Origin of the sequence: Paenibacillus sp. OV219, assembly GCF_900110075.1 — a bacterium.
GTDB lineage: Bacteria > Bacillota > Bacilli > Paenibacillales > Paenibacillaceae > Paenibacillus_Z.
Map to the genome: position 1 here is coordinate 115,343 of NZ_FOCJ01000006.1, position 57,671 is coordinate 173,013.

Below are 57,671 nucleotides of genomic sequence, written 5' to 3' on the forward strand. Positions count from 1 at the left end.
GCGGGCAAAGTGGTAAGCCTGCGGAGCAGCTGGATACAAGGAGGCAAGTCGCGTTCGCGTTATCGGTATCGCTGCTTAATCCGCACGCCATCCTTGACACAGTCGGTGTCATTGGGACGAGCTCGCTGAGCTATTCGGGAGCAGAAAGGATAGCATTTGCGCTTGTATGTATCGCCGTATCTTGGCTTTGGTTCACTGGGCTTGCACTCGCGGGACGAATGATTGGCAGTATGGATCAATCAGGACGAATATTATCGCTGCTGAACAAAGTGTCTGCGCTCGTTATTTGGGGGACTGCTATTTATCTCGCGGTGTCGCTGCTGTAAGCGGGGCAATATTTTGTAGCAGGATGACATGTTATGTGATATATATAGTACATAAGTACGATAAGGGATAGTCTGGAAGTACTTCCAAATGCTTATTAGGGGATTATCGAGATGCCGGAGGATTCGAAGAAAGATGGTCGAATGCTGGTGCTGGATGATGTTGCAACGACGATACTCAACAATGCACTGATTGATTATTATTTGGAGAAACGTAATTTTCATGCGATTCAATGTTTGCAGGAGCAGGTACAGCATCAGGCGGGTAATTGCAGGGAAGTACTAGTATGGGCGATGGATGATCAACTCGGCGACTATTACATTCCTGAACAGGCGATGCTGGATATCAAAGCGCAGATTAATGCGTTAGCTGCGACACCGGGGGCAGCCTATATCGCGGATCCGCTCTACTTCATGGACATGATGCGCGAGAGGTTCGTGAAGAAGTATTTGGAAACCGAAGGAAACCGGTATCATTTAGTCCCGTATCATTAGTAGCGATAGAAGAAGTGAATCCTCTCTATATGCAGAGAGGATTTTTTGTACTTAATTTGGGCAAACAACATCCATACGTCCTCATCCAGAAAGGAATTATTGACTTGCGATGCTTAGAACGATAATAAGGAAGCTCTCTCCGGGCAAAATCATTATTTTGGCTTATTTGATCGGAATCATCGTCTTTACACTGCTGCTAAAGCTGCCTGTTAGTTTGAAGCCTGGGGTTAAGCTGCCCCTAATTGATGCGCTGTTCACCGCTGCAAGTGCCGTAAGTGTAACGGGCCTCACAACAGTTTCGACAACAGATACATACAGTACATTTGGCGCCATCGTGCTGATGGCGGCCTTTCAATTCGGCGGCGTCGGCATCATGACGCTTGGCAGCTTCTATTGGTTTCTGATGGGGCAGCATATCGGCCTGCTTGAGCGTAAGCTCATTATGATTGACCAGAACCGGAACCAGCTGGCGGGACTTGTGCAGCTCATGAGGGTGGTTCTTGTGCTGACTTTAGCCATTGAGCTGACGGGCACGCTGCTGTTCGGCACCTATTTCTATGTGACCGGGTATACGGATTCGCTCTCGAATGCGTTGTATAACGGGATGTTCCACTCCGTGTCTGCGTTTACGAATGCGGGCTTCGACCTGTTCGGTGATTCGCTTTTGCGCTATTCAAAAGATTATTTTGTTCAGAGCTTCACGATGCTGCTAATTATTCTGGGGGCGATCGGATTCCCAGTGATGGCGGAGTTGTGGGAATTTGTGAGCAGCCGACGGAGAAGTAATACGAATAAGCGCTTCCGCTTCTCGCTCTTCACGAAGGTGACGCTGTCTACCCATGCGATTCTGCTGCTCATTGGCGGCATCATCATCTGGTTAACGGAAGCGGGCCACTCGTTCGACCATATGCCCCTACATCAGCAGTGGATGAATTCGCTCTTTACATCGGTGAGTTCCCGTAGCGCAGGATTGACCACAGTGGATGTGTCGTCGCTTCATCATGCCTCGCTGCTTCTCATCTCGGGGTTGATGTTCATTGGGGCGAGTCCTTCCAGTATGGGCGGGGGGATTCGGACGACGACGATCGCCATTATTGTGCTCGCAATTCTAAGCTTTGCAAGAGGAGAGCGGGTACCGAGGGCGTTCAATCGTTCCATCAGCCTGGAGGATACGGTTAAGAGCTTCGTGTTCTTCGCGCTGGCTGTGCTGCTTGTGTTGACTGGTATATTCGCCGTGTTCATGTCGGAGTCGCATCAATTTGATCTGTCCGCTGTCCTCTTCGAGGTGACGTCGGCATTCGGTACTTGCGGTTTGTCGACGGGCATTACAGGTTCACTTCATCTCGGAAGCAAAATCACGCTAATTGTTCTCATGTTCATCGGTCGAATCGGGATGTTCCTGTTCATCTCGCTGTTCAGCTCGGGTAAGAAGAAGCCGGATATCCGCTATCCGGAGGAGAAGCTTATTATTGGTTAATGTTGTAGCTTCATTCGCAGTTTGAACGAGCGAAGGAACTCGCTTATAATACGCTAGAGCATCTGTTGTCATCATGAATGAAGGGGGACTTCAAACCGTGAAATCATTGTATCATGTACTTGGCGCGAAGCAGTTTGACCGGGAGGAGCTTGAACAGCTGTTCAACTCGGCGAAGGCGATGGAGGTCGTAGCAGGCGAGGGTGGAACGCAGCGCTTCCCAAACAAAATTATGAGTACGCTTTTCTTCGAAGCGAGCACTCGTACCCGATTCTCGTTCGAATCGGCGATGCACCGCCTCGGCGGACGAGTAATCGGCACGGAGAACGCGAGCCAGTTCTCTTCTGCGATCAAAGGCGAGACGCTTGAAGATATGATCCGGATTATTGCCGGCTACAGCGATCTCATCGTCATGCGGCATACGGATATTGGTGCGGCGAAGCGTGCGGCTGCCGTATCTACGGTGCCTGTCATCAATGCAGGAGATGGTTCGGGGGAGCATCCGACGCAGGCATTACTTGATCTATACACGATTGAGAAGGAGTTCGGCGGCATCGATGGCGTCCATATCGCAATGATCGGCGATTTGACCTATGGTCGGACGGTCCATTCGTTAAGTTACCTGCTGGCGAATTACCGCAACGTACATATTTCATTCATCTCCCCAGACAATGTTCGTATCCCTTCGTATGTGTTGCAGTACTTGGATGAGAAGGGCATTTCCTATGAGGAAACGGCGGATCTGGAGGGCCTTGCAAAGACGGCGGATGTGTTCTACCAGACGAGAATTCAGAAGGAGCGCTTCCCGTCGCCAGAAGAGTATACCAAGGCAGAGGGCAAATATATTATCGACCGGAATCTGCTGGATACGATGAAAGACAAGGCGATGATTCTTCATCCGCTTCCGCGTGCTGGCGAAATCCACCCAGATGTGGACCAGGACCCGCGGGCGGCTTACTTCAGACAAGCTGTGAACGGTTTGTATATTCGGATGGCGCTTATTGAGAAATGTTTTAGTTAAGCTAAGGCGGAAAGTGCATTCGTTTGTCGCTAAGGCGCAAAAAAGCCTCAAGTTTCTAACCGGCAGCAGCTGGTTGGGAGACTTGAGGCTTCTTTCTTATTGCTTCGTCAGGATAATCGGACCGTCTTCCGTAATTGCAATGGTATGCTCATACTGCGCGGAGAGTCCGCCATCGATTGTGCGTGCGGTCCAGCCGTCGCTGTCGATCTTGCTCTGCCAAGCTCCGGTGTTGAGCATCGGCTCGATCGTCATGACCATGCCAGCTTTCAGCCGAATGCCGCGACCGGGAGGTCCGTAATGCGGCACTTGCGGTTCTTCGTGCATGTCGCGGCCAATGCCGTGACCGATGAATTCGCGAACGACCGAGAAGCCACTCTCTTCCGCATACTTCTGAATCGCATTCGACACATCGCCCATCCGGTTGCCGACAACCGCTTGTTCGATACCCTTATACATGGACTCCTCTGTCACCGTAAGCAAGCGCTGTGCCTGTTCGGAGACGTTGCCGACCGCATAGGACCATGCGGAATCAGCCAGCCAACCGTTTAAATTGACAACCATATCAATCGTAACGATGTCGCCGTCCTTCAGCGGAGCTGCCGAAGGGAAGCCGTGGCAGATCACGTCATTGATGGAAGCGCATGTCGCGTAAGCATATCCTTTGTACCCTTTCTGCTCAGGCGTTGCGCCTTGCTTCTCAAGAAATTTTTCGACGAATTGATCGATCTCATTCGTTGTAATGCCAGGCTTAATCATACCCGCTATCTCGCGGTGGCAAGCAGCAAGAATTTCTCCTGCTTTGCGCATATTTTCGATTTCTTCTTTAGTTTTAATTATAATCATACTACACCTCTTTAATGGTCAATTATAAAGAAAAAAATGTCCGGCGTAAAGAAACTAGGGCCGGCTTGGGTATAGAAGTCTTGCTCCTCTAATGACATAATAAAGCTATGCCATAGAAGCTAACGGAAGGGGAGCTTGCATGAAAGGTTTTGGCATTTATAAGTCAAAGAAGTACCTGCAGCGCGTATTAATCTCCATTATGTTATCGATGGTAATCGTCCTCATCGCGCTTACACTCGTCAACACCTACGTGCTGGAGCAATCAGTCCGGCGCAATCAGGAGCAGTCCAACCTGAAGGTGCTGTCACAGATTCAATATAATCTCTCCTACATGAACGAAATCATAAGCCACTTATCGAACTACGTGAATAAGGACAATCAGATTGCCGCAATGCTGTTTGACCAGAAGCTTCCGAAAATGGACTGGATCCGCGGATACAGCCGGCTATCGAGCTACTTGGACAGTTCATCCTTCCTGCATTCCATCGCTGTATACAATCACACGCAAAATGAAATCTATGCGACATCGACTGCTTTTCTGCTCGATGGCGGCATAACGAAAGCGAAAATACGCTCCTGGCTGTTTGATCCGAACAAGCCTCACTCCACTTCACGATTAATACCGGTCAGCCTCGAAAGAGAAGATGGGCAAATCGACGTCTTTGCGTATCTCGTCACGAATTCTTTGAAACCGTTCTCACGATCAGAATCCGCCATCATTCTCTATATTAAGTCGGACTGGGTGTTTAACAGCTTGAAGAAGATGGATGCGGTGAGCAGCCAGGAAGGCGGAGAGATCTATATCGCTGACCAAGACGGGCAGCTCTATTCCTCGGATCTGAAGCAAGCCTCTGCTGGCGTGACGGAGAAGGAACAAATCAAGCAGCTCATCGCCAAGGATAAAGCAGCGAGCAACAAGGCATCCGGGTTCGTCGTCGGCCAAATTAACGGGCAGAGGAATCTCATCTCGTATATGGACGATGGCGTTCGCAATTGGACAATCATCTATGTTCAATCCTATGACAAGCTAATGAAGGATGTTAGAGAAACGCGGATAAAGTCGATCGTCATCGCGGTCGTATTTCTCCTTATCGCAATCGGCATCTCGATTTGGCTGTCGTACAAGCTTTACACGCCGATTGAGCGGATGCTGCGGCGTATTCGGCTCCAACAGCCTGACAAGCAAGGCGGCGGTCAGGCTCAGACGACGTATGAAGGCGATGAATTCCATCTCATGAGCGACAACTATATGCGCCTGAGCCATAAGCTGCAGGAGATTAGCTCAGAGCAGATTGTGAACAAATATTATTTGCGCAAGTTTCTGACCGACAGCAGCCTGTTTACGCATCATGATATGTTGGAGCTCATCCAGAAGCATGGGCTGCAAATATCGGTATCCGACGAAATTGTCGTGTGCGTGCTGCGGATCGATAATTACGCTTCGTTCGACCAAAGTACGACTGGCACTGCGAAGAAAATGTATAGCTTCGCAATCGTCAATATCGCTCACGAAATGATGTCGCGCAGCTATCCTTGCGAGGCGGTGGAGGTGAGGGGCGATCATGTCGTTCTAATCGTCTCTAGAGGGGTAGAGGACGAGAAGGTTCATTTCGGGCAGGTCGTGCCGCTTATCAGTGAAATCCAGCAAACGATCGAGCATTATTATAATCTGTCCCTCTCATGCGGAGTCAGCGATCCGTTCCAGCAATTCCCTTATATCTCAACTGCATATAATCAGGCGCAACAGCTCTGTATGTACAAAATTATCGTGGGTAACAAAGCGATCATTACGTCGGATCAAGTGCAACCTAATTTGACTAACAAGCAGACCGTCATTCCCGACATCATCGAACGGAGGCTGACCGAAGCGCTGAAGAAGGGGCAAATGTCCGAGGCAGGCAGCGAGCTGGAGAAGGCGTTCACGTTGCTGGCGAGGTTCCAGTACGACGACATGCTCCGTGCGTTGTCCAACCTGGCTTGGGCAATGAAGAATGCGGCGGTTGAAATTGCGAACAATCGGCTCATTAAACTAGATGTCGATCTCGAATATGCAACACATTTAACCGAGGAAAAAGAATCGCTGGAAGAGATGTACATTACGCTGCTCTCGCTCTGCGCGAAGATTTGCGAAGGACAGCGGCCTGCCAGCATGGAACGCAATGATATGATATTGGAGACGATCAAAGAGCTGATTGAGCAGAAATATGCGGATATTAATTTGAGCCAGCAGTCTATCGCTTCGACCGTCAAGCTCACCTCAGCATATATCGGTAAGCTGTTTAAGGACAGCACAGGCGTCTCCATTACCGAGTATATGAACGATGTCCGGCTCCGGCACGCTCAGCAGCTGCTCGAGAATGACGATTATACCGTCATCGAGATTATGGAAAAATGCGGTTATGCGAATCCGAGCTATTTCTTCCGTTTGTTCAAAGGGAAGTTCGGAAGCACGCCGAAGGAATATCGGATGAAGAAGTCGATCTCATAACGGGGCAGGTCCGCAAGACGAGGCCGCCGATTCTCACGAAACTAAAGTGAGAACGGCGGTCTTTTTGCGTTTATCTGCATAAATTCGAACATTTTACATGCCGTCGTTACAGCTTTTCGAAGATCGTATTCTATCCGTTATAGAGGATGCCATGGCATGATCAGTGTCAGAAGGAGGCGGTCATCCGTTATGAAATTTTGGTCCCTTACCGGGAGATGGCTCAAGAGAGAATGGATTTATTTGCGCAAAAATCGAGAACTGCTCATGCTAGCGATCCCGGGGATTGTGTACAAACTGCTTATCAGCTATATCCCGATGGTCGGCTTAATTCTTGCCTTCAAGTTTTTCAGGTACGACCAAGGCATCTTCGGAAGCAGATGGGTTGGTCTCGACAACTTCAAGTTCCTATTCAAGTCGCAGGATGCGCTGCGCATTATACGGAACACGCTGCTCTACAACTTTGCTTATATCATACTGGGCACGCTTGCAGCGCTACTCTTCGCACTACTTCTTAATGAAGTATCGGGCCGGATGGTGAAAATTTACCAGACGACGATGTTTCTGCCGTACTTTATCTCACTCGTGCTCGTTGGGTATATCGCTTATGCCTTCCTGGAGCATAAGAGCGGGTATATGAACAATCTTCTCCAAACCTTTGGCCTATCGCCGCATAAATGGTATTTCGAGACGAAGCCATGGATATTCATCCTTCCTCTGGTAGCCGTATGGAAAGGCGTCGGATTCTCTACACTTGTCTACTACGCCGGGATACTTGGGATAAACAGCGAGTACTATGAGGCTGCCAGATTGGACGGGGCTTCTCGGCCGCAGATGATGCTCCGGATCACGCTGCCGCTGCTTAAGCCGCTCGTTATCATATTGTTCATTCTGGGACTTGGCAATATTTTCAGAGGCGATTTCGGCCTGCATTATTTTGTACCGAACAATGTAGGGATGAACTTTCCGACGACAGACATTATCGACACGTATGTGTTCCGCGCGCTGACGAAGCTCGGCGACATCAACTCGGGCGCAGCTGTTGGATTCCTGCAATCCGTCGTTGGTCTCGTGACGATTGTCTCGGCGAACTATCTGGTACGCAGAGTTGATAAGGAGAGCTCTTTATTCTAGGAGGAATACATGCTATGCCGCTAACTAAACAGGGCCGACGTGCCAACTGGTTCATTAACGCCTTCTTCATCATCGTATGTGCGCTCATCACGGTGCCTTTCCTGCTCGTCATTGCCGTATCCATCTCATCTGAGAACAGTCTTGTTCAATACGGGTATCGGTTCATTCCGCATGAAGTGAGCTTCGAGGCGTTCCGAATCGTCTTCAAGGAGCCGAACATCATGCTTCGCGGTTACGGCGTCACCATCCTAATTACGGTGATCGGTACGGTCGTTGCCTTGTTCCTTACTGCGTTAACCGCCTATCCGATCTCTCGGCGGGACTTCCGCTATCAACGTCCGCTTACGTTCTATGTGTTTTTCACCCTACTGTTCAACGGCGGCTTGATCCCTTTCTATATCCTGATGACGCAGTATTTTCACCTCAAGAACACGCTCGGCGCACTCATCATTCCGCTGCTGCTCAGCCCGTACAACATTCTCATTATGAAAGGCTTCCTGGACAAAATCTCGATGGAGATCATTGAGTCCGCCAAGGTGGATGGGTCGAGCGAAACACGGATATTCTTGCAGATGATTTTGCCACTGTCGACGCCTGCTTTGGCAACGCTCGGATTGTTCATCTCTTTCGCCTATTGGAATGATTGGTTTACAGCGCTTCTGTTCATCGACAATGACAAATATGTACCGCTGCAGCTGCTGCTCGTACGCATCCTGTCGCAAATCGAGTTTCTGGCGAATTCTCCGCTCGCGGAAGCGGCAGATAAGCTGCAATTCGCGAACTTTCCGACGCTGTCTGTACGGATGGCGATGGCGATTCTGGCCGGTGGGCCGATGCTGGTTATCTTCCCGTTCTTCCAGAAGTATTTTGTCCGGGGCATCACGGTTGGTTCACTGAAAGGATAATGACGGCGTGATCGGCTATGAAGGGAGGTGAGGGATAACGATTGCGGTTTGTACTTGATTAATTAAAAGGTATGGGGTTAACTAAAATTGAGAGGTGTGTCGTTCATGAAATTGAAATTATCCGGGGCTATCTACAAACTATGTCTTGTCCTATTATGTTTCGGCATTATCGCAGCCTGCTCCAGCAACAATAATTCAAGCACAAACAATGATGGCAAGACGAATACGGCGGCGGATACATCGAACACGTCGACCAATACCGCTGCGGATACGACGAATAACGCGGCAGATACGACAACAGAGCCGGTGAAGGAAGAGCTCCCTGAAGTGAAGCTGACGTTCTACTATCCGAGCAATCCGTCTGGTCCTGATCTGTCACTGGTGAATGATGAAGTGAATAAGTACTTGAAGGAGAAGATCAACGCTACGGTTGATTTGAAACCGCTCTCTTTCGATGAATATGATCCGAAGATGAATACGACTATGGCTTCCGGCGAAGAGTTCGACGTCGCATGGGGCTCGAAGTATTGGCTGCTTAGCTATCAAGCGAATATCGATAAAGGTGCGCTGCTTGAGCTGACAGACGACATGATTAATAAATATGCTCCAGAAGCGCGTGCGAACATTCCAGATAAGTTCTGGCCGGACATGAAAGCCAATGACGGTAAAGTGTACGGCTTCCCTGTGTATCAAGTTGCAGCGAAGACGAAGAGCTTGGTCATTCAGAAACGTTTTGCCGACAAATATAACCTCGATATTAGCACAATCCATACGTACAAAGACATCGAGCCATTCCTGAAACAAATTAAGGACAATGAGCCTGGCATCGTTCCGTTCGGTCTTGGCCAGAATTCATTGGGCTTCTACACGGATCCGGGCTGGGTTGGTACCGATGGTTTAGCAGTCTCCTACAAGAAGGATGACCCGAACTATACGATCCTCACCGGTGAAGAGCAAATCAACACAAAGAAAGAATACTATGAAACGCTGCACAGATGGTACGATGCGGGTTACATCAACGACGATGCTCCGATCTTGAAAAACTTCGGGGATCTGAAGAAAAAGGGTACTGTGGCAGTAGGCATCGAATTTACGACGAAGCCTGGCGGCGAAATGGATGAAATGAACAACAATGGCGGCAACGAAGTGGTGTACGCACCGATTTCCGATACGTACTTCACGGGTATTGCGAGCGCAATGCAAGTCGTTAGTAAAACATCTAAAAATCCTGAGCGCGCCCTCATGTTCATTAACCTGCTCAGCACGGATAAATACCTGTACAACTTGATCTGCTACGGTATTGAAGGTAAGCACTACACGAAGAAAGACGAGAATTACATCGAGCCGATCAAGGATTCGGGCTATGCGCCGAACGTAGACTGGGTATTCGGTGATCAGTTTAATGCATACTTGAAAGCACCGCAAACAGCGGATGTATGGCAGAAGACGATCGATCTGAACAACAGCGCAATGGTAGCGGCGTCATATGGCTTCTCCGTCAACCAAGATCCGATTAAGTCGGAGCTTGCGAATACGGCAGCAGTTAATAATGAGTACGGTCCGGCGCTTGAGACAGGTGCGGTCAATCCGAATGAGATCATTCCAAAATATCTCGAGAAGCTGAAAGCTGCTGGTCAAGAGAAGATTGACCAAGAGATTCAGAAGCAGTGGGATGAGTTCTTGAAGAAGCAAGGGTTGAAGTAAGTAGGGCGTGAAAAGAAATAAGGCTGAATAGAAATAAGACTAAAAAGAAGCAGAGATTAAAAAGCATGTGATGCGAGGAGGCATGGGTGGCGAGAGCGCCTGTGCCTCCTTTTCTATTGCGAACGCGTGGAAATGTGGAGGGAGGAGTACGAGTGGAGTTCTATGTATCGGTCGAGAGTGGCGATGACAGGGGCGGCGGCGCTTCTGCCGGAGAAGCGGTGCGTACCATTGGGCGGGCTAAAGAGCTGGTGCGTGCGAAGCTGGCTGGTGGGTACGCGGAGAACATCACCGTGTGGATTGGTGGCGGTGTGTATGAGCTTGCTGCGCCATTAAGGTTCGATTCGAGAGATGGGGGAAGAGCGGCCGGCATTTCGGTGACGTATCGAACCGTGCCTGGGGAAGAGGCGTGCATCGCTGGCGGTAAGGTGCTGGGCGGCGCTTGTTGGGAGTGCTATCGCGATGGAATTTATCGTGCTCGGCTGGATGGTGTAAGTGCAAGTGCAAGTGCAAGTGCGAGTGCAAGTGCAAGTGCAAGTGCAAGTGCAAGTGCGGTCGTTCACACGCTTTATGAGAATGGTATGCGAGCGGTGAAGGCGCGTTGGCCGAAGGCGGGCTATATCGCGGCTGCCGGGAAAGCGGGGCGCGATGACAGGCGCGGCTTCCGGTTCGCGGAAGGCGACTTGCCGGACGTTATACCGGATGCGGGGGCGCAGGTACATATTTGGCCGGGGGAAGGAGAGTGGAACTGGTTCACGGAGATGAAGACAATCGCGGAGATCGATTGGATCGCGTTGGAGATCTCGTTCGCCGAGCCTGCCCCGTGGGGGATCGACCGCGGCTCGCGCTATCGGATTCAGGGGACGCTGCAGCTGCTCACTGAACCCGGTGAATTCTACTGTGATGAAGCCGAAGGCATGCTCTATTATTATCCTCGGCAGCTGCCAATCGCAGAGCAGTCGATTATTGTACCGACGGTACGGCGGGTAATTGAGCTGTACGGGGAATCGGCGGACAACCCGGTAACCGGCATCTGCTTCGAAGGGCTGACGATTGCCTACTCGGACTGCGCGCAGCAGTACCGCATGCCTTCCTCGAACTGCGAGCGTATGGAGAGCAGAGACGGGCTGATTTATATGGAGAATGCAGTGGGGATTTCTGTGCGTGGTTGCCGAATTATGCAAAGCGGCTTCAGTGGTGTCGTGCTGAATGGATATTGCCAGCGAAATACGGTTGCGGATAATCTCATTGAACATCTGGGCTATAACGGTGTTTATGTGATGGGTTTTGCCCCTGGAGACGGGGATTTTGCAAGCGTTGTGGGGTCGGATGTGAACAAGAACAATGTGATCACGAACAATCTGATTCGCTGTGGCGGCGAGCTGATCGGCCACGGAAGCGGGATCCAGCTCTATCAGAGCGGCTCGAACGAAGTGTCGCATAATGAAATTCATGAGATGCCGCGGTATGGCATTTCTCTGAAAGGGCTGCGCTACGGCGCGATGGAAGAGTCTTATTACGGGACGAAGGTGACTTGGGAGAATCATTATGATTTTGCCCATACAAGGAATAATGTCATTACGTGCAATAACGTGTGGGATGTAATGAAGGATAGCCAAGACGGCGGCATGATTGAGTCGTGGGGAGCGGGCATCGGCAACCAGATTACGTACAACCGGTTCCATCATAGCGGTATTTATTTCTCCTACGGCTTCTGTATCTATCTGGACGATGCCTCCGACTATTACCTCGTCTCGCATAATGTCGTTCACGACCTGTTTAGTAGGGGGAGCGGGACGCTGTGGTTCGTGATTTTCGCCAAAGGGATAGGTAATCGGATCGAGAACAATTTGCTTATCCGCAACGGGGCGAGGGCGGCGTTCGGAACACAAGAGATGGCAGGTGAAGCGAATCGGGACATTTCGTTCGTTCGCAATATTGCGTACGAGTCTGGTGAGGAGCTGTACCATTTTGTTAACTTTGATGACCGCCGGATTCAGGAAGCGGATTACAATTTATACTTCAATGGCGAGAGCTTGCCGACGGTGACGGGCATCTATGGTGACGATAAACGGGGGCATCGCCCGATCGCTTGGGAGGAGTGGCGGAAACATTTGGATGGACGCTATGATGTGCATACGCTGCATGAGGATCCGCTGCTAGTGATCGAATCGTCGAGTGACGGTGCGCTACAGTTCGGGTTGGAGCCGGAATCACCAGCTTTCGGGTTAGGATGGGAGTCGATCGACATGAGTCGGATGGGGCTGAAGGCGTCGTTTTCTTGGCCGAGAGGATAGGTTGATGGAAGGATGTATCCCTGGGAAGCTGGATTGGTGAGGGGGGATAGGAGAAAGAGCAGAAGAGAGTCCTGTTGGGATCTACATTGGTGGGAGCTCGAGGGGTTAGGCGAAAGTAGCTGGGGTGGTGGACTACATTGGTGGGTTATCGGTGGGATGAGTGAAAGAAGCTGGGTTGGTGGACTACATTGGTGGGTTATCGGTGGGATGAGTGAAAGAAGCTGGGTTGGTGGACTACATCGGTGGAAATCCGGTGGAAATAGGAAAAGAAGCTGGTCTGTTGGACTACACTGGTGGGAAATCGGCGAAATGAGGAAAAGTAGCTGGTTTGGTGGACTACATTGGTGGGTTATCGGTGGGATGAGTGAAAGAAGCTGGGTTGGTGGACTACATTGGTGGAAATCCGGTGGAAATAGGAAAAGAAGCTGGTCTGTTGGACTACACTGGTGGGAAATCGGCGAAATGAGGAAAAGTAGCTGGTTTGGTGGACTTATTAGTCATACAAGAAGGGTACTCCGTTCCCCTCTTGAGTGGAAAACCAGCGAGAATATCCAAAGAAGGGTACTCCGTACCCTTCTTGAGCGAAAAACCTGCGAAAACACCCAAAGAGGGGTACATCGTACCCCTCTTATCACTACGCACGGCACCGCTTATTAACGGTGTCGCTTTTTCCTAGCTACGATGAGGTTTTCTTATGTTCCCGGAGCTCTTTCATAATTTTGCGGCCGGTTGGCGTTGTTGCTAGGCCGCCGCCTGCTGTCTCGCGGTGGATCTCCGGCATCGCGGAGCCGACCTCGAGCATCACTTGAATCACTTCGTCCGACGGGATGACGCTGCGGACGCCGGCAAGAGCCATATCCGCGGCGGCGAGCGCGGACACTGAGCCGAAGCCGTTGCGCACGATGCACGGAATCTCGACGAGGCCGCCGACTGGGTCGCAGATGAGGCCGAGCGTGTTCTTGAGCGCGAGTCCGACCGCGTGAATCGCCTGGGCAGGCGTGCCGCCGCGCAGCTCGACGAGCGCGCCTGCCGCCATGCCGATGGCGGAGCCGACTTCGGCTTGGCAGCCGCCCTCTGCGCCAGAAACGAACGAATTGTTCGCGATGACGTAGCCGATGGCGCCTGCCGCGAACAAGCCGTAAACGAGGCGCTCATCGTCCCATCCGAAGCGCTCCTGGCTGCTGACGAATACGCCTGGGATGATGCCGCAGGAGCCGGCGGTCGGCGTCGCAATGATGCGGCCCATCGAGGCGTTGACCTCCGAAACGGCTAGAGCATACGCCATCGCGTTGCTGGCATGCTCGCCGAGGCATGCCTCTTCGTGCTGCCGATGGGCGACGACGCGCTGCGCATCAAGGCCGGTCAGCCCGCTCCGCGACGTTGTATTCTCATGAAGGCCACGCTGCACCGCCTCTTTCATGACGTCGTAGTAGGCGGACATTTTGCTGAATTCATCCTGCTGCGATCTGCCGGATTCTGCGCTCTGTTCCTCCAACATCAGCTTGCCAATGGATAAGCCGCGCTCCGCACAGAGCGCGCCGAGCTCAGCCAGCGTTCGAAAGTTCATCGCAATCATTCGCCTCGCTTACACTGAATTAAGATCAATCTTGGAGATCTCCTGCACATGATCGATACTCCTTAGCTCACCGATAATTGAGTCGGGCAGCATACCGTCCAGCTCGAGCACGGTCAGTGCCTCGCCACTTCTGCCTTTGCGGTCGACGGACATATGGCCGATATTGACCCCTTCGGCACCCAGCAGTGAGGTGACATCTGCAATGATACCGGGCCTGTCCTTATGCAGAATAACGAGCGTCGGATAGTTGCCGGTTATCTTCACCGCAAACTCATTCAAGTCGACGATCTCGATGTTGCCTCCCCCTATAGATGTGCCGACAAGCGACAGCTTCCTCAGCTTCGGAACACTCGTTTCGAGCAGAAGCTTTACCGTATTCGGATGAGAGAACAGACCTTTCCCTTGCCCGAAAATAGCTTCAACACCGCTCGCTTCGGCTATAGCAAGAGCTTCCGGAATTCGTCTATCATCGGTTGCGAATCCAAGCAGGCCACTCACAATTGCAATATCGGTGCCATGCCCTTGATAGGTCGCCGCGAACGAGCCGTAGAACAGAATTTCTGCCCGCTCCGGAGCGGAGCCAAGCAGCTGATTCGCGACAAGACCGATGCGTACCGCTCCCGCCGTATGCGAGCTGGACGGCCCGACCATCGAAGGCCCAATAATGGAGAACACATCTTTAAATCGCAAGCTGCCCGCCGCCCTCCTGCACCATTTTGACATAGTGTTACCCAAGGGAGGGGCCTCAACTCATTATTGGATGCGGTAAACAGCCGGGGACACGCCATACTTCTGCCGGAACACGCGGTAAAAGTAAGAATAGCTGCCGAAGCCGCATGTTTCGGCGATTTGTTCCAAGGTCATTGTGCTGTACTTGATTCGTTCGATCGCCATGGATAAGCGGACATTTTGGGTATACTGTATGATGGTCATGCCATAGCATTCCTTGAAAAGGTGAACGGTGCGCGAGACGCTTAAGCCCACATGTTTAGCAATATCGGACACGCTGAAAGAATCAGCTGCATGCTCGTCGATAAAGTTCTTCATTCGGGTCGCGATGAAGGATTTGCCCTGTAGGTCGGATTGCGTCGTAATCGCTCGATCTAGACCGAGGCAGAGTGCGCGGAGCAAGTAGTCGGCGAGCTCTGTATCCTCCGCTTCAAAGCGCCGTTTCTCTAGAATAAGAGCCTGCCAAATCGATAGCCAACGCTCGTCTGGCACGACTTTCACTTTGCGGGGGCGCTCCTTTCGGCTCCACCACTCATCAAGCCAGCTGCCGCGACAGATCACGTAGTAGTCTCCGCTTTTGACGCTAGCGTTGCTATGTATCTGGGCTGCCCCATTCTCCGCATCGCTATTCGGTGCGATAACATTCAGATGGTAGGCATCGCCAGGCCTGAAGAGAAGCAGGTCGCCAGCTTCGATGCGCTGCATTCGTCCGTCCACGAGCGCCTCGCAAGTGCCTTCGGTTTGCAAGCGGAAGAGATAGGCACGCAGACTCCCGTGGTTCGTGATTTGGAAGGGTTGAGTGTGATACGAGTAGCTGCAGCTCATAATTTCGGATAACAATTGTTCCACCTCATTTTGTAGCAAGATTGTACATGTTATTGTTATATAATACATCTCGAAAGCACTCAAATTCTACTATAATGAGTGTCAGATTGGTAAACTTACAGTTGCTATGCGTTTCATCAGGAGCGCTAGCTAAACCGTCCCGAAAGGAAGAGATTAATCGTGAAAATCGGTTTGCAATTATTCACACTGCGTGACGAGTTGGCTCAAGATTTTAAAGGCACGCTTCGTCAAGTAGCGGCTATGGGTTATGAGGGCGTTGAGTTTGCTGGATATGGTGACATTCCTGCTGAAGAAATGAAAGCATTGCTTAATGAACTTGGCATTGAAGGCTTCGGCAGCCACGTTGGCTTGCAGCAGCTTGAAGAGAATATTGAAGGCGAAATCGCGTACTTGAAAACAATCGGCGCGCGTTATGCGATCCTTCCTTGGGTTTCCCCTGAGATGGTAGCCGGCGGCGAAGCGTTCTGGCGCGATCTGATCACGAAGCTAGAGAATTTCGGTAAAAAGTTCCATGAAGCAGGCATTGAATTCTGCTACCATAACCATGATTTCGAATTTGCGCTGAAGATTGACGGCGAATTCGTATTTGATGCGATGTACACGAAGGTTGCAGCTGACCTGTTGAAAGTGGAAATGGATATCGGCTGGGTACAATATTCGAACCAAGATCCAATCGCTTATATCGCGAAGTATGCAGGCCGCTTGCCGCTGCTTCACTTGAAAGACTTCCGCAAAGGCAACCCAGGCGAGCAAATCGATACCGTCGAGCTTGGCAACGGTGACCTCGCGCTGAACGATATTATCGCAGCAGCAAATAAAGCAAACGTGGAATGGATCGTTGTCGAGCAAGACAGATGTGCGAACCCGCCGCTTGAATCGGTACAAACGAGCATCAACTGGCTCCGTGAGAACGGGCACAAAGCTTAAATCCATCATTTGATTAAGGGAGATATACGCTATCATGAGTAAAGTTAGAGTAGCCGTTGTAGGTAACGGCGCAATTGCAATCCGTCGTCACATTCCTGAGTACGCAGCAAATCCAAACGTAGAATTCGTCGCTTTCGTTGACCCGGTTATCGAGCGCGCTCAAGAGCTCGCAGAGAAATACGGCGCAGAAGCATTCGCAAGCTATGAAGAAATGCTTAGCAAAGTCAAACCAGACGCAGTTAGCGTATGTACGCCTAACTACCTTCACGCTCCAGTAACAATCGCAGCAGCTAATGCTGGCGCACATGTTCTGGTTGAGAAGCCAATGGCTTCGACTGACGAAGAAGCGGCTGCGATGATCGAAGCTGCAAGCAAGAACGGCGTTTACTTGATGGTTGGTCACAACCAACGCTTGATGCCTCCTCACGTGAAGGCAAAAGAAATTCTTAATAATGGCTCGCTTGGCCGCGTTCTTACATTCCGCACGTCGTTCGGCCACCCAGGTCCGGAAGGCTGGAGCGTAGACGGTAAAGGCAGCTGGTTCTTCCGCAAGCCGGAAGCGATTATGGGCGCTATGGGTGATCTCGGTGTACATAAATCCGACCTCATCCGTTACCTGCTTGATGACGAAGTCGCTCAAGTAACGGGCTACATCGGTACGCTGGACAAAGAAGGCACAGACGTAGACGATAACGCTACTTGCCTCCTTCGCATGAAGAGCGGCGCAATCGGTACGCTTGTTGCGAGCTGGACTTACTACAAAGGCGAAGACAACAGCACAGTGTTCTGGTGCGAGAACGGCGTTCTGAAGATCGGCACAGACCCGCATGATCAAATCATCGTTGAGCTGCGCAACGGCACAGTTGAGCGTTACAACGTTGGCGCGATTAGCACAAACGACAAGCAAGAATCGAGCGGCGTTGTTGATGCGTTTATCAACTCGATCGTAACGAAGACGAAGCCAAGCATTTCCGGTGAAGAAGGCCGCAAATCGCTAGCCGTTATTCTTGGAGCATTTGAATCGCAAGCTACTGGCAGAGTCATTAGCCTGTAATAGAAGAAAACCTCCGGTTCTGCCTGAAAGGGCGGAGCTGGAGGTTTTTTTATTTAAGCCGTTTAAGACGTTTTTTATTAGGTTTTCCTATAAAATTTATTCGGTTTATATATTATTTCAATAGAATTTCATGTGTTATTGTAATAGCTGAACGAACGGAATAGGGAGGGAGCTACTCATGTCTATATACCATTTTCAAGTGAACACCATATCTGGCGGCTCGATTGAGCTTTCCGAATACCGAGGCAAAGTTCTTCTCATTGTCAACACGGCCAGTAGATGCGCTTATTCTCGCCAATTCGCTGGTCTCCAAGAGCTGTACGAAAGTTATAAAGAGCGAGGGTTTGAAGTTCTCGGATTTCCTTGTAACCAATTCAACGCGAAAGAGCCAGGGAGTAACCCGGAAGTGCGGGAGTATTGTGAGAATCACTTTGGAGTGACGTTCCCGTTGTTTGAAAAAGTCGAGGTTAGGGGCGAGCAGGCACATCCGTTGTTTCCATTTTTAACAGAGCAGGCTCCCTTTCAAGGTTTCGATCCTCGAACGCCAGATGGTCAAATGATGCAAAACTTTGTAAGTGAAAAATATCCTGACATTTACGCTGGTGAAGGAATCAAGTGGAATTTCACCAAGTTCTTGATTACTCCGGATGGTCAGCTGCATGGCAGATACGAAACAACGACGGACCCATCCGAACTTGAACCAATCATTCAATCCTTGCTAGAAGATAAAGGCTGCCCAGATTTGCTCGGACAGCCTACTCCCATTATTTGAAAAACAAAAAGTGCGTCGGCAGAGGCCGCAGCGTGCCGTCAGCCGGATGGTTAATGATGCGTCCGTTGAAGATGAGCGACGAAGACCCGCCGCCGTCAAGGTTGTAGCCGTCGATTGCTCCGAATCGTGCGAGCAAGTATTGCATCTCCTCCAGCGTTGCGCCGGAGCTGCCTGCTTCGTTGCGACCGTCGATGACAAGGAAGAGCAGTTGGTTATCCTTGTAGTTCGCGATAACGGTGCGCGGAGCGCGGGAAGGGCTAGTCTGCCACTTGGCTGGAATCGGCATGGGTACGCCGTTCTTCATGAGCACAGGTACGAAGGAAGCACCGAACTTCAGCTTCTTCGCATCGAGATCACTCTGATCCGTTACTTTGCCGCCAACGAGCTTCAGGCTCTCATTAATTCCGACGAAGAAGAGATCTTTCTCCGATGGCTGGAAGCCACCGAGATACTGACCATTCAGCACCGTTGTGCTGAGTGGATACCGTTTGCCTGCTTGGTCAGCGAAACCTCCGGCATTCACGCCCGCGATCGCATTGTATCTCCGCACAGCAGACAGTGTCGTCTCGGCGCTGCCATATTTGTCATTGCCGAGCACCATCTTCATACCCTTCGATGATTTCAGCTTCACCTTCATGGCATAGCCGCTGAAATATTGCGCATTAATCGTGAACAGCTGCGCAGTCAGCTTGTCGGATTGCACCTGTTGAACCGGTGAGCCGATCTTGCGCGTAATGCGGCGGTCATAGATAAGCGCCGGACGACCTAGCTGGGAGCGGGTCAACACGACGACAACATTCAAATTCTCATTCATGGCATGGTACTGCTTCACGCTCTTCTTAATCGAAGAAGCGGTATGTAAGGCCATCGCCTTCGCTTGATCGAGGCCGCTTATGACTGTATTCGTCCCCTCTGGAATGGAAGCACGCATAGCAGTATCCTTCGGGAAGGCGGAGTCCGTCAGCTCAAAGGACAGGTTCGTGCCAAGCAGCCATATCATCATGCCGATAAAAGGGGCAAGCGACACTAACATGAGCCGATTTAATTGTTTGGCCGTCATTATTTGAGCACATCCAAACTTTTCTTCAGCTCATTCAGCTGTTTCTTCACTTCGGCAATTTGGCTGTACAGCTTGTTGCTGTTATCGGTTTTGCTGCTCATATTGTCTTTGGAGAACTCGAGCAGCTCGTTCAGTGCATCGACTTTACTCTGAATTTTACCAAGCTCCCCATTGAAATTCGTCGTAAGCTCATCCAACTGCTTCTTATAATCAGCCTGCATGGCGGTAATCTGCTGTGCGGTCTGTAGGTTGACCTGATCGGTTAAGTTCTGCTTGAGCTTGCCTGCATACCAGATCGTTCCGAGCAAGCCGGAACCAATGAGAAGAACCCAGATGAAGAGAAACAGCGGTACGGATAATCCTTTCTTACGTGTCTGTCTGTTCCGCTCGTAGCTGGCCGCGGATCTTGTTTCATAACCTGTATTTGTTTCCATAAGTAATCAATCTCCTATTTCGGTAAGCGCTGGACTTCTATTTTACCATAAGAGATTGATAGAGAAGAAGAGCTCTCTCTGCGTGAACAGAAAGAGCTCTTCATAGTCGTAAGGCTTATGCGTTCTTGTTATACAAAACCGGATTAAGTGGGGAAGCAGCAAGCTCGCCTGGTTTGATGCCTGGGAACCAGCTATTGAGGTCGCTTCTGCGTGCATTGCTATCTGGTTCGGCAACGATCATATCGTCTGCGATATAGATGATCGTCATTACTTCGCGCATCCGATCCGACGGATTGCCTGGAGCGGAGTGAATCGTCCAGCCAGCGTGGAAAGTCGCATCTCCTGCATCCATCGCACCATAGTTGGTCGTCGGCAGCCCTTTGCCAGTTACATAGGAGCCGATCGTCTTATGCGATTCATCGGAAATATCTTGTCGGCTCAAGTAACCGCTTTGGTACGACTCGTCGACGAACGTCATGGAGCCGATTTCTTCGGAGACCGGAACGAGCGGCATCCACAACGTAATGGATTTGTTGTTGCTGAGCGGCCAGTACGTCTGATCCTGATGCCACGGTGTATGACCGCCGCCTGGTTCTTTGAACAGCGCCTGGTCATGGTACAAGCGCACGCCATCTACACCCATCAGCTCAGCTGCGATTTTGGCAAATCGTCTCGCATATGCGAAACGCTTCGCAGATTCGCTCATTTCGCACAAGTTCGTAATTTGTATGAATGCTTTGCCGTAGGTGTCGCGCTCTTCGACAGGCTTCGTCTGATTATTGTGTTCGCGGACGACACCTTCGAGAATCGGTTCATAAATGTCCACTTCTTCCGGCTTCAGTACATTTTTTAGAAAAATATGGCCGTTCTTCTGAAACGACGCGATTTGCTCCGCCGAAAGTTCATAGTCCTCTGCTAAAGTTGGCAATTGAGCCAGGTTCGTATTTGCTTCCATCATTATCGCTCCCTTATTTCATACTCGCATGCAATATGATCCTATTATAGCGCTTGAACGGTTTCAGCTTCTTTGTTCCGATATCTTATCCTTTTTGTCAAAAACAACTGTGTTTATTACAATAGAGAGAGCATAGCTTCAGGAGGGGAGCGTAACAAGATGATGTATTTATCCGAAATGATGGCGAAGCGCCCAATCGTTCCGTACATACGGGAAGGGGATTTTGCCATACGCAAACCGTGGACGTATCCGGAGCGCAGGCTGCTCGATTATTTAATTGTGTATTTTCAAGAAGGCTCATGCTTGTTTACAGTTGACGGCGTGCCTTATGAATTCGGGAGCGGCGAGTTTTGTCTTGTTCAACCGGAGAGCTTGGTCGTATTGGAGGGACGGACGAATACGATCACGCCTTTCGTTCATCTCGATTTCTTCTACGACGAGCTCAGGGAAGAGCGGTTCCCAACAAGGGGTGGACAGACAGACTTAACCGCCTATGCGCATCTCCTGCAGCCGAAGCTCAATGATTTCAATGGAGTCAACATTCCTGTTAAGCTGACGCCGAAGAAGCCGATTGTGCTGCGGGATAAATTTATTGAAATGGTCAAATGCTGGCAGCACCGCGATCCGATCATGCAGCTTCGTGCGCAAGCATTGGCGACCGATGTCATTCTGGCGATACTGGAAGATCACACGGACTTGAAGGAAGCGGAGAAAGCAGCACCTCAACCGCTGAATTGGATCACATCGTTCTTTTCCTTCAATCTGTCCGAGCATCTGACGGTGAATGAAATGGCAAAGCGTGCGAACTTATCTCCATCCAGGTTTAGCGCCAAGTTTCGCGAGCAATTCGGCGTTCCGCCTCATCGCTACTTGCTGGAGCTGCGCATCGCTCACGCGAAGGAGCTGCTTGTCTCATCCGAGCTGCGTCTGGAGGAAATCGCAGAATATTGCGGTTTTGCGGATATTCATCATTTTACGAAGGCATTCAAGAAAATGACTGGCGAATCGCCTGGCTCCTATCGAAAGCTGCATACGAATGAATCAAACGAAACGAGCATTGACCGTTAAGATACGGTGCAATGCTCGTTAGGTTATACTGCGATATTAAACAGCTTACGGACTGATAAACTGCTGCGTCCAGTATGGGCTCATGTTGCCGCCTGAGGCATAACCGACGCCGAGCTTCGTAAAGTTAGGGCTAAGAATGTTAGCTTTGTGACCAGGGGAGTTCATCCAAGCGGTCATAACCTCCTGGACGCTCTTCTGACCTGCAGCGATATTCTCGCCGGCATACGAATAGTTGATGCCGAATTGCTTCATCATATCAAATGGGCTGCCATACGTTGGTGAATCATGCGAGAAATAGTTTTTGTCGCGCATATCTGCCGATTTGGCTTGAGCACTCTTCGACAGCGGATCGTAAAGCGACAATGCCGACAGACCGGCTTTAGCACGCTCTGCATTCACTTGCTGCAAAATTTGCTGTGCAATGGATTGATTGCCGCTGGAACCTGCATTGCCTGAACCTGCGGTATTTCCAGTGTTACCTGTGTTACCGGTATTGCCCGTATTACCAGTGCCAGTATTACCAGTGTTACCGGTTGGATAACCTGTTTTGCCGCCTGTGCCATAATTATAACCGCCACCTGTGTTACCCGTTGTGCCCGGAGTGACTTGACGCAGCTGGCCGTTTAGCCATTCATACCATTGATTATTGTTTATATTGCCCAAATTGCCTAAGTTGCCTAAGTTGCCGAGATTACCTTGAAGAGTGCCATTATTGGAATAAGCATTGTAACGATGATCGTTGTTGTTAAGTGGCGTACTTGTGCCATTGTACGAATAGCCGCGGTACGTGTTGTTGTTATTGTTGTTCAAATTGCCGTTGTACGTATTGCCATACATGTTGTTGCGGTACGTACGGTTGTTCAGCGGCAGCAGCTTGTCTGCCGTGTTCACTGCTTTTCGCTCCAGATACCTCACGCCATTGCCGGTCTTGTTCTCCAAATACCTCACTTCATGGCCTGCCCTGTTGGCCGCTTTGTAGGTGTTGTTCGGACCAGGTCCAGACACTGCATTATAAATCAGAACACCTACGCCGACTGCTAAACAAATACCTAATAATGTTCCGAAAAATCTTCTCATTTGTCTGATCAAGCTCCCTTCACACCCACTAATATGTTCAGCGACGCGAGGGGCTATGCGATCAGGGAATGAGGCAATATCAAGCAAATTGCTCAATAATAAGGACGCCGTAGCCAGCCAGCGGGACTTGGCCGGTAGCTGTTTCACCGGTTAGCAGGTCGACGCCGGCGTATTCGCCAAGCTCGACGATTACTTCTGCCCTATTGTGATTTAGAACGAACAAGTAGGAGCGGTCATCCTGCGAACGCAGCGTCACTTCAACGCCTGGCTGCTTGCCAGGAAGGGGCTTAATGCTGCTGCTGTCACACAATGCGCCAAGGAAGCCTTGCAAGAAGTCGGCATCCGGACTTGACGCCACATACCACGCTTCGCCGCTGCCGAATTGGTTGCGGGTTAGCACCGGCGTTCCTTTATAGAAATCATCGCCGTACACAGCCATCACTTCTGCGTTTTCGGCATGAATGAGATCACATAGAATCGAACAGCTGTACTCGCTGTCGCCCTGCAGCTGCTTGCCTAGTGTTTCCTTCATAACAATTCTGTTGTGCTGCCCTGGGAATAACGCGTCGATCTCCTCTGCCCATATGCCCAGCAATCCTCGCAGCTCTCCCGGATAACCGCCGAGCGTTACCAAGTCATTCTCATTCACGATACCGCTGAAGAATGTCGTGACGAATTTACCGCCTGCAGCGACATAAGCTTCAATTCGCGCAGCCATGCCGGGCTTCACCATATACATGAGTGGAGCTAGCACGATGGCATAAGGACAGAGATCGTCCTCGAATGACACGATGTCGACTTGATACCCTTGTTCATGCAGGGCGCGGTAATATTTATGAACTTCATCTACATATTTGAGATCAATGGTCGGACCGCTCGAATATTCAATCGCCCAGCGGTTCTCCCAATCATACATAATGGCGATGCGGCTAGGCAGGCGCGAGCCAAGCAGCTTCGTGCCAAGGCTGTCCAGTTCCTTGCCGAGCTGCGCGCATTCGCGGAATACGCGCGTATGCTCATGGCCGACATGCTCGATAAGCGCACCATGATACTTCTCACAGGCGCCGACGGAGCGGCGCAGCTGGAAGAACATAACGCTGTCCGAGCCATGCGCCACCGCTTGATAGCTCCATAATCGCATAATGCCTGGCCGCTTCAGCGTGTTGTAAGCCTGCCAGTTCTGCTGGCTTGGTGTCTGTTCCATGAGCAGGAACGGCGCGCCATTCTTCAAGCCGCGCATGAGGTCATGCGTCATGGAGGTGAAGCTCGTAGGTGTATCCATGGAAGGGTAGTTATCCCAAGCGATAATGTCCATATGCTTCGCCCATTTGAAATAATCGAGCGGCTTATAAGAGCCCATCAGATTGGTTGTTACTGGCATGTCAGGCGTAACCGCTTTAATCGCATCATACTCAAGCTTGTAGCAATCAAGCAGGCTGTCGGAATTGAAGCGGGTGTAATCAAGCGATATGCCTTGGAAGCAGGTACGGTCTGACGACCATTGCTCCGACCGTGCGCTAGGCAGAACGATCTCTTCCCATTCGTAGAAGGTATGTCCCCAGAATCGGGTATTCCACTGCTCGTTCAGCTTGTCCAGCGTGCCGTATTTGTTGCGAAGCCAGTCGCGGAATGCGGCTTCACAGTTATCGCAATAACATTCGCCGCCATACTCATTGGAAACATGCCAGAGCAGCAGGGCAGGATGGTCTTTATAACGCTCAGCAAGCTTGGAGGCAAGCCGAGTAGAGAGGCTGCGGTACACCGGACTATTCGGGCAGGAGTTATGGCGTCCGCCGAATTTGCGCTGTTTGCCGTCAAACTCGGTGCGCAGCACTTCTGGATATTTGCGCGCCATCCAAGCTGGATGTGCGCCTGTGCTTGTAGCCAAACACGCATATATGCCATTCTTGTGCAGCATATCCATAATGCGGTCAAGCGTCTCGAAATGATAGGTATCAACGCTTGGCTGAAGCATCGCCCAGGAGAATACGTTCACTGTTGCAATATTCATTCCCGCCATCGGAATAAGCCGCATATCCTCGGGCCAAATGCTTTCGTCCCACTGTTCCGGGTTATAGTCGCCGCCATATAACATTTTGGGCAATTTAGTCGTATCCATCAGTGTGAATCTCCTTTATGCAAATGAGATGATAACAGCTCTATTTTATGGTAAGATTCGAGTGAGAGATATATAAAATAGTTTAGGCAGGATATCATAATATGGAACAGCTAACTGAGCGGAAGCAATTTAACATAAACGGGCAGCAGCAAAACCGGTTCATGTTCAAAATCGGCGAATTCGAGCTGCCGCTCTATATGGATAGCATTGGCTTCAATCCGGAGCAGGAATCGGTAGACCGGACGAAAGGATATCCGTACTTTCACTGGCTGCAAACGATTGAAGGAGAAGGGGAATTCGAGCTGAACGGCAGACGCTACTCGCTGCCGCCGGGGCATGGCTCGCTGCTCTTCCCAGGTGTGCCGCATTTCTATGCTGCTAAGGGCGGACGGAAATGGTCCACGCTCTATGTGACATTCGGCGGCGTATTGGCGGCTGCGATGCTTGCGTCGCTTGGCATTCGGCATACGGAGTGGCTGCATTGGGATGAAGATGCGCCAATCACTTCGCAGCTCATTACGATGATCAATCAGGCGCAGCATGACGAGGACCGGACGGGTCTCAACGCATCGGCGCAGCTTTACCGGTTCCTTACGATGATTAAGATTTATGGACAGAAGGGCGGCCGTTCATCGGTATTCCAGCATTTGGAGAAGCTGGACCCGCTGCTCGGATGGCTGGATGTGAATTACGGCGATCCCGATATAAGCCTTACGGATATGGCGGAGAAGCTTTTAATTAGCCCGCGTTACTTGAATTCACTGTTCAGACAAGCCTTCGGCATTACAGCGTATGCCTACTTGATCCGACTGCGCATTATCAAGTCCAAAGAAATGATGAGCCTTGGCGACAGCTCACGCTCCATCAAAGACATCGCGCAGCTATCAGGTTATCGCGATTCCAGCCATTTTATTGCGGCATTCGGCAAGACGGAAGGAATTACGCCAGAGCAGTTCCGCAAGCTGCACGGCTTAATATCAGGCTAAAGCGAAAGCGAGAATAGAGCGATGGAAACGAAGCAATGTACAGTATGCGGGCAAGAGAAGCCGCAATCCGCGTTCACGAAGCGGGCAGGTAAGAGCGGCCGGCGCGGAACATGCCGCTCCTGTATGCGTCGGCGTAAGCGTGATACGATAACGGCAATATTGCCGCGGCATTCGGATTCAGCCGTCGTTGTAGAGACGGCTGCGAGCATAACAATCCAAGCAGCCGCAGAAGTGGCTGCTGTGGGACAAGCTGCTGCGTCTGAACCGCGAGGTGTCGAAGGCGCCGCATCGGAATCACCGCCCGCACGAACACGCAAGAGAAAGCATAGGCGCCGCCGCGGACGTTACAACAAATCGGCAAGACTGCGGAAGCAGCAGGAGACACAGCAGACAGCAGAAGTGATAAAGCTGCCAGTTCGGCCGCCGGACCGCGTCATTAAGCAAATTCAAGGCTCCTTCACGTTCGCCACCTCGGTTTTGAACGACAGGGGAAGGGGACATATACGGCTGCGCGGCTATCGGGAGACAGGGAAGCGCTGGTCGACGGTCATTCCGACGGAGATGGCCGTTCGCATGGTAGAAGAAGGCGCAGCAGGCATAATTAATTCAGGCATGATCCATAAGCTGTATACGAAGACGGATTTCAGACTGCTTATTCTGCAGCGCGACGATTATATTTGCCGTTATTGCGGGAAATTCGGCGACACGATCGACCATGTCATGCCAAAGTCGAAGGGCGGTCTGTCATCGCCAGCCAATTGCGTATGCGCTTGCTCGGAGTGCAATCTCAAGAAAGCCGATAAATTAGACTTTGTTAATAATGATGATTTCTAGCGGGTTTGACGCGTATTTTCCAATATTTAGTTCATGAAAAATGAATAACTCCCGTGTTAGTATGAGTGGCGTCGGGGCGCCCGGCATACAACATTTGTAAACGAGGAGGATTTTTCATGAAGATGCAACCATTTCGTATAGGTGTAGCTAGTGTACTCGCCGCGAGCTTGATCGCGCTTGGAGGAGGAGCAGCCCTGCAGAAGGCAGAAGCAGCCTCCGTGAACAGTTCCGTCTCTTATAAAGTAACAAGCACGGATACGATGTATAAAATCGCAAAGAAATACGGTGTGAGCTTGAATACGTTGATCGCGGCTAACCCGTCCATTAAGAATCCGAATATTATCTGGGCAGGCATGGTTGTGAAGGTGCCTGTGACGACAACAACTGGCAGTGGCAGCACAGGGTCCGGTTCGACAACAACGCCGACAACGAGCACGACGGACAAGTCTACTTTTGCAGCTCAAGTTGTGACGTTTGTGAACCAGGAACGCGCTAAGACAGGCCTTACTGCGCTTAAATCCGATACATTGCTGACGAAGGTCGCGCTGGATAAAGCGAAAGATATGTATACGAACAATTACTTTGACCATAACTCGCCGACCTACGGATCTCCGTTCGATATGATGCGTGCTTACGGAGTCACTTACTCTTATGCAGGTGAGAATATCGCCAAGGGTCAGCGTACGCCTGCGGAAGTCATGACGGCATGGATGAACAGTCCAGGTCATAAAGCGAATATTATGAGCGCCAACTACAAGAAAATTGGCGTTGCTTACTACAACGGTGAATGGGTACAAGAGTTTACATCATAAGAGTGCAAGTAGCGGTAAGCGGTCCCAGATGGCCGCTTTTTTTTATTTTGGTTTACATAATTATTGCATGAGAGAAATTTAATTCTTCATTCTGCGCAGGTATTGGGTAAATAAAGGCGAAATCTACTCTAACGAATTTGACTACTCGGAGGTCCATTATGCGGCGGAAGGCAAGGGCAATATACTGCAACCAGACGTTGGCTGAACGAACGAAGAGGAAATTAACGCTTACAAGCCAAGAGCGCGATAACGATGCATCTTATTCAGTTGCGCTAAGCTATCAGCGTTTAATTAAATATTTGCCTGAGCCGATCTTTGTGCATGACGGAATTGAAGTGCTGTTCGCGAATCAAGCGGGACTTCGTTTGCTTGGCATGACTGAACTGTCAGAGATCATGGATGAGGTAAAGATTTGGAAGTTCATGCACCCGGACAATCAGGTGCGTTCAATGGAGCGAATCCGCGCGGTCATGCAGACGGATGAGCCGAATGAATTCGAGGAATGCCGCCTTATTGACGTGAGTGGCGAGGTCATTGATGTGGAGGTATCCAGCACCCGTATACATAACTATCCGGGGAGAGGAACTGTTGTTCAGAGCGTCTTTCGCGATATCCGTGGACGGAAGAAAGAAGAAGAGGCGCTCATTCACTCCGAGAAGCTCTCCGTTGCTGGACAGATGGCGGCGGGAATTGCACATGAAATTCGTAATCCGCTGACCTCCTTGATCGGCTTCTCGAAGTTTCTGAAGACGAAGATCGATAAGTATCATGAGTACTTTGACATTATGCTCGTAGAGCTCGACCGGATCAATTCGATCGTGCAGGAGTTTATGGCGCTGGCGAAGCCGCAAGCAAGCCAGTTCCGCAAGCATGATCTGAACCGGATTATTGGTAATGTGCTGACGCTGCTCGAAACGCAGGCGATTCTGAAAGATGTGCAGATTATCCCTCAGCTCGATTCCGAAGTGACGGAGCTGCTCTGTGACGAGAATCAGCTGAAGCAAGTATTCGTCAATGTGCTTAAGAATGCTATCGAGGCGATGCCAAGCGGCGGGATCATTACCATTACACTTACGAATGTAGATGCGCAGCAGATTGCTGTGTCGATCATCGACGAAGGAACGGGCATCCCAGAGGAGCAGCTTCCTAAGCTCGGCGGTCCGTTCTTCACGACAAAGGACAGCGGAACGGGACTTGGTCTTATGATTTGCTACCGGATCATTGAAGGTCATCAAGGGAAAATGGATATTAAAAGCATGCCCGGAAAAGGGACGACGGTAGCGATTCGACTGCCGCGCAATCTATAATTACGCAGCATTATGGGGATGTTGGTTGCTTTTACCTGTAGGATTGGCATGAGTTTCTGTGTTATCCTTTAACGCGAGCCGAAACATTATGTGCGGGGGATTTATTAGAGCAAAGAAGACGTTGAAAAAAGTCGCTTTTGCTCGCCAGTCACTATTGGCTGGTTAACGCGCTGTCAGCAGCGCTGGGGTGAATCGTTTGGTTAACAAGCGTAGGGCGGAACTCCTTTCGTCCGAATCCGACAACTAACCTCGTAGGCCGCATGCGATGAAGATGAGTAGCTGGCTTAGCCATTAAGCAGCTTGACCTGTCAGCATCGTATTGACGGAATATATCTGAGTCGTTCAAACAAGGATATATGTCCGTAAAGTTAAAGGAGGACGTTCATATTGAAGCAATCATTCTGGAAAAAGAGCGCGTTACTCGCAGCACTTAGCATCGCGATCTTCACACACGCGGGCGCAGCGCAAGCAGCATCGGAGTATACGGCGACGGACAAAGATACGTTTTGGTCGTTGTCGCAGAAATTCGGCGTATCGCTGGAGCAGCTGCTCAAGGCGAATCCGATGATCGATCCTACGAATGTGTATAAGGGACTGACGATCGTTATTCCAACGACAGTTACAGTCGCGAACTCGAAGCAGGATGCACCGCAGCCGATTGCGCAAGAGTCGAAGCAGGCTGAACAAGCGGCAAAGCTGGAGAAGTCAGCAGAGGAGCCTGTGAAAGCCGAGAAATCGGTCAAGGCTGCGAAGAAAGCGGCAGAGCCGAAGAAAGCCCCTAAAGCAGAGGCAGCAAAGAAAACGGTCAAGAAAGCTGCAAAGAAGAAGTCGAGCCAATCGACGGCAGCGAAAAGACAAGCGAAGCAAAATGAAATTACGGTTGGCGGCAGAGCATATGACGTCTCGGATGTTGTACAGGTTAAAGCAAGCGCTTATACGGCACATCCGTCGGAGAACGGCTGGGGAGCGGTCGACTACTTCGGCAATCCGCTGAAGCTCGGTACGGTTGCAGTAGACCCAAGCGTCATTCCGCTTGGAAGCAAATTGTATATTACCGGTTACGACCATGATGGGTTGCCAGTCGGCGGCATGATGGGAGTTGCTACCGATATGGGAAGCGCCATAAAGGGCGACCGTATTGATATCTTTGTTCCGCAATCGAAGGAAGCTGCGAGCGACTTCGGTTTCCAATTCGTAAAAGTATTTATTCTAGATTAGTCTTACCTTGTAGAGAAACCCGCGTCTTATGGCCGCCTGGGTTTCTTTTTTATTTTGGGCTAAGTCGGCTGCGGCTGCTTAACGGCTGCGCCTGTTGCGTCCAGCTGGCCGGTTTAAGAGCTCCGGCAGAGTAACGATCTGATAGCCTTTGCTGCGCAGCAGTTGAATGAGCCGTGGAAGCGCAGCTATCGTTCCAGAGAGGTCCTGACCTTCGCCGCCGCCTGCATGCTGCAGGATAATGGAGCCGGGCTGCAGTGTCCGCTTAATATTGATGAGGATGCGGTTACTGTCGAGGCTCTTCCAATCGACGGAATCGGTATCCCAGTTCACCACGATATAGCCGCGGCTGCGCAGCCAATCGACCTGGTACGGCGTAATCTCTCCGTAAGGCGGACGGATGAACTTCGGACTATAGCCGATCAAAGGGCGGATGATCCGGTCGGTCCGCACAATTTGCTGCTCGAATGCATAGCGCGAGATACGGGAGAATACAGCATGATCGTACGAATGATTGCCGATGATATGTCCTTCTCTGCTGATACGCTGTACGAGCGCCGGATGTGCCGCTGCCCGCGAGCCAACGACAAAGAAGGTCGCGCGCACTTTGTAGCGGGCAAGCGTCTCAAGCACCTGCGGCGTAAAGCGCGGATCGGGCACGTCGTCGAACGTAAGCGCGACTCTGCGCGAACCTCGTGGTCCCCAGATTACGAAGGAGCCCGGGAACATACGCTGCAGCGTAACCCACGACATCGCTTCTGCACGGCTTCGTTTCTTCTTCTTATTTAGCTGCTGGCCGCTCGTGAAGGAAGGCTCTGCTTCTGCTGGTGACTGCCAGCTGCTCCCGAACTCTGTCACGGCAGCTCTAGTCCGATCAGATAGCGGGGGAGGGCTCGCAGATGCAGTAGCTCTGTCACCTTGTATGGCATCTATGCCGCCGCATACACATAGGATCCAGGTCAGAAGCAACAACAATGCTTTGCGAGCTCTGCGCGTCGTTCCCATGGACCTTTTCCCCCCGTCAACCAGAATGAACTACCTGCAGTGTTTGCTGTCTTAAACATTCGATTTCATTGTGCCCTCTCCACACTTGATCATGCATGAGACGCAACTTCACACTTTACAGCAGCAGGCTCACCACGTAACATGAAGAGGAATAATGGTGAAAAGGAGACCGTACATATGCCAACAATTGATATGCCCTTGCATGAATTGAAAACGTATTCAGGCATAAATCCGCGCCCGTCCGACTTCGACGACTATTGGGAGCGGGCACTGAACGAGCTGCGCCAGGTTGACGCTGCCATTGAACTTGTTCCAAGCTCCTTCCAGACGCCGACAGCAGAATGCTTTGATTTATATTTTACAGGAGTAAAAGGTGCTCGCATTCATGCTAAATATGCGCGTCCGCGCCATTCGAACGGGCCGCATCCTGCGGTTGTCCAGTTCCACGGCTATACGGGCAACGCCGGGGATTGGCAGGATCGCCTCATCTATGTATCACTTGGATTTTCCGTATTTGCGATGGATTGCCGTGGACAAGGCGGCGGCTCCGAGGATAGCGGCAGCGTGAAGGGCAATACGCATAACGGCCACATTATTCGCGGCTTGGACGACAGCGAGGACCAGCTCTTATTCCGTCATATTTTCCTCGACACTGCACAGCTAGCTGGGATTGCCTTGGAGATGCCTGAGGTTGATCCGAAGCGTGTCTATGCGATGGGCGGCTCGCAGGGTGGTGCTCTTACAATTGCGTGTGCAGCGCTTGAGCCTCGTGTAGCGAAGCTTGCGCCTGTGTTCCCATTCTTGAGCGACTACCGCCGCGTATGGGATATGGATCTCGACAAGGATGCGTATGCGGAGCTGCGGACATTCTTCCGTCACTTCGATCCTCAGCATCAACGCGAAGAAGAGATTTTCACGAGACTCGGTTACATTGATATTCAATATTTAGCGAACCGGATTAAAGGTGACGTGCTGATGGGTGTTGGCTTGATGGATACGATCTGTCCGCCCTCGTCGCAATTCGCTGCCTATAACAAAATTACAGCTCCGAAGCGGCTTGAAATTTATCCGGATTTTGGACATGAATGGCTGCCGGGACTGAACGATAAAGTAATCCAATTTTTCTTGGAAGAATAGAGGGGGCTTGAACGAATCATGCGTCTGACGAGCAAAGATAAGCTAGTGATGATAGGGGACTCGATTACGGATTGTGAACGTGCAAGACCGGTCGGAGAAGGGCTGTTCGGAGCGATCGGCAAAGGATATGTGAGCGTCGTTGATGCGCTGCTATCCTCGACCTATCCGGAGCTTGGCATTCGAGTCGTGAATATGGGGTCGAGCGGCAACACGGTGCTGGATTTGAAGGAGCGTTGGCAGACGGACGTCATTGATCTGAAGCCGGATTGGCTATCCATCATGATCGGGACGAACGATGTGTGGCGTCAATATGACAGCCCGACAATTCCAGAGCAGCACGTCTACCTCGAAGAATATGAAGCGACGCTGGATCAGCTCGTTGCCGAGACATTGCCTTCTGTAAAAGGAATCGTGTTGATGACGCCGTTCTATATCGAGCCGAATACACAAGACTTGATGCGTGCGGAGATGGACCGTTACGGTGCGGCTGTGAAGCGCATTGCCGAGAAACACGGCACTCTGTTTGTTGATACACAGGCAGCGTTCAATCAAGTGCTGGAGCATCTATATTCCGGCACAATCGCATGGGATCGCGTTCATCCGAACCATACGGGCCATGCCGTTCTTGCTCGAACATTTTTGCAGGTAATCGGTTACGATTACAATAAAGGAATTTAACGGATTGGAAGACTACAAAGGTCGAGTTTGGGGCTTATATTGCCCCAGAACTCGATCTTTTTGGTTCATGCTTGCTCAGCGCCAAAACTAACCCCGAAAAACCACTGAGCGAACATTTACGTTCTCTCAGAGCAGAGCGAACACGCTCGCCGCGCGAAGATGGTGCTGAGAGAACAGATATGCGCTCTCAGCAGCCCCAACCGTCGCTTTCGGCGTTGGTGTTACCCGAGAGAGCGTATTGGCTCTTTCAGCCACACTCACGCTGTCTCACGGCCCAATAACGTTACTGCCACTTCTCAATGACCAGCTTGCCGATCATCGAACCGGATTCGAGCTTCGCATGCGCGGCTCGCAGGTTCGCGGCGTTAATCGGCGACAGCCTCTCCGTCATCGTCGACCGCAGCGCGCCTTCATCGACGAGCTGCGAGACTTCGCTTAGCAGCCGGTGCTGTTCGATCATGTCGGCTGTCTCGAACATGGCTCGTGTAAACATAAACTCCCACACGAAGGAGGCGCTCTTGCTCTTCAGAAGATGCAGCGGTACAGGCTCGGTCGTGTCAACGATGGAACAGATCCCTCCTTGTGGAGAAATAGCTTGAACCATGCTCATGAAGTGAGCTGTCGTGGCATTGGTGCACAGGATGTAATCAACATAACGGAAACCGATGGCCTCAAGCTGCGGTGTCCATGGCTCGTGATGATTGATTACATGATCCGCCCCATGCTTCAAAGACCATTCCCGAGAATCCGCTCGGGAAGCAGTTCCGATAACACTCAAACCTGCCAGCTTCGCCAATTGCAGCGCAATAGAGCCGACACCGCCAGCCGCACCTACGATAAGAATCGTTTTGCCGGCATTGTCGTTCTGATCTCTAGCGATGTGCAGCCTGTCGTGCAGAGCTTCCCACGCTGTAATGGCTGTTAACGGAAGGGCAGCCGCTTCAGCAAAATCAAGCGATGCCGGCATAAGGGCCACAATCCGCTCATCGACGAGCTGATACTCGCTGTTGCTGCCTTGACGCGTAATGCTGCCCGCATAATACACACGGTCACCTGGCTGGAACAATTGACAATCAGGCCCGACTGCATCCACGATACCCGACGCATCAAAGCCGAGAATGCGAGGAGCTGTCTCAACCTTATCCTTCGGCGCACGCAGCTTCGTATCGACCGGATTCACCGAGATCGCTTCGACCTTCACTCGTACATCTCGTCCAATCGGGGCAGTGGGCTTCTCCACTTTGATATCCATTAAACTATCTTCTCGTTCGATTGGAAGGTACTTCGTGAGACCGACCGCTCGCATTATTTGTGTCAATTCCTCAACTTCCCCTCTACAAATGAATGTGTTCACATTATAACAAAAAATCCCCCACCCTTGGCCCCAGAAGCGGGAGGATGGAGGACACAGATCATACTTGATTATATTTTGAAAATCGACATTGTGCGCTGCAGCTGCATGACGATTTGCTGCATTTTCTCCGTTTCCGTTACAACATCTTGAACCGAACCCATTTGCTCATTCATCGATGCGGACACCTGCTCTGTGCCTGCTGCCGATTGCTGCGTAATTGCGGAGATGTTCTGGATGGTTCCGGAAATTTTGCGAGCGCTCTCCATCATTTGATCGCTCTCAGCCGAGAACTCAGTTATTTGCTGCGTAATGAACTGCACGCTTGTAACGAGCTCGGAGAAGACCAACTCTGAATCGCGCAGCATTTGCATTTGCAGCTGAACGACCTCTTCGTTTACTTTAATATTCTGAATGGCCTGCTTAACGCCTTGATCGATGCTGCGTACGAGCGTATGTATTTCCTTCGTGGAGGAGGTCGACTCTTCCGCCAGCTTGCGTACTTCCTGAGCAACAACAGCGAAGCCGCGACCGTGCTCGCCTGCCCGTGCTGCTTCAATTGAAGCGTTCAGCGACAGCAGGTTTGTCTGTTCCGCGAGATCAGAAATCGTGCGCGTAATGGCCGAGATTCCATCAGCTTTGCGGGCAAGCTCCTCAATGGCATCCGCCACCTGCGAAGTCGCTTCAACGTTACGGGACATACCATGCGATTGACTCTCAACCGCCAGGCGTCCGCGTTCAACGAGCGCGATTGTCTGTTCAGAGCGCATGTTCATTTCTTTCGTGGAATGTGCATACGTCGTCACTTTAGTCTCAATATCACGAATGGAGTCCGCCATATCGCTGACATCCTCGGAAATCGTATTCGCACCTGTTGCAAGCTCGCCGGCGGAAGTAGCCACCTGCTCCATAACTTGCTTCAAGTTAATATTTTTATCGAAGATGCTGCGGCTTGTATCGTTTACGACTCTCGCAATCGTTGATGTTTCCTTTAATATCTCGCGCACCTTGTCCACCATGCTGTTGAATGAATGGCCGAGCTCGCCAAGCGATGCGGAAGAGGAGGTGTCTACTTTCTTAGTGAAATCACCCTTCGCAATGCTGAATGCGATAGAAGTCATTTCATCAATCGAAGATGTAAGCGCATTCTCAATGACACGCACAAGAGGGAAGGTTACTGCTGCTGCTATCACAATAATGACAAGGCCGAGTACAATACTGCCACCGGTCAGCAGCAATCCAAGAATGAGCGCAATTGAGAAGATCGCGACAATTGTGTAGCAACCGGTCAAAAGCTTGTTTCGAATCGACATAGAATGGAACCATTGCATCGTAAAAAGCGCCCCTTTATTTGGAATACCACTATTATATCACCGCCTAGAGGTTTGTCTATATTCGTATATACGAAACGAAGGGTGTCGAAGGGTGGGGTTGTATATGACAGCTAGATGTCGAATGAACTATTTTTTTGTAAGGTTTTTGTAAAATAATATTGATGTCTATAATTTAATGGCATATAATGGGTCCATAGGCTGGCATCGCCTAATATGAAAAGAAGATGGAGGCGGACAAGGATGAATTTGGATACAATGCCGTTAAGTCGTCAAGTTGATTTCGTTTTTAATCAATTGGAAGAGGAGCTTCTTCATTCTCTGGCAGGTACTGTAATCATACAAATTCGTAATAACATCGTTGGCAAGTACGGCGTTCGCCACAATCCAATTGAGAGCAAGAACGGAGAAATTGGTGAAGCGGAGCAAGGCATGACCAGAGAACAGGTACAAGCCTTCCGCAAGATGGCTGTCGATTCCATTCGTTTGAAGCGCAATTGGACGCATGGGGAAATTTTATATGATTTCTCAGTCCGTTCTGGCACAAGCACGTGGTCGGCAAGTATCTCGTTCGAGAGTAACTATAATTTGGCAGCAGGGATGTTCCGCTATACACCGAAGTATGCACAGCACGCACTGCGTGAGACGCCTTAACTATACATAACGAGAAAAAAGCTGCCCTCATGCTCATGCGGGGCAGCTTTTTCTTTCGTTCTGCGCTTGATTAGCGAGCGGATCTACCTGCAAGTTGTTGTTCTGCTATTTGAACGAGCTTGCGTGTGATATTACCACCGATCGAACCTGCGTCACGAGTCATCATGTCGCCGTAATAGCCATCTGCAGCGAACGCAATACCGAGCTCTCTTGCTACTTCGTATTTCATTTGATCAAGCGCCGCACTTGCTCCTGGTACGACTAATGTATTAGCCATTGTAATCACCTCCTGCTCTTATGCTACGGAAGAAACTACGTATTGCCGTTCTCGTGTATCTCACCGTCGTTTCTTCTTGCGTTTAGTATGGTTGCTATGGCGGTTTCTATACGAAAACGGATTCAACTATTTCGATGTAATTTTTTCCAATTTTATAGAAGGAAGCCAAGCGCTAGCGGAAGAACGAATAGACTGTAAATACCGAGATTCGCGAGCAGTGATGCAGAAGGCTCATGATTGCAATCGCAGAGAGCAGCAGTGACACCTTGCCATTCCTGCAAGGCAGAATGGAGCTGATAGATGGCAGTGGCAAACAGCCCAATCGCGGATAGCTTCACATACACGGACAAGTTAGGCTCGACATATTGCGCCAGCATATGGGTTTGAACGAGAAAAATAATATAGAGCCCGAAGCCGGTTAATATACCGCTCCGAATAAGATGGTGAATAATGGCTCTGCGCTGCGCGGTAGAAAGGGTTCGCATGACTCGTATACCTCCTTCAGGTTAGAGATGGAAAATGAGCTTCTCCGTTAGGATGGATAGCGCCCAGACACTGACAGCCAGGAAGAGTACGATGCCAATCACGACTTTGCTGCGGAACGTAGAGAAGAGCATGAGCAGGCTCTTCACATCAACCATCGGTCCGAAGACGAGGAAGGCGAGCAGTGCACCGGGTCCGAAAATGCCGTGAAACGATGAAGCGACAAAAGCATCCGAGGTCGAGCAGAGCGAAAGTGCAAAGGCGGCTCCCATCATGAATAGATTGGCAATGCCCGGATGGCCGCCGATGGACAAGAGTACATCCTGCTTCACGAGCGATTGCACAATCGCTGTAATGAAGGCGCCGATAATTAAATATTTGCCGATGTCGAAGAACTCGTCCGAGGCATGGTTGAAGGTTGCTTGAATCCGTCCGCGGATGCCGTCATTCATGCTGCCATAATTGTAATTATGACCGTAATCGGATTCGCGCGAGCGTCCGGATAGCGAGTGGATGCCGAGCTTCAGCGGGCTTCGCTTCATGAATCGATACATCAGGAGCCCAAGTAGGACGCAGACCGCAAGTGCAAGTCCCATTCGCGAATAGGCGATTAGGGGTTCGGATTGGAAAGCGCTGTACGTGGATGTGAATACGACGGGATTAATGATTGGACCTGCAAAAATAAACACCATCCCGATATATGGAGGCATCCCTTTGCGAATAAGCCGGCGTACGACCGGAATCATTCCGCACTCGCATAGCGGCAGCAGCAGGCCAAGCAAGCTGCCGAACAGGACGCCAGCAATAGGATTTTGAGGTGTAATCCGGTCGATCATCGAGTCTGAGACAAATACTTGCAGCAGCGCTGAGATGAGCACGCCAAGCAGGATGAACGGAAATGCTTCAACGATGATGCTTATAAAGATATGCTGAAAGTCATACATGACTGCTCTTGGTCCCCTTTCCATGAAAACAAGTGCCAGATGCGGTTAGGTCAAGCTGTGATTGCTATGTATTAAGTTATGCGCGGGTGAAGCGAGGCAGGACAGCCCAGTTATTAATTTTATGAAGTAACGTATAAAACCATTGCCAACCTTTTGGTAAAGGAGTAGAATTCGCAATATGTGATATTTATGATAATGATTCTCATTCTTACTATGGTTGGGAGATTGTGGAGATGAAGTGGAAATTGGGGAGAAGAACAAGAAGCGCTGCTGCGTTATCAGCCGTTCTTGCATGTTCGGTTGCAGTAACAGGCTGCGGCTCTGAAGCACAGGTGAAAGTAACGGAGTATAGCTTCGACACCGCTGGAAATATGTTTGCTTATGCGGAATTTGAGCTTTCGGGCGAACCGCTCGCGGAGTCGCTTGGTGCTGATCTGGACGTTCTGGATGCAGGCAAGCCGGATTCGCCGACGGCGTTCGATTACATAGCTGGCATTGAGTCCTACGAGTACTCTGAGGAAGCGATGTACGAAGTGGTGGAGAAGTCCGGTTTAGGGCTTCATCTCGTGAATGGTCCTGCTGTTACGGAAGAAGCACAGAAGGCCGGCATGAAGAATAACGAGCTGCTTGCGTCCCGTTTTGTGAAGATGGCAGACAGTGTGGGTCAGCCTGCGGATCAGATCCAGCAGAACATGTATCCGACTTTTATTGAATATTCCGCAGGCGATCCGCATTACGTACAGAAGCTTGCGACAGACAAATTCGCCGATGGCGAGGATGGCGCATATATACCGAAGATTCAAGTGGATTTCGGCACGCTTCGCTGGAACCGCGACAAGATGAAGAAGCAGCTCATTCCGGCGGCTTATGGCGGCACGATGCTGAAGCAATCGCTGTGGGCAGGCGACTTCCTTGGCAATCTGCATGACTCTAAGTCCGACGAGGAGGTCGACGCTTCTACTGCAACGGAGGGTCCTGAAGGCGACCAAGGACTGAAGCTCGGCGTTAGCTCCAGCGACGGGATGCAAGGGATGATTTTGACAGAGGAAGTGTGGAATAAGCTCTTATTCGTCCGTGATCATCTGTTCTACAATCCATCGTCGAAGTCGCTTGGCACGCTGGCAGCAGGCGCGTATTTGCCGCATGCCGTTGATGTGGAGGAGAATGGAGATAAGGATTTCCCGAATGTGAAAAGCATGAGCGTATCCGATGGGCGCAGCTTGCTGCAGGATCAATGGCTGATGCTGTGGCCGGCGTCAGAGTTCTTCGGCATGACGGATCAGCGTTCTGCGAATCCGAACCGCAATCCGGCGTTTGCGCGTGTATTTGACGGTGATCCGTTCCCGGCAGCGCCAGCAGTAAATACGGATGCGGATGCTTCGAACGATGTTGCGTCAAGCGATCCCTATACGGTTTCTCGCGATGTCCTGCTCGGTGTCTTCGATAACATGAAGACACGTCACTGGAATGAGAAGGCCGGTGCCTTCGTGACGGAGTCGGACGGCGATAAGCAGGGCACGACGGTCGATACGTTCCAAGCGGGCTATACGATCGAGGCGCTGCGGATGTTCGAGCGGGCGATCGACGGCTTGCCGGTTGGCTATGCGAACGGCGATGCGGCGGAAGGCATGGGCACAAAAGAAGGTGCAGATGCAAAAGCGATGCTTGTGAAGCAAGCAGATTTCATCTTGCAATCGTTAATTAATAAAGACGGCTTGGCAGTCGACAGCTACGATACAGCGAAGGGCGAGGCAAGCTCGAAGACGACGCTGCAGGCGCAGATTGGCGCCATCCGTGGTTTAACATCCGCGTTCCTTGCGACTGAAGATGAGAAATATCGCGATGCGGCACGTAAGCTGTATACGACAATGGATGAGAAGCTGTGGGATGACGGCCTTAAAGCATACAAAACAAGCGGCAAAGACGCAAAATATGACGCATTCACGGTTGGCGGCGTGTCTGCTGTGCTTCGTCTTGCTTTGTCCAACTTGAAGAATACGAGCGAAGACACAGACTCGCCGAAGGCGCTGGATCAAAGCGCGATTCAGGAGCGCTATGTAACGTTCTTCCGCCAAGTGGTGGACGGTCCGACCCTTGAGGAAGGCATGCAGGCGAGCGAATTCTGGGATACCGGCGACGTGTACAAAGAAGGCGACGATTCCGGCAACACGGACGGCGACAATGTACCACAGCTCCAGAAGGGACATGGTGAGTATGGCATTGCTCCAATCCTTTTACCGGTATCGGTGTCCAAGTAAAGGTTTGCGAGGTTTCAAGCTGGCGGCGAGTGCAATTGCACTTGCCGCTTTGGCTGCTTTTACGACAGGCTGCGGATGGTTTGGTGATCGGCACGAGGTGATGCCTGCGCCGGTCTCCGGTAGCAGCATTGTAGCCTCGCCGGACGGGAAGCAGTTGTATGTAGCGAATGGAGATACGAATACGGTGTCCGTCGTTGATGTGGCTGACCGCAAAGTGGTGAAGGAGATCGCTGTCGGCAAAGAGCCTCGTGAGCTTGCGGTTTCACCGGACGGGAAGACGCTATATGTGACTTGCCGTTATGCGGGCAGTGTCGAGTGGGTCGCTTTAGGTGAGGGACGGGTCATTGGCACGGCGAAACCGGGCATTGAACCGTATGGCATTGTAGAGAGCCCGGACGGGAAGCGCCTTTATGTGAGCAGCTATCGCTCTGGGACGGTGTCCGTCATTGACGCTGTGAGCCGCAAGGTGCTGCAGCAAGTGAAGGCTGGTGACAATCCGCGTGCTTTGGCGCTCACGGCAGATGGAGGGACATTATATGTGTCTGATTATTTGCATGCGCGGACGATGCGGTTCCGCACGGATACGATGGAGCAGCTTGGCGAGAGTCAGCTTGCGGCGTCACCAGATATGAAGGATAGGAAGAAGAGCCAGGGAACTCCGAATACGGTGGAGCAGCTGCGACTGACTCCTGACGGCAAGTCGCTCTGGGAGGCGCACCTGCTGACGAATACGGATACGCCGATTCAGTTTGAGGAAGTGATTTTCCCAGCTTTGTCAGTTGTGGATGCAGGGAGCGGCACGGAGGATACGAAGGCGCGCAAGGAGCTGTTTAAGGGGATTGATGTGAAGGATAAGCTCGGTAAGTCAACCATCGTCTCGAATCCGACCGATATCGTGTTCACGCCAGAAGGTAAGAAAGCATATGTGCTTATGGGCGGCAGTGAAGACTTGATCGTGTTCGATCTGGATCGAGGCGGCAGGGCAAGTCAGATGATTCATCATTTACCAGGAGATCTTCCGATTGGGATGGTTATGTCACCGGATGGTCGTGAATTGTACATTCATAATTCGAACTCGCATGATTTGACTTATGTATCGCTGCCTGCTTCTGACGAGGACGGCGGGAGAGCTCAGGTGGATGGCAAGCCGCTGCGTTTGATCGCGGCGGACCGGCTGAATGCACAGCAGCGTCTTGGCAAGACGCTGTTCTACAGCGCGAACAGCGACGATAATCCGCTCGCGGGCAACAACTGGATGAGCTGCGCTTCTTGCCACTCCGACGGCGAGGTGGACCAGCTGACGCTGACGACGGGAAAAGGGCCGCGGAACGTGCCGAGCAATGTGCTTGCTTTTGAGACGGGGCTGTTCATGTGGGATGGCAGTCGGGACGACTTTACCGACTACATCCATACGGTACAAGGCGAGATGGGCGGCTTGTCGGAGGTTGATCCAATAAAGCCGATGCCTGCGGATAAGCAGAAGCTGTTCGATGCGCTGGAGGCGTATATGCGGATGCCGGATGCTTTTCCGGTGCCGCAGAGCCCGTACCGTACAGCGGACGGGAAGTTGACTGCCGCGGCGGAGAGCGGCAGGGCTCTGTTCGAGGGCAAGGCGCTGTGCATCACGTGCCATGCGACCGATGCCTTGACGGATAGCGTCAAGGCGGTGGGCAGTGACGGCAAGCTGTCGACGGCGAATGCCGACTATCTGCACGACGTCGGCACGGTGAGCAAGACGGACACGGACTATGCGGGCGATGCGCGCGGCAGCTTCTTGAACAAGCGTGTCCGCGGGCTCTACGACACGCCGACGCTGCGCGGCATCTATGCGACCGCTCCGTACCTCCACGACGGCAGCGCAGCCACGCTGGAAGACGTCATCAAACGCGCAGGCGACCAGCACGGCCACACATCCGAGCTGTCGGATAAGGAAGTGCAGGATTTAGTCGCGTATTTGAAGCAGATTGAGTAGCTGTGGCTGCCGGGAGTCGATTGTGACTCCCGGCAGTTTTTTGTTTTGGGGAGCGGGGAGAAGCAGGTCCGCCTAAGTGGAGCAAGAAGCTGGTTTGGTGGACTACATTGGCGGAAATCTGACGGAATGAGGAGATGTAGCTGGTTTGGTGGACTACATTGGCGGAAATCCAGCGGAATGATGGAATGTAGCTGGTTTGGTGGACTACATTGATGGAAACCCAGCGGAATTATGGGATGTAGCTGGTTTGGAGGACAAAGAGAATCCGCAGGGATCTACATTAGTGGAAAAGCAGCCAAAACGGCGAAAGAGAATCCCCCAGGGATCTACATTGGCTCACAAAATAGCACTAAGCTATCCCAAAGTGGCAGTCGGCGTCGAAGGAGTAACCAGCTCGAAGTGGCAGTCGTCGTCGAAAGAGTAACCAAGCTCGAAGTGGCAGTCGGGGTCAAAGGAGTAACCAAGCCGAAGTGGCAGTCGGCGTCGAAAGAGTAACCAAGCCCGAAGTGGCAGTCGTCGTCGAAAGAGTAACCAAGCTCGAAGTGGCAGTCGGGGTCAAAGGAGTAACCAAGCTCGAAGTGTCAGACAGTTAGCTGACCGCCAAGGCGGTCCCTTGCGCAGTAAAGTGTGTCCCGGAGGGACGAAAACGAGGATGCGCTCGAAAGCATGCTATAGCGCCGCTGTAGCAGCCCAAGACAAACCTTCCGGTGTCCAGAGGGTGGTAACCCCTCGGGGTCCCCCTTCAAGGGGGATTTAGGGGGTGTTAGTACGATTCAGGAAGGGGTAGTAGGATAAAGTGGTTTAGTGTGATTCAGGAGGTGTTAGATGAACCTAAGAGGTTTTAGAGGTTTAAGCGAAGGTTTCACGAGGGTATCGTCATAGGGCATCAGCCCTTGACAAATCCCCCGGAGGGAGTATAATCGGTTGCAAATGCAATGACGGGAAAAAGTAAGCTTGGATTGTACGCTTCAGAGAGCCGGTGGTTGGTGGGAACCGGCGCAAGCATCCGATGCCGAATGGGTCCCTGAGCAGCGATGAGGAAAGCCGTCCTTCTGGAGGACTGCCGTATATATCGCCGATTCGCTCCACGTTATGGAGCTTGGAGATTTGCTTGTTATGTACTCATCAGGCGAATAAATTAGGGTGGCACCACGGTCCTCGTCCCTTGCGGCGGAGGGCTTTTTTTGTGTTCAAAAAAGTGTATTTGAGGAGGAACTCACATGCCACGCGTACTATCCGGCATTCAACCTAGCGGTCAGCTGACACTAGGCAATTACATCGGCGCGATTCAAAATTTCGTCAAGCTGCAAGAAACTCATGAGTGCTTCTTCATGGTCGTAGACCTGCATGCCATCACGGTTCCGCAGGAGCCAGCAGCACTCCGCGAGCAGACAGAAGCGGTAGCTGCGCTGTTCATCGCAGCAGGCATCGATCCGACGAAAGCGAGCGTATTCGCACAATCCCACGTTGCCCCGCATGCGGAGCTTGGCTGGTTGTTTACGACGCTTGCTTATATGGGTGAGCTGGAGCGGATGACGCAGTTCAAAGATAAATCGAGCGGCAAAGACTCAGTTGGCGCAGGCTTATTCGTCTACCCGACGCTGATGGCTGCAGACATCCTGCTCTATAACGCAGACCTCGTCCCGGTCGGCGATGATCAGAAGCAACATTTGGAGCTGACACGCGACCTGGCACAGCGCTTCAACCAGCGCTATGGCGACATGTTCACTGTTCCACAGCCTTACATTCCGAAGGTCGGCGCGCGCATCATGTCACTTGATGACGGCACCAAGAAGATGAGCAAGAGCAATCCGAACCCGGCAAGCTACATCGCACTGCTTGACCCGCCGGATGTGATCCGCAAGAAGATCAGCCGTGCGACAACAGACTCCGGCCGCGAAGTGAAGTTTAACCCAGCGGAGAAGCCGGAAGTGAGCAACCTGATGAGCATCTACGCGCACTGCGCAGACTTGACGCTGGAAGAGATCGAAGCGCGTTACGATGGTCAAGGCTACGGCGCGTTTAAGAAGGATCTTGCGGAGGCAGTCGTATCAAAGCTCGAGCCGCTGCAGAAGCGATATGCGGAAATCCGCAGCTCCGGCGAAATTCACGATATCTTAAAGCAAGGCGCGGAGAACGTATCTGTCATCGCGCACCAAACGCTTCGTGAGGCGAAAGAGAGAATGGGCTTCCTTCTTCCTCGTTAATGCCACACGGATCACTTGCTTCACTACAAAAAAGGAAGTATAGCGGGCAGCTATACTTCCTTTTTTTCTTCCCCATTTTGCCCGTTACGCCGTCTCATTCTGGCTTTCACAATAAAGCCTGCTCCGATACAGCATATCGTGAGCAAGAAGAACAGCACGGTGAGCCACCCACTATAGCTAATGGAAATAGCTGTCGCGCACATCAAAAGCACCGATAAAACCGCGAAAAACAAGGACATTAGCTTGGACATAAGTGAACATCTCCTTAACCTGATAAATTCTTGATGAATGTTAGCATATTCTTCTCGCAAACGAATCATAATAAGTTTGCAACACACCATCGTAAGAGATGAAAGGAGAAATACCACATGGCAGGACAACAATCTCGAAGCAGCAATACGCTGGTCGTACCGCAAGCAACAGCAGCACTTCAACAAATGAAGTTAGAGGCGGCACAGGAGCTCGGTATTCAGATCCCTCAAGATGGTTACTACGGCAATGTCTCGACTCGTGATGCAGGCTCACTCGGAGGATACATCACACGAAAACTCGTCCAAATTGCTGAACAGCAACTGTCTGGTGGCTCGGGCTCGTCATACCGCTAAGCGGCACACCATTCTCCAAAGAGTAACGGTCAGAAGCTCAAGGGCAGCCTTGAGCTTCTGCTTTTTTTAATTTAATCCTTTTGTCAAAGACCCAAAGAAAAACCTCTTCTATTGTGCAAGAAGAGGCTTCTTTAAGTCAATACGTATTCATGCGCAGCCGCTTCTGCAGCCGATCCTCGCTCAGCCAGCCGACGTAAGAGCCGAGAGTCTTAAACTCGGTATCCATGAGCAGCACGCCGACGAACGGATACTGCTTGCGATGCCTGTAGCGAACATCCGACCAGCGCACCTCGTAACCCCAAGGATGCTCCTGTACCTCTGCGCAAGCGAAGGAGGTGAAGTAAAGAAAAGCGCGGATCGAATGGTCGTTCTTCGATTTCTCGACGGCAGGATGATTGGAGCACTTAGCTCGATCCATCCAGCGGAGCTTGCCGTGCCGGAAGTCGCCGATATAGAAGGAGCCGTCTGCTCTTCGTTTGACAACGTTCCAATCATAGAGCGATATGGTTGGGATCAATATATATTGATCGCCTTCCTCATGAACGGAATCCAGCCGGATCATCCGCGTGCTAAGCGTGCGATGGACGACGGTTCGCCAGATGTAGTAAACAATAAGGAACGCATACAGCGAAGGAAAAATAATCGTCGGATCGCCGATCCGCAGCGCCCACAGCACGATAGCGATGAGGTGGGAGACGAAGATGACCGGATCAAAGATGTGAATAATGTTCCAGGAGATCCATTTTTCAGTAAAGGGTCGCGCTGCTTGAGTACCGTAGGTGTTGAACAAATCTGAGAATACGTGGACAACGACTGCCAAGAGCACCCATCCGCCAACATGCAGCCAAGGCAGGTGGAATCCGAATATAAGCTCGAGTACGGCAGTTATGAGCACCGTCCAGATGAGAATGGCTGGAATGGAGTGCGATGCGCCGCGATGATTACGTATATACAAGGCATTGCTTTTGAACCTAAGCACTCCATCTAAATCTGGGGCCTGAGAGCCGACGACCGTGCCGATTAATACGGCGGCATGTAGCGTCTGGTCTGTTGCGAGAACGGGGTCAATCGAGGCAAGCCCCGCAAGTCCAAGTCCCATGACTAAATGCGTTCCGCTATCCATGTTAGGGGGACCTCCTCGTGAAGTTAAAACATAAATGTGCGAATGCGGTTATACTCCATATATGTACGCTTAAGTATTTTCTGAATCGTGGGCGTTTATTACGAAAACTTCGCTCTGCGCAAAATTAGGCGGGGTTGCTAATTGTTACAGAGAGGACGAAACTGACATGTTTATCTGTTTTGTGGAATATCACATCGCACCGGCCTTTGAGGACAAGTACCGAAGTTGGATGGCTAAGAAGCAGCATGATTTTAAGGAGGCATTTCAATTGTACGAAGGGACGGATCAGCCGCTTCTCTTCGTCGAGGTTTGGGAAGCTGCGACGGAGGAGAAGGCTTCCGGCATAAAAAAAGAACGCTGCGATGAGCGTTCTTCTTGGTATGAGATGTCGGACTGGGTGCCTGGAGGCAGCGCCAAAGTCCATGCATGGACGTTTAAGCCGATTAGCGGCCCATTGGGGCTGTAGCTGTATTCGTTGGAGGTGTCGTATTCGTAATCGTCACGCCGTTAAACGTGTATTCGTAGTTGATAGGACCATCGAACGTGACATAATCGAGGTTCAGCGTGAGCAGTAAGTAGCGCATGCCAGTCGAAGGATCGCTAATGATGATATGATCGCGTCCAGCCGCTTCGATGATACCGCGGAACACTTTCGCATTCCATTCGCGGTTGTTCTCGTACGTCATATAGAACGTAGCCATTTTGCCGCGGTTCAGACGGAGGATGTTCTCCACATAGGACTCCTCTGTTGCTGGTACCGTAATGACATTACCGCCCATCGGTGTTACAAAAGAACCGCTTGGTACGTTAGGCGGCATTGTGGAAGCGCCAGCTACGAATGGCGTTGGCACTGGAGCCGGGAGCGGAGTTGGCATAGGCATAGGCATTGGCATTGGTTGTTGCTGCGGATAGTAGCCGTAACCACCGAATGCTGGCCCTGTGTTTGCTGGACTTACCGCTGTTTTGTACCCGTAACCGTTTGACATAAGTTTAAATTCCTCACTTTCAAAAAATGATTCATTTTAAAGTTAATAAACTGCTGGACATTCGCCAGGCTTCGGCACATAGAAGCAATGAGCCTTGAACTTGCCTTCGAACCGTTGGTCCCACCATGTAGGCGGACAGCTGCCGGCCGGCCGGAAGTACCATAATGCATTCGTCGAAGGCCACAAACGTTCGCCGTTGATGACGCGCTTCGCAAGTGCAATCTCATTGTCTCTGGCAGCCTGATAGAAGTAGCCTTTCTGCGTAGCTTCGAATCCTCCGGGGCTTTGGAATACCATTTGCTGTAGGGTACGGATGTTCTTGAAATCGATACAGTTACCAAGGACGCGGTTAACGCCGACGTTGCCGACCATCAGCATGCCCTGGTTGCCTTCGCCTTCAGCTTCCGCACGGAGAAGCCTAGCGAGCAGCTTGACTTCCTCAGAGTTCGATTTAATGGCTGCCATATCTCTGACCTTCCACTTCCTTTCACCCACTTGGGCCAATAACCACATTGATAGTGTATTGATAAATGGGCAAAATGGTTCCAAAGGGTGTCAAATTCATGAACTGGACCCGCGAACATTGTCAACAGCTTGTTTTTTCGGTATGATTAAGAGCGATTTTAACTCAGAAAATGGGCGAAAGAAGGCTCATGCAGGAGTGGAACGGGGAGGCTCGCTGTGTTTAAAGAATATGTGGCCCTGACGAAACCGAAACTCATACGATTGAATGCTTTTGCTGCGTTCGGCGGGTTCTGGGTCGCTTCAAAATGGGATATTGATTGGATGCTTATGATCTACATGCTGATTGGCTCGGGTCTTGTAATGGCGTCAGCTTGTGTCATTAATAACTACTGGGATCGAGAGCTGGACAAGAAGATGGAACGGACGAAGAACCGGGCGCTGCCGACGAATCGGCTGAAGCCTGCGAATGTGCTGATATACGGCATCATTCTTGGGATTATCGGATCGATCATTCTCTTCACGCTTGTCAATCCGCTGAGCGGTTGGCTTGGATTACTAGGATTCTTTGTTTACGTTGTAGTGTACACGATGTGGCTGAAACGGACATCGACGTGGAGTACGTCCCTTGGAGGCGTATCCGGCGCTATGCCTCCGGTCATCGGTTACTGTGCAGTAACAGGCTCTGTAGATGCAGGCGCTTGGATTCTATTCGCGCTGTTGTTCCTGTGGCAGCCTGCGCATTTCTGGTCGCTAGCCATCCGCCGAGTGGAAGAATATCGTGAAGCCGGATTCCCGCTGCTTCCGGTTGTGAAAGGCATTAAGCGCACGAAGCTGCAAATGCAGCCGTACATTCTGCTGCTTATCCCGACGGGAATTCTGATGTTCACTTACGGTTATGTCGGCTATGCGTTTCTCATTATTTCGCTGCTAGGCAGCGTGTTGTGGCTTGCTCATACACTTGCTGGCCTTAAGACAGCAGATACGAACAAATGGGCAAGAACGAATTTCTTTATCTCGATTAACTATTTGATGATCGTGTTCCTCGTTATGATTGTGGACACGAACGGTGCAGGGTAGGAGGGGCTGAATTAAATGCCTGTAATACGTAAATACGGCTTTACCATTGCGGTGCTGGCGCTATGCGCGGTTATGGCACTCTATTTATACTTATCGTCGTCGAAGGAAGCAAAGCCGAGCCTCGATCAGAACCTGAAGGCGCCTAGCTTCTCGCTGAGTGATCTGGACGGCAACGATGTGACACTCGAGAATACGAACGGCAAAGTGCGTGTGATCTATTTCTTCTACGCGAACTGCCCGGATGTCTGTCCGCCGACGACTTATCTGATGACGCAGGTCCAGAACAAGCTGAAGGATAGCGGCAGCTTCGGCAAAGATGTGGAATTCATGTCGATTACGTTCGATCCGAAGCGAGACACGGTAGATGCGATGAAGGAGTTCGCCGGCAAGTTCGATATTGATGCGAGCGGCTGGAAGTTTCTGCGTGAGGACAGCGAGGAAGCGACTGCTCAGCTGATGAAGGATTTTGGGCTCGGCCTTGCGAAAGATCCGAGCACGAACCTGTTTACACATACGGACACGATTACGTTCGTAGATAAGCAAGGCGTTGTACGAAAATATTTAACTGGCTCCATCGATGAGACACAGAATGCAGACAAGATTACGAATGTCGTGGATGCACTGTTGGAAGAGTAGAGGACGAATCAGGTGGCCATATTCTTATCTATACTATGGAACAACATTATCCCGCTTGCGGTCATGATTGCTTTAGGCATCACGCTGCATCGGGCTTTTTCTTTAGATATCAAGACTTTATCCAAGCTGAACTTCTATCTGTTCTCGCCGGCAATTATGTTTAAATTATTGTATACGACTGAGGTTTCGCTGCAATCGGCTGTTCATGTCCTGCTGTTTTTTGTCGTATTCATGCTGCTGCTCTACAGCTGTGTGGAGATTGCCATTCGGGTACGGGGTATCGAGAAGGGGCGGCGCGGGGCGATGCGAAACAGCGTACTGTTCTACAATAGCGCGAATTACGGCATTCCATTGAATGAGCTGGTGTTCGCCTCGAACCCGTTTACCCTGTCGGTGCAAGTACTAATTATGATGATGCAATCCCTTCTTCCGAACACATACGGGATCTATAGTGTGAATGCCCACCGCATCAGTGGCAAGCAAATTGTACGAACGATATTGAAGCAGCCCGTCATCTATGCGATTCCGCTCGGGTTTCTGATGCGCGGGTTCCATGTGCCGATTCCTCATCCTCTACAGGTGCCGATCGATTATTTGGCGAATGCGTTCATTGGCATTGCGCTCATTACGCTCGGCGTTCAACTCGGCAGTATGAAGATATCGCTGCGCAGCCTCATGCTTGGAGACGTGCTGCTATCATGCAGCCTCAGGCTGATCGGCGGTCCGCTGCTCGCAAGTCTCGTCGTCTGGATGCTCGGCATTGACGGGCTAATGGCGAAGGCGCTCATCGTTTCTTCATCGGTGCCCACCTCGCTATCGAGCGTATTGCTCGCAGTCGAGTTCGACAATGAGAAGGAGTATGCTTCGCAAGCGGTGCTTGTTTCCACCTTGTTAAGTATTGTGACGGTCACGTTCGTCATCTATGTGATGGGCTAGCTAATTAGACAGAAGAATTAGAAATCATCCTCTTTACTCCATATGGCGGCGCTTTGAGCTGAGTACATGATGTACTCCTCGAGGCCCGCTTTTTCTAATTGCTCGATCAGATAATCCTCGGGCGTCTTCTCAACCCCCGGATAACCGCGGCGTGTATGAATATGCTCCGCATCGGGAAATGTATCGCGCAGCATCCCTCTGATTCGTTTGCCGGAAGCGTCATTGTCGGTGAATATATACGCTTGCCTGTCGCCGACCTGCCTGCGCAGCTTCTCCAGCTGAGTAACACCGGGAGTACCCAACGTGCAGAAGATATTTACTTCCTCGTTTAGCACGCGGCGTAGCCGGCTCTTGTCGTTCTTGCCTTCCACAATGATGGCGATGTCCATCGTAAGGTTCACCTCTTGCTGTTATCATACCTTATTTGCTGCATGAAGATGACATACCCGAAAGACGCAAAACGGCCTGCCTTAGCAGGCAGACCGTTCATGATCGAGATTGGCGCGGGGTTAATTAGAAGCCGCCACAGCCGCAAATAACAATAACGAGCAGGATGAAGAGAACAAGGATCGCACCTGCAGAAGTGAAGCCGTGGTGGTGATGTCCTCCGCGTTCAGCATCTACGAAATTTGACATTGTGAATGTCACCCCTCTTTCGCAAGATGATATCATAGGCGTTTGGGATGCTGCTCTATTTGTTAAAGCAACTTAGCCACTTGCCACACTGTAATGTATGCCCCTGAATGATAATAGCCCTGTGCAATTACCCAGTTCGCGAAAAATGGGCGTTAGAGCCTCCGGTCCTCGCCGTATACGAGAAGAATGGGAGCACGGAGACTGCGATCATCAGGCTGAGGAAGGCGATATAGTAAGGCGAGATATAATCGCGCAGCTGGCCGGCGAGCATAGGTCCCATAAACGCGCCAACCGAGAAGGCGATCGACAAGAACGAGAAGGTGCGGCCGTATCTTGTACCTCCGCTGTGCTCGATCAGCAGCGACGAGAGGGCGGGGAAGATGACGCCTTTGCACATGCCAACAAGGAAGAGCAGACTCATAAACGGCAGCGGGACACCTGCAGCAATTGCAAAATAAGTGATCGCCAGCATGAATGCGCCCCAGAGCGAGCGGTGGAACGGTGACAGCTTGTTCAAGAACAGCATGCTGAGTGTGAGAAGCGCTCCGAGGCTGACAACGGAGAACAGTAGTCCCGTCGTCATCATCGCTTCTTTGCTCGTTGCCATAAGCGGCAGCTCGAAGGAGAGAATGCCTTGCGCGCAGCTCATCGCTACTGGCAGCAGGTAGATCAACCACGGGACGGATGGCGGCTTTTCTGTTTCCTTGAACGCTTTGCCGCGCATGCCGAGTTGCTGAGCATTCATATGTGCGGCGAGCGGTTGCGCGAGTGCGGCCGCTTGCGGCGTGACCGGAATATCGCGGATGAAGAACAACGCGCAGGCAGCGGTGACGATCAGAATCCAGCCGAGAACGTAGAAAGCGGTCGTGAAGCCGATCTGGGCGACGAGATAGGCTCCTGCAGCTGGCGAGATGACGGATGCGATCGTGTGCATGAGGCCGTTGCCCGCCATCAGCTTGCCTTGTTTGACCCGGTCGGAGGTGATTCGCGCGAGCAGCGACATACAAGCAGGCGAGAGGAAGGCGAGGACGAAGCCGCTGATCGAACGGAGTGTCAGCAGCTGCCAAGGGTCCGTTACGCGCGACTGCAACAGCAGAATGCCGCCCGCGGCGGCAAGGCTGAAGACGATGAACAGCCGGCTGCCGAATCGGTCGACGCTGTAGCCAGCAATGATGTTGCCGGGCAAATGCGTGATGGAGTAAAGTCCCATCATGAGTCCGATGAACGATGGTGCGGCTCCGAGCGACACCGCGAACGGTGTTAGAATCGGATATTGGGCATGCAAATCAAAAAAAGCGACGAACAGAAACAGATAGAGCCAGATGGCTGTTTTCAACTAGCGCTCACTCCTTCCACTTTCGCGAGAACAGTATGTTACTACTTGTACGCAAGGGAGCCGCCTGATATGTCTAGCGCCCGTCCATTGCCCTAGCAAACAGGAACCGTTTACGCTTATAGGGTCATAGGGTATAATATTTTGTATTGAAACTTTTTGACGGGTATAATGGAGGAGTGCGTGAGGATGAGCTTGGATTTCAATTATGATATGGACACGTGGATTCAATTTTTCAAGGACAAATGGCTGTTTCTCGTCATTGCGCTCGTTGTGCTGTTCATTGTTCTTCGTATTGTGAAGACGGTTGTGAAGTGGCTCATCGTCGTGGCGATTCTAGCCGTTGTCGTTGTTTATAGCGGGTATTCGCTGGAGGATGTCAAGTCGATCGGCACGAAGGTCGCAGATAGCGTGAAGCAGGAAGCCATTACGGCTATGGCTGGCGAAGCGGCTGAAGCGACTTTCACAACGAACGGCGACGGGACGTTTACGGTGAAGACGAAGAACCTGGAATTGACAGGAACGCCTGGAGATGGCGAAGTGAAGGTCAAATTCCACGATACGTCGCTCGGCACATGGAAGATTGACTCTACGATTCAAAGTTTGATTGATCAAGCGAAAAATAACGTCTAGCAGGCAGCGGTAGCTGCTTTGGGGACGAATGAGGAGGATTCATCATGCATAGCTGGTTTCTGCCAATACTCAAACCAGAACCAGTTGCGCTCATGGTGCTGCTCATCCTGCTTGTCTCTATCATTCAAGGTATGAGAAGAGGTGCACCTCGCAGCGCGAAGCACCTTTTCTTTTTTATTTGGCAGGCGGCAAGTGTCGTGCTGGCGTTAGTCATAGCAGGCAAAAGCGCGACGAGACTGTCGCCTGTCATTCGCGACCTGCTTGTGGCGCGGCACATTGTCGTGCCTCAGGAGGAGCTAAGCTCCCTGAAGCAGCTGTGGTATACCTTCATTACGAGCTTGCGGGATTTCGAGCTGCTGCGGTTTAGCGCATTGTTTCTGCTTATTTATGCCGTCGTACGGAGTTTGCTTCAATTCATAGAGCCGTTGTTTGAAGTGATATATGATAGACTTGTCCGCTCGGAGCAAGCAACCGATCATCGCCAATTCTCCCGAATACCGCAGCGAAAGCATTCAGGTACGGCAAGCCGGGCGACCGGGGCGCTGCTTGGGGCATTGCTCGGCGCGGGACGAGCATTCCTTGTCATCGCGATTCTATTCGTCTATGTCTCACTGCTGCCGGGGGCGGCAGGGGTGGATTCAATTCGGGCTTCGGCGCTTTACAAGAAGACGGCGGCAGAAATATTGACCCCGGTAGCTGGCGATGTACTGAAGCAAGGTCCAGTGTTCAGCGATGCGGTACAAGCGGAGTTCCGTAAGGTGCTGGAGCGCAAGTACGAGGTGATCGACGCTGCCGTTCCGGAGAACATTGAAGCGGCAGCTGTGAAAGTAACCAAAAATGCGCACACTGATGAAGAGAAGGCGAGAGCGCTCTACGATTGGATCGGCACGCGCATCGTCTATGACTGGGATAAAGCGAATAATTATGTGAATAAAGGCATTTGGAAAGAACAGACGCCAATTGAAACTTTTGATACCCGAAAAGGCGTCTGTATAGATGTGGCCAGACTGTATGCCGTAATGGCGAGGTCGGTTGGGCTTGATGTGAAGGTCGTTACAGGGCTTGGCGGAACAGGAAGCGGTGGCTATGGCCCGCATGCGTGGAATGAAGTGAAGCTTGCCGATGCAGGTGGCAAGTGGATTCCGCTCGATGCGACATGGGCGTCTTCCGGAGCCTGGTTCAACCCTAAGGGATTCGCTTCTTCGCATATCCAGCAAGCTTGATCGTAAGGAGAAAGGAGATTTACAGTGGTACAGCAAGACGATCCGCAGAAGCGGGAAATTACGAACCGGCGAAATTTTTCGTTCCGGCTCAATCTGTTCTTTTTCGTTACTTTTTTTGTGTTTAGCGTCCTTATCGTCCGTTTAGCCATTCTGCAGTTCGTTGAAGGTCCGTCCTTAAGGGAAGAGGAGCAGAAGCGGGGCTCGACGAATGTGCTTATACCGCCGATCCGAGGCAATATCTATGATTCCGGCGGCAAAGCGATCGCTTACTCCACATCAACGCAATCGCTTTATTACAGCATCGAGCCGGGGACGAAGAAGGAAGATTCGATTGAAACCGCTAGACAGCTGTACTATGTGTTCCAGCAAAAGGGCGAACAGAAGGCAGCAATATCGCTCGAGACAATCGTCAAGAACATGGACCTCGACTACAAGAAGAATAATGTATCGGTTCCGCGCCGTATCAAGAGCGGCCTCTCTGAGAAGGAGATCGCTTATTTCATGGAGAACCGCGACCACTACAAGGGCATCGACATCGTAGAAGAGAGCATTCGCCATTACGATTCGAGTCGGACGTCTGTCCAGCTCGTCGGATACTTGAAGAAGTACGGCGGTGGCGCAGAGAACAACTTGTATAAGGACCGCGCCAAGACGGATGATCCGCGCTTGAAATATTTGCAGACCGAGGATGTTGGATTTGATGGTCTGGAGTATTTGTATCAAGATATCCTTCGCGGCAAGAACGGCCTTAAGACATATCCGGTAAACGCGGCAAGCCGTATCATTGGACCGCCCGTCATTACGAAGCCGGAGAAGGGCGACAACATCTATTTGACCATTAATCGCAATGTGCAAGAAGCGACGGAGCAGGCGATTATGGATCAGCTGGAATACCTGCAAACGACGCCTAACCGTGAGCGGCACGAGGATAATGCCAAGACCGGTTATGCAGTAGCGATGGAAGTGAAGACGGGCAAAATCATCGCAATGGCGAGTATGCCGGACTACGACCCAAACATCTGGGAAGGTGGCAAAATCAGCAGCGATGACTATGACACCATTAGCAGTGTACTGCAGAATGGCACAATCAGTCCGGTAATCGGGCCGTATAAGGATCCGAAGGAGCAGCGTAAGCACCCATCTTCCGTTGTATTCCTTGGTTCCACGCAGAAGCCTTTGTCGATCCTGATTGGCCTCAATGAGAAGCTGTTCACGACTTCGAGCACTTTCACCGATACAGGCTCCTTCTTCTACGGTAAGGGCGTTTCACGTAGACGAATCGGTAACGCGAAGGGGCATGCTTATGGAACGCTTGATCCATCGCTAGCTATTACCCGCTCCTCCAACCCGTTCATGGCCAAAATGGTCGGGGACGCGCTTTACCGCAAAGACCCGGATAATGGCGTAGATATTTGGGACAGCTACGTGAAGCAATTCGGCCTTGGAGTCGGTACGGAGAGCGGCCTGCTTAATGAGAGCAAAGGCGTAATCGGCTACTTCCACGAGCGAGAAGCAGCATCTTCGCAGTCCGCGCTCATTCTGGCCTCCTTCGGTCAGATGGGACGCTACACGACGCTGCAGCTGGCGCAATATGCCGCAACGCTCGCAAGCCACGGTAAGCGGATGAAGCCACAGTTCGTGAAGGAAATCCGAGACGCGGAAGGCAAAGTGGTGCAGTCCTACCAGCCGGAAGTGCTTAATACGATCAACTTCCCGGATGAATACTGGAATGAAATTGAGAAAGGGATGCTTAATGTAAGCATCACTGAGTTCAATAATGCGCCATACAAGGTGCTTCGTAAGACAGGTACATCTCAGCAGCAAGTGAGCGGCGGGAAAATCGTCGAGAATTCGGTGTTTATTGCTTCCGCGCCTGCAGAGGATCCTGTTATTGCGGTTGCGGTTGTCATTCCGGAAGGCGGCTTCGGCGCTTACGGCGCAGCTCCAGTTGCACGCAAAATCTTCGACGCGTACAACGATGAGATCGGCCTCAACGGCGTACCGGCGAAACCGAAAACACCGGTAACGCCTCCTGCGAACGGAACGGCGACGGGTACGAATGGTGCGACGACGAACACAAATGGGAATCCAAATACGAATGCAAATGGAAATGCTGGCAAGCCTCAAACGTAAGCAGTTCATAGAGATGGTGGGTTTTCCCACACTCTGGCAGCGACCTATGGTCGCTGCTTTTTTGTTTCACGGTTAGTGTGGCTAACGGCAGCTGACGAGAGATCAAAATCGGCACTCTCAGATCTGGAATGCACATTTCCAACAGCGAGAGATCGAATTTGGAACTCTCAGCGCCGTAGAGCCAGCATTTCCAGCTGCTTTAGCTGACGAGAGATCAAAATCGGCACTCTCAGCATCTGGAACGCGCATTTCCAACGGTGAGAGATCGAATTTGGAACTCTCAGCGTCGTAGAGCCAGCATTTCCAGCTGTTTTAGCTTCGAGAGATCAAAATCGGCACTCTCAGCATCTGGAATGCGCATTTCCAACGGCGAGAGATCGAATTGGGAACTCTCAGCGTCGTAAAGCAGGCAGCCGCCTCTATTAATCAAGTTTGGGGTTCACGCAGTTTCTGCCCAAAAGGTGGCCCCTAGGTCCGCCCCGCCATAATTTTCACACAACCCGACCCAATGTTGCACAGTGGAAACACTGTTGCATAACATAAACCAAGGCCAAGATAGCATGTCATCTGCTGAGCCAAGGAGGGGATTCATATGCGACGCCATAAGAAGCATGCCGCGCTTCGCCGGCTGCTGTATGCCATTCTTTTTCTAACCGGAACGTTAATTGGAGTGTAAGCAGCAAGATGGAACACAAAAAGCACAAGATTGAGTAGCGCTCATTCGCGAATCTCTCACTATAATTAGAATCGTACATGAACGTCAGTTTGGATTCTCCCTGTAATGTGCTAAAATGAACGCAAGCTGGACAATGTTGTTTTTGTTTGGGAGGTCTCATGGGAACGATTAAACTGGTAGCGCTTGATATGGACGGCACGCTGCTGAACGAACGTCAGGAAATTAGCAGCGAGAATGCAATGTGGATCCGAAAAGCAATGGATGCAGGGGTCACCGTCTGTTTCGCAACAGGACGCGGCTTTCAAAGCGCAGTTCCTTACGCGGAGCAGCTGAAGCTAGACACGCCGATGATTACGGTGAATGGCGGAGAGGTATGGCATCGTCCGCATGTGCTGCACAAACGTACGCTGATGTCGCCCGAAATGCTTAAGCGGCTGCATGAGCTTGCGCTCTCGTATCCGGA

General features: G+C 51.2%; 56 protein-coding genes, 1 riboswitch and 1 other annotated feature (2 of these 58 running past the window's edge). Of the genes, 33 read left to right on the top strand and 23 right to left on the bottom strand.

The window, feature by feature from the left end; translation table 11 throughout:
• From BMY11_RS16275 to pyrB, 4 genes are all read left to right on the top strand, one after another.
• Positions 1–326, top strand: partial view of a LysE/ArgO family amino acid transporter gene (locus BMY11_RS16275; protein ID WP_090578169.1) — the 3' portion only. Its footprint begins 286 nt before the window's first position; 326 of the gene's 612 nt are visible here — the last part of the coding sequence; its start codon lies beyond the left edge, outside the window; the stop codon is at positions 324–326.
• Positions 327–437: 111 nt separating this feature from the next.
• On the top strand, positions 438–818 hold the full coding sequence (locus BMY11_RS16280; RefSeq protein WP_090578172.1) for a hypothetical protein: 381 nt from the start codon (positions 438–440) through the stop codon (positions 816–818).
• A gap of 109 nt (positions 819–927) precedes the next feature.
• Positions 928–2,295 carry a TrkH family potassium uptake protein gene (locus BMY11_RS16285; RefSeq protein WP_090578175.1) on the top strand — a complete coding sequence of 456 codons (1,368 nt, stop codon included), beginning with the start codon at positions 928–930 and terminating at the stop codon, positions 2,293–2,295.
• A gap of 97 nt (positions 2,296–2,392) precedes the next feature.
• Complete coding sequence (gene pyrB, locus BMY11_RS16290) at positions 2,393–3,313, top strand: aspartate carbamoyltransferase (protein ID WP_256217550.1); 921 nt, start codon at positions 2,393–2,395, stop codon at positions 3,311–3,313.
• Positions 3,314–3,409: 96 nt separating this feature from the next.
• Here pyrB and map read toward each other — a convergent pair whose 3' ends face one another.
• Complete coding sequence (gene map, locus BMY11_RS16295; RefSeq protein WP_090578181.1) at positions 3,410–4,156, bottom strand: type I methionyl aminopeptidase; 747 nt, start codon at positions 4,154–4,156, stop codon at positions 3,410–3,412.
• Positions 4,157–4,295: 139 nt separating this feature from the next.
• On the opposite strand from map, the gene BMY11_RS16300 reads away from it, so the two are divergent.
• The 5 genes from BMY11_RS16300 to BMY11_RS16320 all read left to right on the top strand — a co-directional run bounded on the left by BMY11_RS16300 (position 4,296) and on the right by BMY11_RS16320 (position 12,678).
• Positions 4,296–6,644 carry an AraC family transcriptional regulator gene (locus tag BMY11_RS16300; protein WP_090578184.1) on the top strand — a complete coding sequence of 783 codons (2,349 nt, stop codon included), beginning with the start codon at positions 4,296–4,298 and terminating at the stop codon, positions 6,642–6,644.
• A gap of 189 nt (positions 6,645–6,833) precedes the next feature.
• Positions 6,834–7,775, top strand: a complete 942-nt coding sequence (locus BMY11_RS16305) for an ABC transporter permease (RefSeq protein WP_256217551.1) — start codon at positions 6,834–6,836, stop codon at positions 7,773–7,775.
• Between the two features lie 14 nt (positions 7,776–7,789).
• Positions 7,790–8,680 carry a carbohydrate ABC transporter permease gene (locus tag BMY11_RS16310; protein WP_090578190.1) on the top strand — a complete coding sequence of 297 codons (891 nt, stop codon included), beginning with the start codon at positions 7,790–7,792 and terminating at the stop codon, positions 8,678–8,680.
• Positions 8,681–8,785: 105 nt separating this feature from the next.
• Positions 8,786–10,384: an ABC transporter substrate-binding protein gene (locus tag BMY11_RS16315; protein ID WP_090578194.1), complete on the top strand. Its 1,599-nt coding sequence runs from the start codon at positions 8,786–8,788 to the stop codon at positions 10,382–10,384.
• Positions 10,385–10,536: 152 nt separating this feature from the next.
• Positions 10,537–12,678, top strand: coding sequence for a right-handed parallel beta-helix repeat-containing protein (locus BMY11_RS16320; protein WP_090578197.1), 2,142 nt, complete (start codon positions 10,537–10,539; stop codon positions 12,676–12,678).
• 676 nt (positions 12,679–13,354) lie between these two features.
• Here the strand turns inward: BMY11_RS16320 and sdaAA are convergent.
• The 3 genes from sdaAA to BMY11_RS16340 form a co-directional block, all read right to left on the bottom strand.
• Positions 13,355–14,245, bottom strand: coding sequence for an L-serine ammonia-lyase, iron-sulfur-dependent, subunit alpha (gene sdaAA / locus BMY11_RS16330; RefSeq protein WP_090578203.1), 891 nt, complete (start codon positions 14,243–14,245; stop codon positions 13,355–13,357).
• An 18-nt stretch (positions 14,246–14,263) separates the two neighbouring features.
• Positions 14,264–14,944 carry an L-serine ammonia-lyase, iron-sulfur-dependent subunit beta gene (gene sdaAB, locus BMY11_RS16335; protein ID WP_090578206.1) on the bottom strand — a complete coding sequence of 227 codons (681 nt, stop codon included), beginning with the start codon at positions 14,942–14,944 and terminating at the stop codon, positions 14,264–14,266.
• Between the two features lie 63 nt (positions 14,945–15,007).
• Entirely contained in the window at positions 15,008–15,832 is an 825-nt protein-coding gene (locus tag BMY11_RS16340; protein ID WP_371262863.1) for an AraC family transcriptional regulator, read from the bottom strand.
• A 156-nt stretch (positions 15,833–15,988) separates the two neighbouring features.
• On the opposite strand from BMY11_RS16340, the gene BMY11_RS16345 reads away from it, so the two are divergent.
• The 3 genes from BMY11_RS16345 to BMY11_RS16355 all read left to right on the top strand — a co-directional run bounded on the left by BMY11_RS16345 (position 15,989) and on the right by BMY11_RS16355 (position 18,582).
• Entirely contained in the window at positions 15,989–16,756 is a 768-nt protein-coding gene (locus BMY11_RS16345; protein ID WP_256217554.1) for a sugar phosphate isomerase/epimerase family protein, read from the top strand.
• Positions 16,757–16,790: 34 nt separating this feature from the next.
• Positions 16,791–17,810 carry a Gfo/Idh/MocA family protein gene (locus BMY11_RS16350; protein ID WP_090578214.1) on the top strand — a complete coding sequence of 340 codons (1,020 nt, stop codon included), beginning with the start codon at positions 16,791–16,793 and terminating at the stop codon, positions 17,808–17,810.
• Positions 17,811–17,988: 178 nt separating this feature from the next.
• On the top strand, positions 17,989–18,582 hold the full coding sequence (locus BMY11_RS16355; protein WP_090578218.1) for a glutathione peroxidase: 594 nt from the start codon (positions 17,989–17,991) through the stop codon (positions 18,580–18,582).
• Here BMY11_RS16355 and BMY11_RS16360 read toward each other — a convergent pair.
• The 3 genes from BMY11_RS16360 to BMY11_RS16370 form a co-directional block, all read right to left on the bottom strand.
• Positions 18,575–19,642, bottom strand: a complete 1,068-nt coding sequence (locus BMY11_RS16360; RefSeq protein ID WP_090578221.1) for a phosphodiester glycosidase family protein — start codon at positions 19,640–19,642, stop codon at positions 18,575–18,577. The two genes, BMY11_RS16355 and BMY11_RS16360, sit on opposite strands and share 8 nt — an antisense overlap.
• On the bottom strand, positions 19,642–20,076 hold the full coding sequence (locus BMY11_RS16365) for a hypothetical protein (protein WP_090578224.1): 435 nt from the start codon (positions 20,074–20,076) through the stop codon (positions 19,642–19,644). The genes BMY11_RS16360 and BMY11_RS16365 overlap by 1 nt, the downstream gene beginning before the upstream one ends.
• 115 nt (positions 20,077–20,191) lie before the next feature.
• A complete protein-coding gene (locus tag BMY11_RS16370; protein WP_256217555.1) occupies positions 20,192–21,034 on the bottom strand; it encodes a phytanoyl-CoA dioxygenase family protein in 843 nt (280 codons plus the stop codon).
• A 156-nt stretch (positions 21,035–21,190) separates the two neighbouring features.
• Between BMY11_RS16370 and BMY11_RS16375 the strand changes: the two genes are divergently transcribed.
• A complete protein-coding gene (locus tag BMY11_RS16375) occupies positions 21,191–22,099 on the top strand; it encodes a helix-turn-helix domain-containing protein (protein ID WP_256217556.1) in 909 nt (302 codons plus the stop codon).
• Between the two features lie 45 nt (positions 22,100–22,144).
• Here BMY11_RS16375 and BMY11_RS16380 read toward each other — a convergent pair whose 3' ends face one another.
• Positions 22,145–23,176 (bottom strand): CAP domain-containing protein, encoded by a 1,032-nt coding sequence (locus tag BMY11_RS16380; protein ID WP_256217557.1) that lies wholly within the window; start codon positions 23,174–23,176, stop codon positions 22,145–22,147.
• Between the two features lie 79 nt (positions 23,177–23,255).
• The gene (locus BMY11_RS16385) at positions 23,256–25,295 is read right to left on the bottom strand and encodes a beta-galactosidase (RefSeq protein ID WP_090578228.1); all 2,040 of its coding nucleotides are present in this window, start codon (positions 25,293–25,295) and stop codon (positions 23,256–23,258) included.
• Positions 25,296–25,396: 101 nt separating this feature from the next.
• On the opposite strand from BMY11_RS16385, the gene BMY11_RS16390 reads away from it, so the two are divergent.
• The 5 genes from BMY11_RS16390 (at position 25,397) to BMY11_RS16410 (ending at position 30,452) form a co-directional block, all read left to right on the top strand.
• Positions 25,397–26,281, top strand: coding sequence for a helix-turn-helix transcriptional regulator (locus tag BMY11_RS16390; RefSeq protein WP_090578231.1), 885 nt, complete (start codon positions 25,397–25,399; stop codon positions 26,279–26,281).
• A 21-nt stretch (positions 26,282–26,302) separates the two neighbouring features.
• Entirely contained in the window at positions 26,303–27,115 is an 813-nt protein-coding gene (locus BMY11_RS16395; RefSeq protein WP_090578234.1) for an HNH endonuclease, read from the top strand.
• Positions 27,116–27,231: 116 nt separating this feature from the next.
• Complete coding sequence (locus BMY11_RS16400) at positions 27,232–27,927, top strand: CAP domain-containing protein (protein WP_090578238.1); 696 nt, start codon at positions 27,232–27,234, stop codon at positions 27,925–27,927.
• 158 nt (positions 27,928–28,085) lie between these two features.
• On the top strand, positions 28,086–29,234 hold the full coding sequence (locus BMY11_RS16405; protein WP_090578241.1) for an ATP-binding protein: 1,149 nt from the start codon (positions 28,086–28,088) through the stop codon (positions 29,232–29,234).
• 66 nt (positions 29,235–29,300) lie between these two features.
• A riboswitch (cyclic di-AMP (ydaO/yuaA leader) is annotated at positions 29,301–29,507 on the top strand.
• A gap of 114 nt (positions 29,508–29,621) precedes the next feature.
• Positions 29,622–30,452, top strand: a complete 831-nt coding sequence (locus tag BMY11_RS16410; RefSeq protein WP_090578244.1) for a 3D domain-containing protein — start codon at positions 29,622–29,624, stop codon at positions 30,450–30,452.
• A gap of 78 nt (positions 30,453–30,530) precedes the next feature.
• Here BMY11_RS16410 and BMY11_RS16415 read toward each other — a convergent pair whose 3' ends face one another.
• Positions 30,531–31,454 carry a polysaccharide deacetylase family protein gene (locus tag BMY11_RS16415; protein WP_090578247.1) on the bottom strand — a complete coding sequence of 308 codons (924 nt, stop codon included), beginning with the start codon at positions 31,452–31,454 and terminating at the stop codon, positions 30,531–30,533.
• Between the two features lie 177 nt (positions 31,455–31,631).
• On the opposite strand from BMY11_RS16415, the gene BMY11_RS16420 reads away from it, so the two are divergent.
• Complete coding sequence (locus BMY11_RS16420) at positions 31,632–32,591, top strand: alpha/beta fold hydrolase (RefSeq protein ID WP_090578251.1); 960 nt, start codon at positions 31,632–31,634, stop codon at positions 32,589–32,591.
• Positions 32,592–32,609: 18 nt separating this feature from the next.
• Positions 32,610–33,269 carry an SGNH/GDSL hydrolase family protein gene (locus BMY11_RS16425; RefSeq protein WP_090578254.1) on the top strand — a complete coding sequence of 220 codons (660 nt, stop codon included), beginning with the start codon at positions 32,610–32,612 and terminating at the stop codon, positions 33,267–33,269.
• Between the two features lie 126 nt (positions 33,270–33,395).
• Here BMY11_RS16425 and BMY11_RS29325 read toward each other — a convergent pair whose 3' ends face one another.
• The 3 genes from BMY11_RS29325 to BMY11_RS16435 all read right to left on the bottom strand — a co-directional run bounded on the left by BMY11_RS29325 (position 33,396) and on the right by BMY11_RS16435 (position 35,951).
• On the bottom strand, positions 33,396–33,524 hold the full coding sequence (locus BMY11_RS29325) for a hypothetical protein (protein WP_256217558.1): 129 nt from the start codon (positions 33,522–33,524) through the stop codon (positions 33,396–33,398).
• Positions 33,525–33,552: 28 nt separating this feature from the next.
• The gene (locus BMY11_RS16430; protein ID WP_090578257.1) at positions 33,553–34,575 is read right to left on the bottom strand and encodes a zinc-binding alcohol dehydrogenase family protein; all 1,023 of its coding nucleotides are present in this window, start codon (positions 34,573–34,575) and stop codon (positions 33,553–33,555) included.
• A 116-nt stretch (positions 34,576–34,691) separates the two neighbouring features.
• Positions 34,692–35,951: a methyl-accepting chemotaxis protein gene (locus tag BMY11_RS16435; RefSeq protein ID WP_090578260.1), complete on the bottom strand. Its 1,260-nt coding sequence runs from the start codon at positions 35,949–35,951 to the stop codon at positions 34,692–34,694.
• Positions 35,952–36,194: 243 nt separating this feature from the next.
• On the opposite strand from BMY11_RS16435, the gene BMY11_RS16440 reads away from it, so the two are divergent.
• Entirely contained in the window at positions 36,195–36,605 is a 411-nt protein-coding gene (locus BMY11_RS16440) for an O-methyltransferase (RefSeq protein ID WP_090578263.1), read from the top strand.
• Between the two features lie 70 nt (positions 36,606–36,675).
• On the opposite strand, the gene BMY11_RS16445 is transcribed toward BMY11_RS16440, so the two are convergent.
• From BMY11_RS16445 to BMY11_RS16455, 3 genes are all read right to left on the bottom strand, one after another.
• The gene (locus BMY11_RS16445) at positions 36,676–36,882 is read right to left on the bottom strand and encodes an alpha/beta-type small acid-soluble spore protein (protein WP_090578266.1); all 207 of its coding nucleotides are present in this window, start codon (positions 36,880–36,882) and stop codon (positions 36,676–36,678) included.
• Between the two features lie 152 nt (positions 36,883–37,034).
• On the bottom strand, positions 37,035–37,367 hold the full coding sequence (locus tag BMY11_RS16450) for a DUF1980 domain-containing protein (protein ID WP_090578269.1): 333 nt from the start codon (positions 37,365–37,367) through the stop codon (positions 37,035–37,037).
• A gap of 21 nt (positions 37,368–37,388) precedes the next feature.
• Positions 37,389–38,309, bottom strand: a complete 921-nt coding sequence (locus tag BMY11_RS16455; protein WP_256217559.1) for a permease — start codon at positions 38,307–38,309, stop codon at positions 37,389–37,391.
• 224 nt (positions 38,310–38,533) lie between these two features.
• Between BMY11_RS16455 and BMY11_RS16460 the strand changes: the two genes are divergently transcribed.
• The 3 genes from BMY11_RS16460 (at position 38,534) to trpS (ending at position 44,746) form a co-directional block, all read left to right on the top strand.
• Positions 38,534–40,567 (top strand): hypothetical protein, encoded by a 2,034-nt coding sequence (locus tag BMY11_RS16460; RefSeq protein WP_090578277.1) that lies wholly within the window; start codon positions 38,534–38,536, stop codon positions 40,565–40,567.
• Positions 40,524–42,539: a beta-propeller fold lactonase family protein gene (locus tag BMY11_RS16465; protein WP_256217561.1), complete on the top strand. Its 2,016-nt coding sequence runs from the start codon at positions 40,524–40,526 to the stop codon at positions 42,537–42,539. Before BMY11_RS16460 ends, BMY11_RS16465 begins: the two co-directional genes overlap by 44 nt.
• Before the next feature lie 926 nt (positions 42,540–43,465).
• Positions 43,466–43,708, top strand: a binding site (T-box leader).
• 51 nt (positions 43,709–43,759) lie between these two features.
• Positions 43,760–44,746, top strand: coding sequence for a tryptophan--tRNA ligase (gene trpS, locus BMY11_RS16475; RefSeq protein WP_090578284.1), 987 nt, complete (start codon positions 43,760–43,762; stop codon positions 44,744–44,746).
• Positions 44,747–44,796: 50 nt separating this feature from the next.
• On the opposite strand, the gene BMY11_RS16480 is transcribed toward trpS, so the two are convergent.
• The gene (locus BMY11_RS16480) at positions 44,797–44,997 is read right to left on the bottom strand and encodes a DUF5325 family protein (RefSeq protein WP_090578287.1); all 201 of its coding nucleotides are present in this window, start codon (positions 44,995–44,997) and stop codon (positions 44,797–44,799) included.
• Positions 44,998–45,114: 117 nt separating this feature from the next.
• Here BMY11_RS16480 and BMY11_RS16485 point away from each other — a divergent pair, with 117 nt between their 5' ends.
• Positions 45,115–45,351, top strand: a complete 237-nt coding sequence (locus BMY11_RS16485) for an alpha/beta-type small acid-soluble spore protein (protein WP_090578290.1) — start codon at positions 45,115–45,117, stop codon at positions 45,349–45,351.
• A 136-nt stretch (positions 45,352–45,487) separates the two neighbouring features.
• Here the strand turns inward: BMY11_RS16485 and BMY11_RS16490 are convergent, their stop codons facing one another.
• Positions 45,488–46,474, bottom strand: coding sequence for a metal-dependent hydrolase (locus BMY11_RS16490; RefSeq protein ID WP_090578293.1), 987 nt, complete (start codon positions 46,472–46,474; stop codon positions 45,488–45,490).
• A gap of 166 nt (positions 46,475–46,640) precedes the next feature.
• On the opposite strand from BMY11_RS16490, the gene BMY11_RS16495 reads away from it, so the two are divergent.
• Positions 46,641–46,940, top strand: coding sequence for a hypothetical protein (locus BMY11_RS16495; protein ID WP_090578296.1), 300 nt, complete (start codon positions 46,641–46,643; stop codon positions 46,938–46,940).
• On the opposite strand, the gene gerQ is transcribed toward BMY11_RS16495, so the two are convergent.
• Both gerQ and BMY11_RS16505 read right to left on the bottom strand, forming a co-directional pair.
• Positions 46,918–47,460, bottom strand: a complete 543-nt coding sequence (gene gerQ / locus BMY11_RS16500; RefSeq protein WP_090578299.1) for a spore coat protein GerQ — start codon at positions 47,458–47,460, stop codon at positions 46,918–46,920. The genes BMY11_RS16495 and gerQ overlap by 23 nt on opposite strands.
• Before the next feature lie 42 nt (positions 47,461–47,502).
• Positions 47,503–47,925 carry a cell wall hydrolase gene (locus tag BMY11_RS16505; RefSeq protein WP_090578302.1) on the bottom strand — a complete coding sequence of 141 codons (423 nt, stop codon included), beginning with the start codon at positions 47,923–47,925 and terminating at the stop codon, positions 47,503–47,505.
• A 216-nt stretch (positions 47,926–48,141) separates the two neighbouring features.
• On the opposite strand from BMY11_RS16505, the gene cyoE reads away from it, so the two are divergent.
• From cyoE to BMY11_RS16520, 3 genes are read left to right on the top strand one after another with little or no spacing between them, the layout of a single operon-like run.
• Positions 48,142–49,002, top strand: coding sequence for a heme o synthase (cyoE, locus tag BMY11_RS16510; protein ID WP_090578305.1), 861 nt, complete (start codon positions 48,142–48,144; stop codon positions 49,000–49,002).
• 15 nt (positions 49,003–49,017) lie between these two features.
• Positions 49,018–49,638 carry an SCO family protein gene (locus tag BMY11_RS16515; protein WP_090578309.1) on the top strand — a complete coding sequence of 207 codons (621 nt, stop codon included), beginning with the start codon at positions 49,018–49,020 and terminating at the stop codon, positions 49,636–49,638.
• A 12-nt stretch (positions 49,639–49,650) separates the two neighbouring features.
• Positions 49,651–50,574 carry an AEC family transporter gene (locus tag BMY11_RS16520; protein WP_090578312.1) on the top strand — a complete coding sequence of 308 codons (924 nt, stop codon included), beginning with the start codon at positions 49,651–49,653 and terminating at the stop codon, positions 50,572–50,574.
• A gap of 17 nt (positions 50,575–50,591) precedes the next feature.
• Here BMY11_RS16520 and BMY11_RS16525 read toward each other — a convergent pair whose 3' ends face one another.
• From BMY11_RS16525 to BMY11_RS16530, 3 genes are all read right to left on the bottom strand, one after another.
• On the bottom strand, positions 50,592–50,963 hold the full coding sequence (locus tag BMY11_RS16525; RefSeq protein ID WP_090578315.1) for a toprim domain-containing protein: 372 nt from the start codon (positions 50,961–50,963) through the stop codon (positions 50,592–50,594).
• A gap of 124 nt (positions 50,964–51,087) precedes the next feature.
• A complete protein-coding gene (locus tag BMY11_RS28520; RefSeq protein WP_143069291.1) occupies positions 51,088–51,210 on the bottom strand; it encodes a dihydroorotate dehydrogenase in 123 nt (40 codons plus the stop codon).
• Between the two features lie 127 nt (positions 51,211–51,337).
• On the bottom strand, positions 51,338–52,546 hold the full coding sequence (locus tag BMY11_RS16530) for an MFS transporter (RefSeq protein ID WP_090578318.1): 1,209 nt from the start codon (positions 52,544–52,546) through the stop codon (positions 51,338–51,340).
• A gap of 186 nt (positions 52,547–52,732) precedes the next feature.
• Between BMY11_RS16530 and BMY11_RS16535 the strand changes: the two genes are divergently transcribed.
• From BMY11_RS16535 to BMY11_RS16550, 4 genes are all read left to right on the top strand, one after another.
• Positions 52,733–53,176 (top strand): hypothetical protein, encoded by a 444-nt coding sequence (locus BMY11_RS16535; protein ID WP_090578321.1) that lies wholly within the window; start codon positions 52,733–52,735, stop codon positions 53,174–53,176.
• Positions 53,177–53,220: 44 nt separating this feature from the next.
• Positions 53,221–54,399, top strand: a complete 1,179-nt coding sequence (locus BMY11_RS16540; protein WP_090578325.1) for a transglutaminase domain-containing protein — start codon at positions 53,221–53,223, stop codon at positions 54,397–54,399.
• A gap of 24 nt (positions 54,400–54,423) precedes the next feature.
• The gene (locus tag BMY11_RS16545; RefSeq protein WP_090578328.1) at positions 54,424–56,532 is read left to right on the top strand and encodes a peptidoglycan D,D-transpeptidase FtsI family protein; all 2,109 of its coding nucleotides are present in this window, start codon (positions 54,424–54,426) and stop codon (positions 56,530–56,532) included.
• Between the two features lie 834 nt (positions 56,533–57,366).
• On the top strand, positions 57,367–57,671 hold the start of the coding sequence (locus BMY11_RS16550) for a Cof-type HAD-IIB family hydrolase (RefSeq protein ID WP_090578330.1). The gene runs 448 nt beyond the window's last position; 305 of the gene's 753 nt are visible here — the first part of the coding sequence; the start codon lies at positions 57,367–57,369; its stop codon lies off the right edge, out of view.

Bases quoted from the DNA above. Each gene is read 5' to 3' on its own strand.
- BMY11_RS16280 (WP_090578172.1), top strand. From the start codon at position 438: ATGCCGGAGGATTCGAAGAAAGATGGTCGAATGCTGGTGCTGGATGAT.
- BMY11_RS16285 (WP_090578175.1), top strand. From the start codon at position 928: ATGCTTAGAACGATAATAAGGAAGCTCTCTCCGGGCAAAATCATTATT.
- map (WP_090578181.1), bottom strand. From the start codon at position 4,156: ATGATTATAATTAAAACTAAAGAAGAAATCGAAAATATGCGCAAAGCA.
- BMY11_RS16300 (WP_090578184.1), top strand. From the start codon at position 4,296: ATGAAAGGTTTTGGCATTTATAAGTCAAAGAAGTACCTGCAGCGCGTA.
- BMY11_RS16305 (WP_256217551.1), top strand. From the start codon at position 6,834: ATGAAATTTTGGTCCCTTACCGGGAGATGGCTCAAGAGAGAATGGATT.
- BMY11_RS16310 (WP_090578190.1), top strand. From the start codon at position 7,790: ATGCCGCTAACTAAACAGGGCCGACGTGCCAACTGGTTCATTAACGCC.
- BMY11_RS16315 (WP_090578194.1), top strand. From the start codon at position 8,786: ATGAAATTGAAATTATCCGGGGCTATCTACAAACTATGTCTTGTCCTA.
- sdaAA (WP_090578203.1), bottom strand. From the start codon at position 14,245: ATGAACTTTCGAACGCTGGCTGAGCTCGGCGCGCTCTGTGCGGAGCGC.
- BMY11_RS16350 (WP_090578214.1), top strand. From the start codon at position 16,791: ATGAGTAAAGTTAGAGTAGCCGTTGTAGGTAACGGCGCAATTGCAATC.
- BMY11_RS16355 (WP_090578218.1), top strand. From the start codon at position 17,989: ATGTCTATATACCATTTTCAAGTGAACACCATATCTGGCGGCTCGATT.
- BMY11_RS16360 (WP_090578221.1), bottom strand. From the start codon at position 19,642: ATGACGGCCAAACAATTAAATCGGCTCATGTTAGTGTCGCTTGCCCCT.
- BMY11_RS16365 (WP_090578224.1), bottom strand. From the start codon at position 20,076: ATGGAAACAAATACAGGTTATGAAACAAGATCCGCGGCCAGCTACGAG.
- BMY11_RS16370 (WP_256217555.1), bottom strand. From the start codon at position 21,034: ATGATGGAAGCAAATACGAACCTGGCTCAATTGCCAACTTTAGCAGAG.
- BMY11_RS16375 (WP_256217556.1), top strand. From the start codon at position 21,191: ATGATGTATTTATCCGAAATGATGGCGAAGCGCCCAATCGTTCCGTAC.
- BMY11_RS16380 (WP_256217557.1), bottom strand. From the start codon at position 23,176: ATGAGAAGATTTTTCGGAACATTATTAGGTATTTGTTTAGCAGTCGGC.
- BMY11_RS16385 (WP_090578228.1), bottom strand. From the start codon at position 25,295: ATGGATACGACTAAATTGCCCAAAATGTTATATGGCGGCGACTATAAC.
- BMY11_RS16390 (WP_090578231.1), top strand. From the start codon at position 25,397: ATGGAACAGCTAACTGAGCGGAAGCAATTTAACATAAACGGGCAGCAG.
- BMY11_RS16395 (WP_090578234.1), top strand. From the start codon at position 26,303: ATGGAAACGAAGCAATGTACAGTATGCGGGCAAGAGAAGCCGCAATCC.
- BMY11_RS16400 (WP_090578238.1), top strand. From the start codon at position 27,232: ATGAAGATGCAACCATTTCGTATAGGTGTAGCTAGTGTACTCGCCGCG.
- BMY11_RS16405 (WP_090578241.1), top strand. From the start codon at position 28,086: ATGCGGCGGAAGGCAAGGGCAATATACTGCAACCAGACGTTGGCTGAA.
- BMY11_RS16415 (WP_090578247.1), bottom strand. From the start codon at position 31,454: ATGGGAACGACGCGCAGAGCTCGCAAAGCATTGTTGTTGCTTCTGACC.
- BMY11_RS16420 (WP_090578251.1), top strand. From the start codon at position 31,632: ATGCCAACAATTGATATGCCCTTGCATGAATTGAAAACGTATTCAGGC.
- BMY11_RS16425 (WP_090578254.1), top strand. From the start codon at position 32,610: ATGCGTCTGACGAGCAAAGATAAGCTAGTGATGATAGGGGACTCGATT.
- BMY11_RS16430 (WP_090578257.1), bottom strand. From the start codon at position 34,575: ATGCGAGCGGTCGGTCTCACGAAGTACCTTCCAATCGAACGAGAAGAT.
- BMY11_RS16435 (WP_090578260.1), bottom strand. From the start codon at position 35,951: ATGCAATGGTTCCATTCTATGTCGATTCGAAACAAGCTTTTGACCGGT.
- BMY11_RS16440 (WP_090578263.1), top strand. From the start codon at position 36,195: ATGAATTTGGATACAATGCCGTTAAGTCGTCAAGTTGATTTCGTTTTT.
- BMY11_RS16445 (WP_090578266.1), bottom strand. From the start codon at position 36,882: ATGGCTAATACATTAGTCGTACCAGGAGCAAGTGCGGCGCTTGATCAA.
- BMY11_RS16450 (WP_090578269.1), bottom strand. From the start codon at position 37,367: ATGCGAACCCTTTCTACCGCGCAGCGCAGAGCCATTATTCACCATCTT.
- BMY11_RS16455 (WP_256217559.1), bottom strand. From the start codon at position 38,309: ATGTATGACTTTCAGCATATCTTTATAAGCATCATCGTTGAAGCATTT.
- BMY11_RS16465 (WP_256217561.1), top strand. From the start codon at position 40,524: ATGGCATTGCTCCAATCCTTTTACCGGTATCGGTGTCCAAGTAAAGGT.
- trpS (WP_090578284.1), top strand. From the start codon at position 43,760: ATGCCACGCGTACTATCCGGCATTCAACCTAGCGGTCAGCTGACACTA.
- BMY11_RS16480 (WP_090578287.1), bottom strand. From the start codon at position 44,997: ATGTCCAAGCTAATGTCCTTGTTTTTCGCGGTTTTATCGGTGCTTTTG.
- BMY11_RS16485 (WP_090578290.1), top strand. From the start codon at position 45,115: ATGGCAGGACAACAATCTCGAAGCAGCAATACGCTGGTCGTACCGCAA.
- BMY11_RS16490 (WP_090578293.1), bottom strand. From the start codon at position 46,474: ATGGATAGCGGAACGCATTTAGTCATGGGACTTGGACTTGCGGGGCTT.
- BMY11_RS16495 (WP_090578296.1), top strand. From the start codon at position 46,641: ATGTTTATCTGTTTTGTGGAATATCACATCGCACCGGCCTTTGAGGAC.
- gerQ (WP_090578299.1), bottom strand. From the start codon at position 47,460: ATGTCAAACGGTTACGGGTACAAAACAGCGGTAAGTCCAGCAAACACA.
- BMY11_RS16505 (WP_090578302.1), bottom strand. From the start codon at position 47,925: ATGGCAGCCATTAAATCGAACTCTGAGGAAGTCAAGCTGCTCGCTAGG.
- BMY11_RS16515 (WP_090578309.1), top strand. From the start codon at position 49,018: ATGCCTGTAATACGTAAATACGGCTTTACCATTGCGGTGCTGGCGCTA.
- BMY11_RS16525 (WP_090578315.1), bottom strand. From the start codon at position 50,963: ATGGACATCGCCATCATTGTGGAAGGCAAGAACGACAAGAGCCGGCTA.
- BMY11_RS28520 (WP_143069291.1), bottom strand. From the start codon at position 51,210: ATGTCAAATTTCGTAGATGCTGAACGCGGAGGACATCACCACCACGGC.
- BMY11_RS16535 (WP_090578321.1), top strand. From the start codon at position 52,733: ATGAGCTTGGATTTCAATTATGATATGGACACGTGGATTCAATTTTTC.
- BMY11_RS16540 (WP_090578325.1), top strand. From the start codon at position 53,221: ATGCATAGCTGGTTTCTGCCAATACTCAAACCAGAACCAGTTGCGCTC.